We start from the raw sequence: 56,585 nt of genomic DNA, 5'->3' as shown, positions 1-56,585 counted from the left end.
CGGGTGAGGTAATGCTGGCGGCGGCCCATAACAATGACCTGCGGGCGGCGCGCGCCGCCGGGCTGGCCACGGCGTTCATCGCCCGCCCCACCGAACACGGCCCCGGCCAGACGGCGGACCTGGCCCCTCAAGGTGACTGGGACCTCGTAGCGTCGAGCATTACGGAACTGGCGGAGCTGCTCGGGGCCTGAACGCGCCTTGGCAAGGGGCCCCGGATCAGGCCTACTTCGGCGCGGTAATTCCGAGGCGGGCCATCCGGCGGTAAATGGTGGCCCTGCTCAGTCCCAGTTCGTTGGCGGCCGCGGCCACCGTGATGCCGGGCCGGGAAAGGCACCGGATGATCTCGTCCCTCTCGACGGCCTCGATCCGGGTGAGGTGTGGCCCGGCACGTCCCACGAGCCGGGAGGGCAGATGCCGCACATCGATGATTTCCGTCCGCATGGCCGCGTCATTGACCATGGTGAAAAGTTCGTCCACGTTGCCTGGCCACCCGTAGCCGGTCAGGGCGTGTTCGGCAGCGGCCGTGAAATCCACTTCACGCATACGCGTTTGCCGGGCGGCGTACCTGGCCAGGGGCATTACATCGGCAGGTCGCTCGCGCAGGGCAGGCACCGGCACCACGGTTTCCACCGAGGCGGCCAGCGGCTGCGGGACGGCGCCCAGGTCCTCCGCGGTCATGGCCCAGGTGATGGAGGCTGGGCTTCCGGCCGGTGCAGGCAGTGTTTGAACCGCGGCGGCAGCCCGGGTGCTCAACTCCTGCGCTGCCCAGGCGGGCAGGAGGTCAACGTTTTCGACGATCACGGCGGTATCGGGCTTGGCCAGCTCGGGCGTCCAGAGCGACAACCACGCCTCCACGTCCTCAGGCTCCGGAGCTGCTGCACACAGGATGCGGCTCCCGGGGCGCGCCTGTCGGATAGCCTGCCCCAGCAAGGTGGCGCGCCCGGAGCCTGGTTCTCCGACGGCGGCCACGACTCTGTTTGTCGCAAGGGCCAAGGCCGCACGGTCCAGTGCCTCCGTCCAGTCCGGGGACATGGCGCGCAGCGTTCCCGCACCCGGCTCAACCCGGCCCCGCTGGACCCGGAAGACGCCGCCCTTGGGTCCCGCTTTCGGCCTGTGGCCACCCGACTTTGCGAGCATGAGGGCAGCGGTATTGCTCGCTGCCGACTGGGCCAGAGCCAAGAGCAACTCGGGAGACGACTTGGACCAGGTGGTGATGTTCACGCTGCCCTCGAGGCGTCCACTGAGGGGATCGATCACCGGCACGGCAGCGCAGGTGTACGTCCGGAGGCTTGCGCTGAAGTGTTCCTCGGCACGAACCAGGCTCGGCGTCCGGTCCGCAAGCGCCATACCCAGCCCGCTGGTTCCCGCTTCCCGCTCGGAAAACGCGAAACCGGGAGCCAGATGGACCTTGTCGAGCGCCCGCAGCAGTGAGGTGTCGCCGCTGAACCGGTTGAGGACCAGCCCGTTGGCGTCGGTGAGCATCAGGCTCAGTGGCTCGTTGGCCAGCGTTTGATGCAGGCTGGTGAGCACCTCCTGGCCGCACTGGTAGAACAGCGAGTCACCGGCCACGGACCCGGCCCAGACGGGATCGATGGCCTCGGCCGAGACGCCGTATTCTTCACTGCGCTGCCATGAGGCGAGAAGGCGTCTTGAGACAGTAGTCATCATGCCTTCCGGCCCGCCGGCCTGTGGCCGCGGGACGGGAACGTTCTGGTCCGGCACCATCGCCGCCCTCCTTGTCCTGGTCATTCGAGATTACGGCGTGGTGCTTCGAAAGGCGATGCCACCCTGTCTCAAAATGAGACACCGGCCACAGGTTGACAGGTGCCTTTTGGCCATAGCGTCGTCTCTGTCGCGACTATGGCAGTCGCGGGGAGGAGAACGATATGTACAGCAAAGACGGCGAGAACTACTTCATCGTCGACGCGCACGTCGCGTTGTGGGACGCCCGCCCGGAGAACCAGCGGAATATCCAGGGTAAGCAGTTCATTGATTGCTTCTACGACTACCACCGCAACCTCGGTCCCGAGGAGGAACACTGGTCCTACGAGGAATTCCTTTACCAGGGCGGCGAACGCCTCATGAAGGACCTGTTCCAGGACGGCTACGTGGACCACGCGATCTTCCAGCCGGCCTACCTTGGCGCGTTCTACAAGAACGGCTTCGCGCAGGTGGAGGAAGCCTATGGACTCGCCGCCGCGCACCCGGACAAGCTCACGTACAACCACTGCTATGACCCCCGTGAGGGTGAGGCAGGCCTTGACCGGCTCCGCGCCGACCACGAGAAGATGAAGTTCAAGGGGGTCAAGCTCTACACCGCCGAATGGCGCGGCGAATCCCGTGGGTACAAGCTCTCCGATCCCTGGTCCTACCGGTATTTCGAGGAGTGCCGCAAGCTCGGCATCAAGAACATCCACATCCACAAGGGCCCCACCGTCCGCCCGCTGGACCGGGACGCATTCGACGTTGCCGACGTCGACCATGCCGCCTCCGACTTCACCGACCTGAACTTTGTGGTGGAGCACGTCGGCCTGCCCCGGCTGGAAGACTTTTGCTGGATCGCCACCCAGGAACCCAACGTCCACGGCGGCCTCGCCGTCGCGATCCCGTTCATGCACACCCGGCCGCGGTACTTCGCCCAGATCATGGGCGAGCTCATCTACTGGATTGGCGAGGACCGCATCCAGTTCTCCAGCGACTACGCCATCTGGTCACCCCGCTGGCTGATCGAGCGGTTCGTTGACTTCCAGATCCCCGAAGACATGACCGAATACGCCCCGCTCACCGTGAACCAGAAGAAGAAGATCCTGGGACTGAACGCGGCCAAAATGTACGACATCCCGGTGCCCGCAGAGCTCCAGCTCCCCAACGCGGACGAGACCAAGACGGGACCGCGGCAGCCGGAACGGGCGGACCTGGCAGGCGCGGCATGACGGCGGCACTGACGGAGCGTACGCTCCGGTACCGGGACACGTCGGTGACAGCAGAGGACGTCCGGCAGGCGCTGGCGGCCGTCCTGGATCCCGAACTGGACGAGCCCATCACGGATCTGGGCTTCGTCCGTTCCCTCCAGATCACCGGCTCCCCGGCGGGCGCGACAGTGGTGCTGCACCTGCGGCTGCCCACATCTTTCTGCTCGCCGAACTTCGCCTACCTGATGGCGTCCGACAGCAAGGACGTGGTCTCGGCGCTCCCCGGGGTGGCGGCGGTGATGGTTGAGCTCGATGACCACCACGACTCCGCACTGATCAACGCGGGCCTTGCAGCTGATGCCGGATACCGCGGCACCTTCGGCCATGAAGCCGAGCACAGTCTGGAGGAGCTGCGGTGGACGTTCCGCCGCAAGGCGCACACCGCCGCGATGGAGCGCTGCCTCACGGAGCTGTTGCGGGCAGATCCCACGCTGGCGGAAGAGAGCGTGGGGACGGTGCGGCTGGGTGACCTGCCGGCCGGCCGGACCAAGGACGCTTTAGTACGACGGCGGACGGCGCTTGGGCTGCCGACGGAACCTGCCGCCGTCGTCCTCGTAGACCATGACGGCACGCCCTACGCGCCCGGCAACGTGCCGATGGCGCTGCGGCGGGCGCGCTCCACCCGCATTTCCATCGACGGCAATGCGCACTTCTGCCGCGGCCTGCTGCGGACACGCTACGCCGGCTCCGGCGTCGACCAGACAGACCGGCCCGAGGGAGCCGAGCCTGCCGACCAACACCACCTGCTTCCGTTCACAGTCAAGGAGATCCACCCATGAACACCATGCGAGCCGTCCAGGTGGTCGGCTACCACGAAGGCCTGAAGATGACCGAGGCGCCCATTCCGGAAGTGGCCGGGGCTTGGGACGTCGTGGTCAGGATCGGCGGAGCTGGCGTGTGCCGGACGGACCTGCACATCCTCGAGGGCCAGTGGGCCGAAAAGTCCCAGGTGCAGCTGCCCTACACCATCGGCCACGAGAACGCGGGGTGGGTGCACGCCGTGGGCAGCGCGGTCACCAACGTCAAGGAGGGCGACAAGGTGATCCTGCACCCGCTGATCACCTGCGGCCTGTGCCGCGCCTGCCGCTCCGGCGACGACGTGCACTGCGAGAGCAGCAAGTTCCCGGGCATCGACACGCACGGCGGGTACGCCGAATACCTCCTCACCTCTGCCCGGTCCGTGGTGAAGATCGACGATTCATTGGAACCTGCGGACGTGGCGGCCCTGGCGGACGCTGGGCTGACGGCCTACCACGCCGCGGCGAAGGCGGCCAAGCGGCTGACGCCGCGGGACAACTGCGTGGTGATCGGCGCCGGCGGGCTGGGCCATATCGGGATCCAAGTGCTGAAGGCCCTCACCCCGAGCCGCATCATCGTGGTGGACCGCAACCCGGCCGCCCTGGAGCTGGCGAAGTCGATCGGGGCCGATGAAGGGGTCCTCGCGGACGGCTCGCAGGTGGAACAGGTGCGGGCCCTCACGGGCGGCAACGGCGCCGAGGTGCTGATCGACTTCGTGGGCGAAGGCGGCGCGACGTCGGAGGGCATTGCGATGCTGCGGGAGGCCGGCGACTACTTCGTGGTGGGCTACGGCGAGGACATCAGCGTGCCCACCATCGACATCATCTCCTCGGAGATCAACATCATCGGCAACCTGGTGGGTTCCTACAACGACCTGCAGGACCTCATGTCGCTCGCCGCCCGCGGGGCCGTCACGCTGCACACCCAGAAGTACAAGCTGGACGATTTCCAGCAGGCCATCAGCGACCTGGACGCCGGCAAGGTCCGGGGCCGCGCCATCCTGGTGCCCTGATACCCGTCTCGGACCAGCCCGCACGAAGCTTTCTGTAGAGGACAACCGATGATCTTCATTACCGCCAAATTCCCGGTGAAGCCGGAGCACGCCGACGCGTGGCCGGAGATTTCCGGGGACTTCACTGAGAACACGAACGCCGAGGAGGGCTGCCTGTTCTTCGAATGGGCCCGCTGCCTGGCCGACCCCAACACCTACGTCCTGATCGAGGCGTTCCGCGACGACGAGGCCGGCGGCAAGCACGTGCAGTCGGAGCACTTCAAGCGGGCGACCGCGGAACTGCCGGCGTACCTGGCCCGGACTCCGGACATCGTCAACGTCACGGTGGACGGCGGGAAAAAGTGGGAGGAGGTGGGGGTAGAGACCCCGGCCCCTTGCCGGCAGCGCAGGCTGCCGGCGGGGCACCCCCCCCAGTTGGTCCGGTCCTAGGACCCGGCTTCCTGGTGTGCAGGGATGGACTCGGCGATCCGCTTGATTGCCGCGAGCGTTTTCGGGATGCCGTCCAGCGCCTGCCCGGTGCGGTCGGCGATCTGGGCGTCAGCCTCATCACCGAACTTCTCCTTGAACATGGCTATTCCCTCCGGCAGGAATTCCCAGGACTCGGTCAGGATGGTTCCGTCCTCCGCCGGGGTGAGGGTGAAGCCCCAGCGGACAAACCTGCCGCCCACCAGCCAGGCGAACTCGCGGCCGGGCTCGGCGGCAACCACCTGCGACCGGGTCTCCCAGGTCCGGTGCGGGAGTTCGTTCCGGCCGGTGAACCAGGCGCCGGGCTGGCCGGCGCTGTCCTCGTCGTCCCACCAGCACGAGGTGCACACCGGGCTCCACTCGCCCGTGCGGGTAACGTCGGAGACCAGGTTGTAGAGTGCCTCGGCTGGTGCCTTGACCGTGACCGACTCCTGGTATTGGCGGATGCTGTTCTCAGTCATAAGTCCATCCTTCCAGTCAGTTACTTCTTCTGCCGCCGGCTGCCGCCGTGCCAGTCCTCCTGCTGGCCGACCGCACCGGCGGTCACCCCGAGGGCTGGAAGCTGCGGCCGCTCGCGCAGGCTGCGCTTGAGCTCCGCGAACCCGGGGAACCGCGCCAGCCCCACCACGTGGTCCCACAGCTCGGCGGCCGACTCTTCGTCCGGCAGCCGGCTGATCACAGGCCCGAAGAAGGCCACGCCCGCGGGAGGTTCGAAGTGGATGATGGGCGTGCCCACATCCTTGCCCGCCAGCGCCAGCGCCTCATCCGTTTCCTGCCGGATCTCCCGGTCCCAGGAGTCGTCGTCGAGGGTTTCGGCGAGCGCCAGGGGCAGGCCGGCCTGGGCGAGGATCGGCTCCACGAAGTCACGCGTCCCCCGCCGCTCGCGCACTTCGCCCTCGGATTGCCCGCTGCTTGCGTCCGGGGCGGCTTCGAAGATGTGGGTGCCGAACGCCTCGTACAGCCGGCCGATCGACTCGCGGCCATGCTCCGCACGTGCCCTGGCCGCTACCCGCAGCAGCCGGAGCCCGGCGGTGTGTCCGGCCTCGTACTCCGGCGGAAAATGCGCGTCATAGTCCACCGCCGCGTTGACCTGGCGCAGCGAGATAAACCGCCAGTCCACGGTGTACCCGCGCTGAGCCTGGACTTGCCGCACCCATTTGCTGGTCATCCAGGCGAAGGGGCAGACCGGGTCGAAATAGAAGTTGATGTCGGCATTCACGCGTCCACCCTTGCACCTGCAAGTGACCTGCGTCTAATCAACAAGCCCGGCCCGGACAGGCGGACGCTCACCTCCGCGCACATACAAAGGAAGGACGACGCCGGCACTCGCCTCCCGCCGTCGTCCTTCCTGCTGTGCTGCCCCCGGCCCTACGGGTGGACCAGCACCTTCACCGCGGTGTCCTTGTGGTTGATCAGGATGTCGAAACCCTGCTCCACCAGGTTATCCAGCGCGATCCGGCCGGTGATAAACGGTTTGAGGTCCACCTTGCCGTCCTGCACCAGTTTGATCACCGCGGGATGGTCGCGCACATAGGCGATGGTGCCGCGCAGGTCGATCTCCTTGAGCACCAGCTTCTGCATGTCTATGGTGGCCGGGGCACCCCAAATGGACACGTTCACCACCACGGCACCGGGCCGGACAGCATCCAACATGGTGTCCAACACGGCATTCATTCCGGCGCATTCGAACGCCACATCGGCACCCGTCCCACCGGTCAGATCCCGCACCCGCTCCGGCACGTTCTCCCTGCTCGGATCCAGCACATAATCGGCCACACCACTGGAGAGAGCCTTCTCCTTACGAGCCTCACTGATCTCGCTGATAATCGTTGTCACGCCCATGCCCTTAAGCACCGCGGCGGTCAGCAGCCCGATTGGTCCCGAGCCACCCACTAGCGCCGTGTCACCAGCCTTCACACCGCTGCGCGCCACCGCGTGATGCCCCACGGACAGCGGTTCAATCAGCGCAGCCTCATCCAGCGGAATGTCCCCAATCGGGTGCACCCACCGCGCATCCACCACGATCCTCTCGCTGAGCCCACCGCCACCACCGGAAAGCCCAATGAACCCCATCTGCCGGCACAAGTGATAGCTACCTGCCTGACACATGTCACAGTCACCATCCACAAAATACGGTTCCACAACAACGTTCTCACCAACGCTCAGACCCGTCACCCCTTCCCCGACCTCCGTGATGGTCCCGGAAAATTCGTGCCCCAAAGTCACTGGTGATTCCTCATGAGTCAGCGGATGAGGATGCCCGGGCGCCGGGCAGAAAATGGGGCCTTCCAAAAATTCGTGGAGATCGGTACCGCAGATACCGCACCACGCAACGCTGATCTTCACCGCCCCGGGCCGAAGTTCCGGCTCCGGGATGTCCTCAATACGAATGTCCTTGCGAGCGTGGAAACGTGCTGCCTTCATGATGTTTCTTCCTTCTAGCGGGGGACCCATCTGGCAGGGGTGCTGTGCGGAATCCACAACGCTTTGGCCCTGCATGGTTTTCACATCCTAGGCAGCTAGTTGGACCAGGGACTAGGGTCTTTTGGCACGGTGGGAACCCGGGGAACAGCTCGCACTCCAGGGAGCTGCTGTCCGGCAGCTGCCTACTCCACAGTGAACGTAATTTGGTGCCATCCGCTGGAACCGTCTGGCTGCGGAGGTGCCTGCTTCTCTTCCTGAAGAGTGCCGTCAGCGGCGTAAGCGCGGACCCGCACATTGTGCGAGCCTGATTCAGCACCATCCCACTGGTAGGACCATTGACGCCAGGTATCGACCGACAGCTCGGCTGCCAGCGTTGCCGTCTCCCACGTGCCGCCGTCCAGCTGAACTTCCACCTTAGAAATTCCTCTACGCTGCGCCCAGGCGGTGCCACCAATACCCACCTTGCCCGCCGGTACTCGGCCCAAAGCCTTAGGTACTTCAACACGGGCGGCAGTTTTGATGGGTCCATGATCGGACCATCCGCGCGAGGTCCAGTAGCCTTCCTTTTCAGCAAAGGTGGTGACCTCCAAGTCCACTACCCACTTGGTTGCCGAGACAAAACCATACAAACCCGGCACCACCATACGAACCGGGAAGCCATGCTCCAAGGGCAACGGCTCGCCATTCATACCAACAGCCAACATGGCATCCCTGTCATCCTGAAGTACCGGCAGCGGCGTTGACGCGCTGAACCCGTCCGAGCTAGTAGAAAGCACCATGTCCGCGCCGTCCTTAGGCTTGGCACGGGCCAGCACTTCACGCAGCGGGTAGCCAAGCCACTTAGCATTTCCGGCCAAGTTTCCACCCACCACATTGGATACGCAGGTCAAGGTCACATAGGACTCCACCAGATCGGTGGCCAGGAGCTCATCAAAGGTCATGGTGAACTCGTTCTCCACCATCCCGTGCACCCGCAACTCCCACGTACTCGGATCAAGTTCCGGGACCACCAGTGCAGTATCAATGCGGTAAAAGTCAGCGTTGGGTGTAACAAAGGGCGTCACACCCTTCACGGGCGCCTGCACACCTGCCGGCACCGCCTGGGCCGCCCGCTTTGCGGCCGGAAGTTTCAGCGCGTCCCGCACCTGACGGGCGGCATTGCGGGCAGTGGCCAACAGATTTCCACCAAAACCAACGACGACGGCGGCACTCGCCACCATGGCCGACCTTACGAAAAACGTGCGTCTGCTTGGCTGCAGAACCGCAGCGCCTTCAGCCTGGATTTTCGGGGTACCAGCAGAGTTGCTCGTTGTTGAGATCTTGGCGGAAAGCGCTCGAATCAAGTAACGCAGCACTGCTAGTCCCACCACGGTTCCCAGCAGCAGCGGCAACAAGTCCGTCAGCATGGCACCAGCGCGGGTGATGATGCAAGTACCCATCACCAACGCGAAAGCCACCACCATTCCTGCCCCGATGACCAACCGCTTCACGGCAAAAACGCCTGCAACAGCGGCCAGAATCACCACCACGATCATCATGGAGAACAGCAGCACCGCTTTGTCATTGGTGCCAAACGTATCGATCGCGAAGTTCTTCATCCACGCCGGGGTGAAGTCAATAAACGCCGCCCCCACGGCAGTCAGTGGGGAGGAACGGGGGCCCACAAAGGCGGACAAAAGTTGAGCCACGGCGAAGAGTGAACCAGCAGCAAAGACGCCACCAAGACCCGGCCACAGCATGCCCCGAACACGGGTCCAGAAATGGCCGTTTGTGGGGTTGTTATTGCGCGTTCCCATCACGTGCTCCTCGCCAAAAGTCAGATGCCGCCCCGTAAAAACGGAACGCTTTATTGCTCTGTACTTCGGAACCGGAAGCTCTGCGGATTGGAACGGGGCTCAGCTTCTTTAGCGCAGGTTCAAGCAAGCAGTTTGGGACTAAACCGGCTGCAGCAAAATGGGCGTGCTGGTGGGCTGGACCGAACCGCCAGCGGGCTCCACCGTAATACCAATGTGCGTGGCACCGTCCAGGGAACCGTCCAAGATCTGGAAGCTTGACGCGCTACCAGAGTCCTTCATCAAACCCGCAGCCACTGCACCCTTGGCGCTAATAAACCACAGCTCGTAGGCTTTTCCTTCAGGCGGAGCCGGCATGTTCTTGACCATCACCCCGGCCCGGTTCACTTGCCCGGACGTAGCTACTGTCACTAAAGTGCCTTGCCCCACTTTGGCTGTGGAAACCTTCGCATCTTGGGCTCCCATAATGGCCAGCATTGACGCCTGTTGCTCTTGTTCAGAGGCCAAGCGTTGCTCCAGAGCCTGCTGGTCTGCACTCGGTTGACCAGTGTTGTGACCGATCACCCAGCCACCCACACCGGCACCACCGAAAACCACCAAAGCGGCAGCAGCCGCTACCCCTGGCACCCAACGACGGCGAGGAGCACCGGAAAGCCGGGAACTCGGCGTCGTACCTTTCCGCACGTCACCGCGGAGTACGGACTCACGCTTTGTATTGAGGTCCGGAACAACGTCCGACGCCGACAACTGAGGTGTGTTGCGGATGGTCGCCATCAGCGTGGCTTTCAACTCCGCAGGCGGAGCTTCGGCCGGTGCACCGTAGGCCAACAAGGCGGCCGTCTGACTGAGACTGCGGACCTCTTCTTGTGTGTCCGCGTCGGCCAGAGCGTAGCGTTCAAAGTCTTTGCGTTCAGTCTCTGAGAGGGCATTGAGCGCATACGCCCCGGTCAGCAGATGTAGTTGTTGTTCCATTACGCCACCCCTAACCGGTCCCGTAGTTTGATCATGCCGTCACGAATTCTCGTTTTGGCGGTTCCCACCGGAATATCAAGGAGTTGCGCCACCTCTTGATGCGTATAGCCGCCATAGTAGGCCAAGCGGATCGCTTCTTGCTGTGAGGCTGTTAATGTTTCAAGCGCTTGCTGGACGCGTTCCGCCTCCAGATTGCTTTCAACAGTGTCAGCGACGTCGTCGTAACTGGCTTGATATTCCTTGGCGCCTTCGCGAAGATCCCGTTCTTGGCTAGCCTGGCTAGCTCGGACTCGGTCTACGGCCCTGCGGTGAGCAATAACCAGGATCCAAGACATTGCTTTTCCACGGTCTGCATCGAAGCGTACTGCCTGAGTCCAAACGTCTAGGAAAACTTCTTGTGTAACTTCTTGGCTCTGCGAGGGGTCCCGGACCACCCTGCGTACCAGGCCATAAACTCGGGCCGAGACTGCATCGTAGAGTTCAGAAAAGGCCGCCTCGTCGCCGAGGGCGACGAGGCGGATCAGTTCTTCATGCGACGGCGGAGTCATAGGCTCCACCGTCCGCAGCCAGGGCATGCGCATGACGTCTACTCTGTCATGCTCTGAGCCCATGTAACCATCCCTTGTTATCCGTGTTGCTGGTGTTGTTACTTCATTGCCGGGGGCATCATGACGGAGTCAATCAGGTAAACCGTGGCGTTAGCGGTCTTCACTCCACCACAGATCACCTTGGCGCCGTTGACCATGATGTTGTCACCGCTGCCGGTAACTTTCAGCTCGCTGCCCTCGGCAGTTTTGTGGGTACCATCAACCTCGCTCGGGGAAAGCTGGCCGGGCACTACGTGGTACGTCAAGATGGACGTCAAGGTCTTGGAATCGGTCTTGAGACCATCGATGGTTGCCGCAGGAATCTTAGCAAAGGCGTCATCAACAGGTGCAAAGACGGTGAATTCGCCCGAGTTCAGGGTGTCCACAAGATTGACATCCTTGTTCAACTTGCCGGAAACAGCTGCGGTCAAGGTCTTGAGCAACGGGTTATTGGAAGCTGCAGTGGCTACCGGGTCAGCGGCCATGCCGGCTACAGAACCTGAACCTGAAGGGACAGCAGCGGCGTATGCAGCACAGCCCGAACCAACCATGTCGCCTGCGGCGGCCATGGGAGTGGTTGCGTCAGAAGTTGCAGCCGGTGAGGATGCAGCAGATGAGGCTGGGGCGCTCGACGTCGACGGTGAAGTAGTGGTGCTACCGCCACAAGCCGTGAGGCTCATTGCCGTAACTGCGAGAACTCCCAAACCAAGGCTGAGGCTCTTGCGGGTGGTGGAAGACTTGAAAACGTTCATAACGATTCTCCATATGTGGAAAGCGGAAGGTCTCCGCGGGCTTCCCTTGCCACCGATTCATAAGTGAAAGATTCGGGGGCTGTTCGGGCTGTCAGAAAGTAATTCGGAACAACGGCTGGTGTGGATTGGAAAGATTCAAAAAACTTTAATCGGATTAGCTGCGCGATTAGATTTGTTTGATTTAGTGATGGTGACCAGAATTGTTTAGCCGTTCAAGATTGCTGGTGCCGTGCTCGCCGGCTGTGCCATGTTCCCCGTGCGGGACTGCGAATTCCCCAGCGGTAGATGCCGCCAAGCCAACAGTGGTTACAGATGCCACCACAATTGACGCCACGAACATCACTCCAAGCACCACAAACGCAGGTCGATTTCGGCCGTTATTGGATTCACGCGATACCCGAAAGGTCCTATTACGTCGCCAACCGATCACGGCCAACAGCGAAAGTTCCAGAACCAGCAGCGAACCCACTGTTATGTCTAAGTGCCGTGACCCTTCGGCCACTCCCCAGACGCCAACAACAAGTGTTGCCAAGTGAACAACAGCAGCAACTACCAACAACCGGAGGGCCGGCACAATTTGGGGAAGGCGGCCGCTGCGAAAAACGGCTACCGAATAAATCCCGGCGGCTACCGCCCAAACTGAGGCCAGTATCGCCGCGGTCCACCCCCACCACGCTGCCGGACCGTCCGCACGGACGGCGCCGGCAGCAAGACTCGAGGCTGCGGCAAACCCCAAAGAAGCCACACCCACAGCAGCGAGGCCTACATACATGCCGGTCAGCTCGCCGCGGTTCTCTGAAGATTCACGGGTTCCGGAGGAGTCCTGGTCTTTAGAGGCGTTTGCCAGTGGCTTTGCCGTGCCAGCCATTGCACCGGCAGCGTGGAAGGTAGTCATCTCTAGGCTGTGCGAGCTGGCACGGCCCGGTCCTGAGAGAGACCCACCGCCAAGAGCAGGAGTGCGCTAGCCAAGTGGAGAACGTTGTCCGCCCCGTTGAGCGCAATGATGTTCAACGCGGAGGAGGTCAGGAACAGACCAACAATTCCAACCAGCAAGTAGACGGCACCCACGGTGGTGTTAACAGATTTAGCAACGGCAACGGAGGTCATTCCTGCAAAAAGCAGAGCACCGCCGATCGCCAAGTGGATGATGTTGTGCAGCGGGTTGACCTCAAAAATGATCAGGTTCCGGCCTTCTGTGGCAAAAAATCCGATTCCACTCGTGACAAAAAATCCGAGAACGCCCACCAACAGGTAGACGGCGCCGAAGATGGTCGCCAGCAAGCGGTTGGGTGAAGTGCGCATGACGTTTAATCCTTTTCCGTAGTGCGGAGTACCTGGTCCGCATCGACTCACGTGATCCGGAAGGACCTCGCAAAAGACATTCGTAACCGCGCTCGGAATGGATTGGTGTTTTTCTTGAGTGTTTCCCGCCCTCCTTGGATGGTGCACTTGGCCGTCCAGCCCAGTTGCTCGGAGATTTCCGTACCACCGCCGCAAAAAATCCCCTAGATTCCGGGGTTTAGGGCCGCAGAGTTTGGGCGGGAAGGTCAGCAAGTGGGCAGGACGGGCAGCAAAACGTGAGCGTCAGAGGTGCTGTGCGGTTGCCGGGCTGTGGATCCGTACGCTACGCAGACACTGTCACTGTCACTGTCACCGTCACCGTCACCGTCACCGGACCATTACTGCGCATCTGCTAGTGCGCATCGGCGGGATGCTCAGTGTTTTTGTTTGCCCGACGACGGCGGGCGGGTAACGCCGTCGTCCCAGGTCACTGGGGCACTAAAGTCTGCTGGGGCACTAAGTACTGTGGCGCTAAATACCGTGGCACTAAAGTCTGCTGCGGCGGCACCGGGTGCGGCTACGGCAGGACTTAGACTCCGCCGTCACCCCGTGCCTTCTCCAGACGCTCCTTGGCGGCCTGCTCAAGGTGCGCCAAATCGGAGGCCATGGAGGTGAACGTGTACCCCTGGGTAAGTCTCTGGGCGGCTACCTCACCGGACAGTGTGTGAATGCCGGCGGCAATACCCGCAGCCTTTGCAGCGGCGGCAATCCGGGCCAGAGCCTCGTTGAACACAGCCTCCACCGCAGGGTCTCCGGGGAACGCCCCACCCACCGGTGGATACTTTGGCGCCGCCACAGCCGTGGCGGCATCCTCAACCGTATTGATCAGCGGCACAATCACCCCCACTGCCCCGGCGTCGAGCGCTTTGCCAATAGCTGTGAGGTTATTCGCTTCAACCCGCACCATGCCCACAGCCGCAGCGCGGGCGTCGATAGCCATCAGACCGTGGACAATTCCCGAATAATCCAACAATCCGTGCTGAGCATCGAGGGCAACATAGTCATACCCCAGCCGGGCAATCCGCTCGGTGGCCGCTGGTGCATCCAACACCACCCAGTACCCGACCACCTGTTCGCGTGCACGGATCTTTCGAGCAAACTCAAGCGCCAGCGGGGAAGTCATAGTTGCCATTCAACCAGTGCCCCACCAAAAGCGACACAGCCAGCTAGCCTTAGGCAGCAAACGGTGTGGAAACAACTGGCTCGCCCCGCATCCAGATTGGAACGTCTCATGGAAATGATCTAGGAGTTCTACACCAAAATCACGTGGGACATTACCCCCGTGGGCGATTCCTGCCACTTGGTCCTCACCCACAGCGAATTGCGCGCGGACGCAAATAACCAGCTCTACGGCGGTTGGTCCATGATCCTCTCGCGGCTAAAAACCTGGCTCGAAACCGGTGAGAAGCTCACGACTCCCGGTTCGCTAATGTACGGCTAAGCGCCGCTAGCATCCTTAGCTGCGAGGGCAAGGTCAGCAAGTCCGCGCTCAAAATCGCCGCCCACCAACTTGTCCATGTTGATCAGCTTGGCGAACAACGCTGAGAATCCCTTGTTCTCCCCCGTCATTCGCCACGTGACTTTAGTCCCGCCGTCTGCAGGTTCAAAGGTAAAAGTTGTGGGATTCACGGCCCTAAAGGGCTTGGTAAATTCCAGCCGGATCCGGATTGTGGTCGGCTCAGTAGACTCCACAATTTCCATGGTCCCGCTGCCGGCTTTACGGTTCCCACTCCACGCATACTTGGCACCCACACCAACATTCGTGCCTGAAAATTCGCGGCGCATCTCCGGGTCCACCTTCTCCCACGGCGACCACTTGCTCCACTCATAAAAGCTGTTCACCAAAGGAAAAATGACCTCAGCAGAGGCGGGAATTAGCTTGCTGCGGCTCACTTCGAACGTAGACATGCGCCCATCATAAGCTCACCCCGCCCTAAGATCGATGGGGAACAACCAACCAGGTGGAGGCAGGCATGGACTTTCAGCACCTTATCGAGACCGTGGGGCGCTTGGTGGACTTCGCCGGTGTGGCGGTAATGGTCCTCGGAGCGATCGTTTCCATCCCCATGGCCCTGCGCGGTTACCGTCCCGGCAAGCTCGCAGCCACCCCCGGTTCTAGCCCACTCGGCTTCTACCGCCTCTACCGCCAGCTCCTGGGCCGCTCCATCCTGCTTGGCCTTGAACTGTTGGTTGCCGCGGACATCATCCGTACCGTCGCTGTCACCCCCACCTTCGAAAGCGTCGGCGTTTTGGCCATCATTGTGCTCATCCGGACGTTCCTCAGTTTCTCTCTGGAACTGGAGATCACCGGCCGCTGGCCGTGGCAAAAAGCGCCAGCCAACCAGCCGTCGTCGAACTCTTAGGCTTTTCCCGAGGCCTTCCAGCCCACACGGACGGCGACACTCCCGGGCGTGCGGTGACACGCCGACGTCGGGCCCGTCCTGACGCCGAACCGCCCCCACCGCCTTTGTCTCGATTTGATAACGACGGCGACCTCCCTTACCGTTGATGGATACCCGCAAAGCGGGAAACACAAAGCTGCCGAACGGGCCGGACTCGTGAAATCACGGGCCGGCAGCCGGTAGTGACATATGCCAGGTTCCGCCACCACCAGATACTGCCCGGCCGGCGGAAACCGTAAACATGACCTCAATTTGTCAGAGGCGGGCAGTGGCGCAATGACGTCCGGGGACGGACCGAGCGCAGGTGGCCTTTCGGAGCATTTTTTAGATGAAAAAGACAACTCTCCGCACTGCCGCACGCCGCTCACTTGCTGTAGCCGCAGTCGCAACCGCAGGCGTAGGACTGGCAGGAACTGCCGCCAACGCCGCAACCCCCACCAACACGTGGGACCAGATCGCCCAGTGTGAAAGTGGTGGAAACTGGTCCATCAACACCGGCAACGGTTACTCCGGTGGACTCCAGTTCAGCCCGGAAACATGGGCCGCCTACGGTGGAACGGGTAACGCCGCTGACGCAAGCCGCGAGCAGCAGATCGCTGTAGCAACCAAGGTTCAGGCAGCACAGGGCTGGGGCGCATGGCCTTCCTGCACCGCCCAGCTGGGAATTAGTGGCGCAGCTCCTGCCGCTGGCACCGCACCTGCTTCCACCACCACCGTACAGAGTGCACCAGTACAGAGCGCACCAGTACAGAGTGCACCGGTTCAACAGGCTGCTGCACCGGCTCAGGCTGTAGCTCCCGCCCAGTCCGCAGTTCAGGCTGCACCGGCTCAGGCTGCTAAGCACGTAGCCCAGGTTCCGCTCAGTGGCGAGACCTACACGCTCAAGGCTGGCGACACCCTGTCCAAGGTTGCCGACAAGCTTGAGATCAAGGGCGGCTGGCAGCTCCTTGCCGACGCTAACGCAGACACCATCAGCGACCCCAACATGGTCTTCGCTGGTCAGGTTCTGCAGCTCCCCGCGGAGTAATTTCCGCACAGCCTTTTAGGCTTGGCCTTTGAGGCTCGGCGAGCAAGTGAGAACTTCCTCGCCTGCATCACCAGGCACGCCCCGTGGTTGACCGTTTTCCCCTTCCGGTCAGCTGCGGGGTGTTGCTGTTTAAGCTGCCATTTCCCCGAAGCGTTAACGTCAGCGCTTATTGGGAACGTCAGCGCTTATTGGGCCGGCGGCCGAAGAGGAAGTAGCTCACTGGGCCAACAAAGTTGATCAGGCAGGCGGCCCGCCACGCCCAACGGTTGCCCTGGATTTCGGCATCGCTGCGGTGGCTAATGTCCTTTTGGGCGGCAACAAACAAAGCGATTTGCGCGCCTCCCACCACCACAACGCCGGCTCGTTGCAGCGCGTTCAGATCTTTCCACGCCTTCTTTTTGCTCCGTGACCTCATGGCAATTCCTTCCATTGATGGTGCGTTTTACGGCTGGTTTGTGACCGGGATGGCATAGGAGCAGCTGACCGTAGCTCCATGCCCGGCAACTGAACTCAGCCTACGGCAACGTCACTGGGCGGGAGCATCTGAGTTTTTGCGGTTTTAGTTACTGCATGGCGAAGCGGTACTCGGCCGGAACAGTCTCCTGGGGGCAAACTTCTTCCCACAGCTCCGAGATTGCGTCTTCGCCTTCCCGCAAGTCCGGGATCTGAACGCCGTCGCGAAGAATCTGTGCCGCCTTGGCTGCTTGGCCAAGGCGCGCCAAGGCAAGTGCTTGAAGGAACTTGGGCCGCCCGGTCCCGCTAAGGTCCGACGGCGCCCGTTCAGAAAGTGCCAAGGCCACCTCGGGCCGGAGGTGACGAATGCTCAGTGTCATCGCCTCAACAAGCAACGAGGCATTTTCTGGCTCCACCGTGCACGCAGCCTCGAGCTGAGCTACACCTTCCGCTATGCGTTCCGCCGCTGCCGATCCTTCCGGGTCCTGAGCGGCCAGGCTCAGTAACGCCACTCCCCTGCCGCGCAACGCCAAGGCCTGAGAGCGCCGGGACAACTCCTTCAATTCCAATGCCGCACCGTAGGCCTGCACTGCGCTGTGTATCTGAACTGCACTGTTTATCTGAACCGTAGTGTCCAATTCCTGCCGGGCGTGGCGAATTATTGCCACATGGAACATTGCCTCAGCACTACCTTCCGCCAACAACAGCTCTTCCCAATCGCTGCCGCAAACAAAACTTGCCGCCCCAGTAAATCTTGGCTCGTGGGCATCCAACTCCGGGGAAGCAACTTCACGGGAACTACGCAACAGCTGCAACCATGGGGCAGCCTCGTCATCAGCATCCACGTCACCAAATGGTGTACCGGATTCGTTCACCCAGGCCCGGCCGCCGGAAGCCTCGGCCCGCCGTTCGCGTTCAAGCGCACCCCAGGCATTACCGCGCAGCAACATGTGCGTGGGGGCCGTGTCAAAGCCAGCTTCCGCTTGGGCCAACGCAGCTTCCATCGAGGCACTGGGCATCAGCGTTTCAAGCCGCGCACTTGCGTGCTCCACCGCTTGGTTCCAATCCGCCGAATGCGCGGGCACAGATTCCAGCGCAGCGTTCCCAAAGGCCTCCACCCAGGACCACGAACTGTGCGCGGGCAAGGACAGGTGCTCAAATTGTGTTTGCGCCAACCCTGCCTGAATCTCCGCATACTGGCCGCCACTTGGGCTAAGCCATTCCTGCCACCGTTGACCGCCGGAACCCTGCCCCCAAACGAACAACTTTTTGCCCCTCAAACGGCCAGTTGAAAGCATTGCCAGCCCGTCGCCGTCGTGATCAACTGCGGTAATCCAGTGCCGGCGCCCGGGCGCAATGTCAAAGAAATAGTCCGCGGCGTGTGGGCTGTTCTGCGGCCACGTGGCGTCCCCAAAGTCCATCTTGGTAGGCGTCACACGTTTTATATCAGTGCTGTAATCACTGCTGTAGGCCTCAACGGCCGGGGCGATCACCCGGGTGCTTGCGGTCTGCGGAACCGCTGCGTTGCTCCACCAATACATGGGAACGTTGTGGCCGTTCGGGTTCTGAATTCGGACAGCAGAGAGCAACACTTCCGAGTCCTCGGGCAGCCACAATTCCACTTGAAAAACCACTTCATGCAGCCGCTCAAATTCCCACATTCGCAGCACGTTCCGGCCATCTGGCAACTCAACGATCGCGGTATGTAGCGTCTGACACGTGCTCGGAGAATGGCCGCGGGTGCCGATGTTCCATTCGATCCCACCGGCAAACCAGCAATTACGGAGGGCCAAATTAGCGAACTGAACCGTATCCCCGGTGTGCAGCAAGTGTTTGCCGCTGGGCTTGTGGAACAGCTCCCACAAGTGTCCGCCCATGGTTGGCAAAACCACCGCACGCAAGTACTTATTTTCAAGAACGACGGCGGGCACGTCACGGGTGTGAAGTTCCCGGCTATACCCGCTCTGCACAGAATACGGGTAAATATTTGCCACCCGCCCGTACTCGGTGGCCTCCCTCAACTGCGCCGGCACACCGGTTCCGATCCGGTATGGCTGGGCCAAAGCAGCTTGCACAGGCGGCAACGGATTTGCGTCACCCGCGTCCGGGATCCGCAAAGAGACACTGGTAAAAGTGACGTTTCCGTTGCTCGCCACGGCCGTATTACCTTACGGACCCTGCGGCGTCCACGGCGGCGCGTGCCGCCCGGACAACTTTTGGATCGGTGAGCATATAAGCCGTGGGGTCCTCCCCGTCCGCGGTGCCCAAGGACAACGCCGAGTTCCGCAATGTGGAGGAAATCCGTTTCGCTGACAAGTGAACTGCGTCAACACCAGCCCGGTGCATCAAGGGAATGTCGGCGACCTCCAGCCCACCGCCAGCCATAATTTGCAGCCGCCCTGCAGCCCGACGCACCATCCGCTCATGTGTGCCGACACCGTCGCCGGCCTTAGCAGCATGTCCAGAACTCAATACCCTGGTAAAGCCCAAGTCAATGAGTGTTTCCACAGCAGCCAAAGCATCTGGTGACTGGTCAATGGCCCGGTGAAACGTCAGTTCAATGTTCGGGTTCACTGACCGCCCAGCATCGGCGATAGCCTGCACTGATTTCACATCCAAGAACCCGCTCGGCGCCAGTGCACCAATCACCAAACCATGAGCGCCCTGGCTCGCAAGTAGGCGAGCCTCGCGCTCCATAGTGCGGACATCGTCAGCCGAATACAAAAAGTCTCCCGGCCGGCAGCGCACCAAGGGGTGTACTTCCGTACGGGTGCCTACTTCTTCGAGGGCTGCTTCCATTAGCCCGGCCGACGGCGTGATCCCGCCACGTTCGAGCACCGTGCACAGTTCGATTCGATCAGCTCCGCCCTCAGCCGCGATGCGTGCACCTTCGGCCCCGATAACGGCAATTTCAAGCTTCATGTACCAAGCCTATCCGGCACGCCGCACAAAATCAGACGCGCCGGATAGTGGAGGGTCTTAGCTGCGGACTGCGGTGGAGTCGTCCACAACCTCGTCCTCAACATCAGCCCCAGCGAATTGGGACATGTAGAGCCGGTAGTAGGCGCCCTTCGCGGCCAAAAGAACCGTGTGGTTGCCCTGCTCCACAATCTTGCCGTTCTCCATCACCAAAATGGTGTCAGCATCGCGAATGGTGGAAAGCCGGTGCGCAATCACAAAGCTGGTCCTGTCAGTGCGCAAGGCCGCCATGGATTTTTGAACCAACAACTCTGTACGCGTATCCACCGAGCTGGTGGCCTCATCCAAAATCAACAACGACGGGTTAGCCACAAAGGCCCGAGCAATGGTGATCAACTGCTTTTCACCAGCGGAGACGTTGTTGCCTTCTTCATCAATGATGGTGTTGTAACCATCCGGCAGGGCCCGCACAAAACGGTCAACGAAGGTTGCCTCAGCTGCAGCCATCACCTCAGCCTCGGTGGCGTCCAGCTGGCCGTACTTGATGTTGTCGTAAATCGTCCCGCCAAAAAGCCAAGCGTCTTGCAACACCATGCCCACTTTGGAACGCAGCTCGGCTCGGCTGAGGTGAGTGACGTCCACACCGTCCAGAGTGATTGCTCCAGAATTCAGTTCATAAAACCGCATCACTAGATTTACCAAGGTGGTTTTACCGGCACCGGTGGGCCCCACAATCGCCACCGTATGACCGGGCTCGGCGTTAAAGGAAAGATTCTCGATCAACGGCTTGTCCTGGCTGTAGCTAAAGGAGACATTCTTGAACTCCACATGCCCGTCAGTCTTAGCCGGCAACTTCTCTGTGACGGTCTCCGGATCTTGCTCATCAGCATCCAAGAACTCAAAGACTCTCTCAGCTGAAGCCACACCTGATTGGAGCATGTTAGCCATTCCGGCCATCTGGCCTAGAGGCTGGCTGAACTCGCGCGAGTACTGAATAAAGGCCGTGGCGTCACCCAAGGACATGGAGCCAGAAGCAACCCGCAATCCACCCACCACGGCGATTCCCACATAAGAGAGGTAGGAGATGAACTGCATCACCGGGAAGATCATTCCGGAGACAAACTGCGCACCAAAGCTAGCCTTGTAGAGCGACTCATTCTTCTCTTCGAAGTTCTTAAACATGTCTTCATCGCGGCCAAACACACGCACCAGATCGTGGCCGGAGAAAGACTCCTCAATCTGGCCGTTGAGATCACCGGTGTTCTTCCACTGGGCTGCGAAGAGCTTCTGGCTGCGTGCTCCAATAATCCCCGCAGCAACGCCCGAAAGCGGCAGGGCAATGAGGGCAATCAGAGCGAGTTGCCAGGACACAATAAACATCATGATGGCAATACCAATGACCGTCAGAACCGAGCTCACCAATTGCGCGAAGGCCTGTTGGAGTCCCTGCTGAACGTTGTCGACGTCGTTAGTTACCCGAGAAAGCACGTCACCGCGCTGGCGGGTATCAAAGTAGTTCAGCGGCAAGCGATTAAGTTTTTCCTCGGTCCGATCGCGCAGTTCCCGAATCACTTTCATCACAATCCGGTTCAGCACGTAGCCTTGCAGCCACAAGAAGATGTTGGCCACAAAGTACATCACCAACACGATGGAAATCAGCATGGTGAGCTTCTGGAAGTCAATCCCAGCACCAGGAACAAGGTCCATCTTGGCCAGCATGTCCGCGAAGTTGTTATTGCCTTGAGCCCGTAGCCCTTCAACCACTTGGTCCTTGGAGGCATCGGCTGGCAATTGCTTTCCAATCACACCGCCAAAGATGACGTCCATGGCTTGGCCCAGAATCTTCGGGGCAATCACGTTGAGCACCACCGAAACCACCACTAAGCCCACCACCAGGTAAATCCCCATGGCCTCAGGCTTGAGCAGACCCATCAATCGCTTGGCAGAGGGCCAGAAGTTCTTGGCCTTTTTGGCCGGAACATCCCCGAACATGCCGCCGTCGGCCTCTGTGGGTTTGTACTCTTCCTCTTCGAAGTCCTCCTCGGAGGGGACAGCCGGGCTGGTGGTTGCTTCAGGATCTACGGAGGTCACGGCGTCCTTCTTTTCCCCGCTCATGCTGCTTCCTCCACACTCATCTGGGACTCAACAATTTCTTGGTACGTTGGGGAAGAAGCCAATAGCTCTTGGTGCGTGCCGCGATCTACGATTTTGCCCTTATCTAACACCAGGATCTGATCCGCCTCTGTGATGGTAGAGATTCTCTGGGCCACAATGATGGTGGTGGCGTCAGCGGTGTTGTGCTTCAAGGCAGCTCGCAAACGCTGATCCGTCGCCACATCCAAGGCGGAGAATGAATCATCAAAAATGTAGACCTTGGGCTGCGTCACTAGTGCCCTAGCTATGCACAGGCGCTGCCGTTGGCCACCGGACACATTCGTCCCGCCCTGGGAAACGCGTGAGGCCAGACCATCCTTCTTTTCCCGGACAAAACTCTCCCCCTGTGCCACTTTGAGAGCCGCCCACAGCTCCTCATCCGTTGCCTCGGTTTTACCAAAACGCAGGTTGTGGGCGATGGTGCCCGAGAACAAATACGGCCGCTGCGGCACGAGTGCCACTCGCTTGGTGATCTCCGCACGATCCAGCTGGTTCACTGGAACACCGTCCAGCAGCACCTCGCCCTCGGCAACATCGTAAAGCCGAGGTAGCAGCGAAATTAGTGTGCTCTTCCCGGCCCCGGTGGCACCAATAATCGCCACCGTCTCCCCCGGTTTGGCCGTGAAACTCACGTTGCTCAACACAGGCTCCTCCGCACCCGGGTACGCAAAGGTGACGTTGCGGTATTCCACCACCCCCTTCAACTGGGCCGGAGTAACCGGCTGTTCGGGATCATGAATGGAAGGCTCCACGTCCAGTACCTCACCAATTCGGTCCGCACACACGGATGCGCGTGGGATCATCATGGCCATAAAGGTCCCCATCATCACTGCCATCAGGATTTGGAGCAGGTACTGCAAAAACGCTGTCAGCGAACCAACAGCCATCTGTCCTTCATCCACTCGATGACCGCCAAACCACAGAACAGCAGCAGTGGACAGGTGCAGGATCATCCCGATAGCCGGGAACATCAGGACAAACAGCGAACCGATCTTCAGCGAGACATCTGTCAGATCCTTGTTGGCCGCGGCAAACCGCTTGGTCTCATAGGGTTCCCGAACAAAAGCACGTACCACTCGGATACCAATAATCTGCTCCCGCAGCACCCCGTTGATTCGGTCAATTTTGGTCTGCATAGCCCGGAAAAGCGGCATCAATCGAACCACAAGGTAACCCACCACGGCCACCAGTACCGGCACGGAGACCCATACCAACCAGGACAAACTGAGGTCCTCGCGAAGCGCCATGATGATGCCACCGATGCACATAATCGGTGTGGAGACCATAAAGTTCAGGCCCATCAAAACCAGCATTTGCACTTGTTGGACATCGTTAGTGCCACGGGTGATCAGCGTTGGGGCGCCAAAAACGCTGACGTCCTTCGCCGAAAAACTTGTGACCTTCCGGAAGACGCCGCGGCGCAAATCCCGCCCAACCGCCATGGCAGTCCGGGACCCAAAGTACACTCCGGCAATGGCGCAAGCTACTTGGGCGAACGCCACCAGAAGCATCACACCGCCTGTGCGCCAAATAAAATCTGTGTCTCCTCTGGAAACACCTTTGTCAATAATTTCAGCGTTCAAGCTGGGAAGGTACAGGGCTGCAATGGTGGATGCCAATTGGAAAATAATAACGGCGGCAATAAATCCGGCATAAGGCCTGCTGTAGCCCCGGATGAGAGTGAGGAGCATAGGAATTACTCTAATGTCACCCGCCGACACTGGATACGTTTTTCCCGCACAATCATCCGTACGAATGAGCCTGCGCGGTGCGTGGCTGTCCTCAAACGGTAGCTGTCCGCAAACGCAACAGTGCCCGGCAGCGGTGCGATCCGCCGTCGGGCACTGAATGCTTTTTAGTTATTCACGCACACTAGTCAACTGGCGTGTGCGGCACATCCTCAGCACGCAGGGAGTGCTTGCCATTGCTGGTTAGGTACAAAGCCGCAGCCTGCTGAACCTTGCGCTCCTTAGCCAGCTTGCGCTTGACCCGGCTCAGCTCGGCGGCCGTCGCTTCCTGCTGAGCTGCAACTTCGCGCTGAACGCGCAACTGGTTCTGAACCTCGGTCATCAGATTGCTCAACTGCAGTTGCTGGCGGGCCAGCAACTCCTGGGTCTGCTGAACGCTACGAACCAATGCCTCGCTCGCAGCAGCGGAACCAGCCGGTTCCTTGGTTGCGGCAGGGGCCAAAAGTTCGACGCCGGAACCACCCTGAGTGGGCAAGTCAGCGAAGCTGCGGGCAAAGTCCCGGTCGAAGGGATCAGAGTCCAAGTCAGCAGCAGAATCAAAGCCACTAGCGTTCCCCACTGCGGGGAACTGACCGGTAGACAGGTTCTCCGTGGGTGAAACCATTCCAGCTTCAGCAGCCGAGTTGGCCTCCAACGAGCCCTCCGGTGTAATGTCCACCGTCCGGCGCAGTGGCTTCTCCTTGATAAAGAGCACGGCAATAAGAGCAACGACGGTAATGATCGCAGTGATCGTAAAAATCAACGCTGTGGCGTCACCGTAAGCACTACGCATCACCTCGGCAACGGGCGCAGGCAAGTCCTTCATGTCCAATGTTGAGCCAGCGCCGCCAGTGTTGTGAATCCCCAGCTTGGCCAAGCCGTCAGTAGCCAAATCCTTGACCTGATTCGACATCACGGCACCCAAAACTGACACACCAATCGCGCCACCGAAGGAGCGGAAGAACGCTACGGAACCACTGGCGGATCCGATGTCCTTGGCTTGGACCGTGTTCTGCACAGCCAACACCAGGTTCTGCATGAGCATGCCCAACCCCAGACCAAACACAAAGGTGTAGATGCCCACCAGCCACAGCTCAGTGGTGTGATCGATGGTTCCAGCAAGACCCAGACCACCCATCAAAAAGAGAGTTCCGGCAATCAGGAATCGCTTCCACTTGCCGTACTTACTAATCAATTGGCCGGAGAAAACCGAACCAATCAAGTTTCCGGCGATCATGGGCAAGGTCAGCAGACCTGCCTCAGTAGGCGTGGCACCACGGGCCACTTGGAAGTACTGGCCCAAATAGCTCGAGGAAGCGAACATTGCCACACCCACGGCGATCGAAGCGATAATAGCCAAAGCGGTGGTGCGCTCAGAGATGATTTTGAGCGGGATGATTGGCGCTGAGACCTTGGATTCAACCAAGACCAGCAGGGCAAGCAGCAAAACGCCGCCACCAACCATGACTGCTGACTGCCAAGACCACCAGTCGTAATAATCGGCTTTGCCTGCGAAGGAAACCCAGATCAGCAAAATGCTCACGCCACTGGTCAAAAGGAGTGCCCCCAACCAGTCAATCTTGGCCGGGCGCTTCACGTGCGGAATCTTCAAGGTGATCTGCAGCAGGATCAAAGCCACTACAGCCAGCGGGACACACACAAAGAACGTCCAGCGCCAGCCTAGGGAGCTGTCCACAATAAAGCCGCCCAAAAGCGGGCCGCCGGCGGTACCAACAGCCATCACAGCACCCATGTAGCCCGAGTACTTGCCGCGCTCACGCGGCGGGATGATGGAACCGATGATTGCCTGAGCCAAAGCGGTCAGACCACCCATGGCCACACCCTGGATCACACGTGCGGTCAGCAGGAACGGGATGCTCTCGGAGAACCCGGCCATCACCGAGCCGCCCACAAAAATCACAATGCTCAGCTGGACCAGAACTTTTTTGTCGAACAGGTCAGCGAGCTTGCCCCAAATGGGGGTTGTGGCCGCGTTGGCCAAGAGGGCGGCAGTAATAACCCAAGCGAAGTCTGTCTGGGTTCCCTTGAGCTCGGACATAATCGTTGGCAGCGCGTTGGCCACGATGGTGCTGCTGAGGATGGCAGTGAAGAATGCGGCAAGGAGCCCGGTGAGGGCTTCCATAATCTGCCGGTGGGACATGGGCGCTCCGGGTTCGTGGCGTTTTGATTGCCGCGATTCTTTGGCACCGGTGCGTTCGCGCTCGTGTTGCGCGGTGGCGATGACGCTAGCCATTGATGGACTCCTGCAAGGTGTTGGATTCGTGTGTGGTGCCTGACTCACGGTCCTTAATGGACTTCCGGAGTGAGGCGGTAAGTTTGCTGATCATGGCGCCGGTTGACGCGGCGTCGTCCTCGTTCCAGTCCGCGAGGTAGGAGGCCAGTGCTGCTGCGCGACGCTCCACCAGGTAGGCAAGTTTTTGCTCGCCTTTAGGTGAGAGTCGGAGCACTTGGGCGCGGCCGTCGGCCGGATCGGGGGTGCGAATGACTAGTCCCATGTCCTCCAGCTCGGCGATGTGCCGGCTCAGAACTGGAGCACTCACACCCAACCGCTCGGCTAGATGCGTAGCGCGCGTCTGGCCCTCGCCAATAAACTTCAGGACACCTTGAAGTGCCAAACCGGCTTCTTGCCCCTTGGCGTTTTCCATGGTGACGCAACGCAGGGCGCGCTGAAGATCAAAGATCTGATTGACGAGCTCGGCTGCGGTGGCTGGTGCGACGGACATGTTCCCCTCAATGAGTTAGTTGCTATAAGTAACCATATCTCAAAATAGTTGCCTAGGGAAACAAAGTGTTAATCCTCACAGAGCGCAAGTCTCCGGACAGTGTGCACGGCAGCTCAACTTTCACGATCCCCAAAAATCCTCCGCCCCGGAATTCAGGGGATTTTCACCACGGTTCCGAAGGACTGGCCCTGAAAACTGAGCTGCGGTGCACACAAAAAAGCCCTCCGGACTTCCGCTGGGGAAGTTCCGGAGGGCTGAAATTGATACGAATCTAGAGGTGCGTGGGTGCGAACATCTTGAGCAGGGTTTCAACTACGACGACGTTAGGGCCATCCGCTGCAAAACCATCCTTGAGCGCCTGGCCAACATCCTCCGGGGCCACCCGGACGGCCGGGACACCAAAGGATTCAGCAAGTTTGACGAAGTCGGGGCGGGCTAGCTCAGTGGCCGTTGCCTGCCCAAAGGCGCCCACCATGTATTCGCGCAAGATGCCGTAGCCGCCGTCGTCCACAATCAGCCAAGTGACCGGTACATTGTGCTGCTTAGCCGTGGCCAACTCGGAGATGGAATACATGGCCGAGCCGTCACCGGAAACCGCCAAGACTCGCGAAGGCTTCCCCGTAGTCTCCAAGCCCACCGAACCACCAATGGCGGACGGGAAGCCAAAGCCCAAACCGCCAGCACCCTGGGCCGAGTGGAACTCACCCTCACGGGCGTCCCAGCAGCTCCAAGCCCAATAGGCCGAGATGGTCATATCCCAGAAGGTCTGCATATCCGCCGGAACAGCCTCGCGAATATCCGCCATAAACTTCAGTTCCTTGGCAAGGTCCTGAGATTCTAGGCGCTCGTTCACCAGCTTGAGCGAGTCAGCTACCAAGGCTTCCGCGCTTTGGCCGTGCCAGTCCGCGGTGGCCGGTTCCACGCCGTCGAGCGCTTCAAGCAAAGCGGATAGCGCCTGGCCAGCGTCGGCACGGATGCCCAAACCGGGGCGGTTGGATTCCAACACCCGGGGCTCGGCGTCGATCTGAATAATCCGGCCGCGCGGCTCAAAGGTGAAGTAGTTGGAGGTGACCTCACCGAGCGAGGAACCAATCACCACCAGGACGTCAGCGTCTTCTAGCAAGTCAGTCATGTGGCGGTCCTCCACCCATGACTGCAGCGAAAGTTTGTGGTTCCACGGGAACGCGCCATTGCCGCCGGGGGTACAAATAACCGGGGCGTCCAACTTCTCGGCAAGCTTCAACAGTGACGCCTCGGCACGGCCGCGGCGGGTTCCACCACCGGCAATGATCGCCGGGCGCTTGGCCTCAGCTAGCCACTTCACTGCCTCGCGGACCAGCTCGATGCGGGGCGGGTTGTCGGCAGCTTCAGCGAGCGCATCTTCCACGGGCGGGACCATAATCGGATCCAACAAAACGTTCTGCGGGACCTCAATCCACACCGGTCCCTGCGGGGAGGAGATCGCTTCAGTCCACGCATCCTGGATGGCGGACGGAATACCTGAGGCGTGCTGGATGAGCCGCTGGCTCTTGGTGACGTTCGCCGCCGATGCCTTCTGGTCATCGAGCTGGTGCAGCATTCCCTTGCGGCGAGCGCCGAGGCCCTCGAGCGGGATCTGGCTGGCAATAACCACCATGGGAACACCCGTAGCGTAGGCCTCTTGCAGCCCAGCCAAAGACGTCAAAGCGCCGGGGCCGGTAGACAGGAACAGCACACCAACTTCGCCGGTGGCGCGGGCATAGCCGTCCGCGGCGAAGGCCGAGTTGTTCTCCACACGACTCGAAACGAAGTGCAGATTTCCGCGGCCCATAGCGTCAAAAAGACCTAGGGCGTGCTGGCCTGGGATACCAAAAACGGTTTTGGCACCAAGGGCTTCGAGAGTTTCGACGACGAGATCGCCGCCGTTACGCTGATCGCTCACTTGGCACCACCCAAAGCCTGTGCCGCATAGCCGTTGGGGGTTCCGTGACGGTCCCCTTCCACAGCGTTATCCGCCATGAGGGTTACTAGCTCGTAGGCCACGTGGCTCGCAGCAACACCAGTGATATCGGCGTGGTCATAGGCGGGGGAAACTTCCACCACGTCCGCGCCCACCAAGTTCATGCCGCGGAAGCCACGGATGATTTCGAGGAGTTCACGGCTGGTGATCCCGCCAGCTTCAGGAGTTCCCGTGCCGGGCGCGTGCGCGGGGTCAAGGACGTCAATGTCCACGGAGATGTAGAGCGGACGGTTGCCAATTCGGTCACGGACCTTCGCAACGGTTTCCAGCACGCCTTGGTAGTAGACATCTGCTGAGGTGACGATTCCGAAGCCGAAGCGGTGATCATCGTCGAGGTCTTTTTTGCCGTACAGCGGACCGCGGGTACCAATGTGGCTAATGGCTTCGGTGTCCAGGATGCCTTCTTCTACGGCACGTCGGAATGGGGTTCCGTGGGTGTATTCGGCACCGAAATAGGTGTCCCAGGTGTCCAAGTGCGCGTCAAAGTGCAGCATGGCCACGGGGGCACCGGCGCGTTCTGCAGCTGCGCGGAGCAACGGAAGTGCGATGGTGTGGTCGCCACCGAGGGTGAGCAGCTTGCTGCCGCTCGCGGTGAGGTCTAGGGCGTTTTGCTGGATGGTTTCGATGGCCTCGTTGATGTTGAACGGATTGACGGCCATGTCTCCGGCGTCGGCCACCTGAATGTTTTCGAAGGGGCTCACGTCCCACGCGGGGTTGTAGGGGCGCAGCAGACGGCTGGCTTCGCGGACGTGGTTGGCGCCGAATCGGGCGCCGGGGCGGTATGAAACACCTGAGTCAAAGGGCACGCCCACCACTGTGACGTCGGCTTTTGTGACCTGATCCAAGCGGGGCAAGCGAGCATAGGTTGCTGCTCCCGCATAGCGTGGGATCCGGGCTGAATCGATGGGACCAAGGTTGCCGTTGGTCTCGATGCGTAGCTCTTCCAAGGAACGCTTCTCCTTCGCGTTTGCTTTCGCGTGTGCTGTGGGATCAAAGCGTCGACCACAGTCGGTTGTGATTGCCATCATACAGCTCTTGTTTTCAAATGTGCACCAAAAGTTTACGCGTTCAGCTTCCCGTGGGCCCGCACAACCGTTTCCTCAATGCCCGCACAAAAAACGACGGCGAGTGGTCCCCCCAATCGTGACCACTCGCCGTCGTTATGAACTGGCAGTTTTACCGGTAACTTACGCTCAACAACATCGCCTTGAGCTGCGCGTAATCGGAGCTGCGCATCCACGCCTTGACCGCGCCGTCGGATGACAACCCGGAGGCCTTTACATTGGCGCGGAAGATTCCCACACCATTGGGCAGTACCAGCTGACCACTGCCGCCACTAGTGCTACCGTCCTGAAATTCAGCGGCCGGGCGAATGTCCATCAAGAGGTTCTCTCCCGCACCTGGGACGGTGTCACGCACAAAACCAAAACTAGGTTCCCCGCCAAAGTCCGCCAAGCCCGGGACCGGTGCAGAATCAAAAACGTGGCGATCAACCGGACCGGCAGCCCCGTCCCCATAAAAACCGCTGACCATAAACGCCATCTCCTTGCCCCGCTGATCAGTCAACACCGCCTGATAACAATCAAGCGGACCACCAGGAATCGTTGGACCAAGTTCCGCCCGGACCTGCCAATTCGCCGGGAAGGCAAAGGAAATATGACCATCCGGGAAGGTATACGTCTTCAACGCAGGTGCCGTGGGTTTCTGAGCTGCGCTTGCCACGTTCTGAGTGAGTGAAGTTAAGGTGAGCGAGGAGTCAGCGGCGACCTTCGCCGTCGAACGCGCCGCTCCCGTGGCCGCAGACCCCGCAACCGGTGTCTGCGAACAAGCTGTGGTAGCTGCCAGCGCCAACACCAATGCGGCCCCCGCCGCGGCCTTGGTGAATCCTGTCTTGGTCAGCCCCGCCTTTGTGAATCCTGAAGCATGCATGGTGATTCCCCAATCCTGAACATCGTGCTTTGTGGATGCCGAGGCGCCTCTGCCCCGCCACCCTCTTAGTTGTCTGACGCACCGCGATTTTTACATCGGCTTGAAAAAATCTTTTCAGCCTTGCGGAACCCAACGGAATAACCGCGCGTAAAGGTTCCATAAAAACCGGGGATTCTGCGCGTGAACTGGGCCTACGCTCCAAGTAGTAAGCAACACTCACGCACTCGAAAGAACCCTCGTGACCACCCTGACCCGCCCACCAGCCGACCCTTCCCAGTACGGAGACAAAAAACTCCGCTTCCGCAATTGGCTCCTTGAAGGACTCCCCGATTCCGGACGGAAGGGTCAAGGCCCACACGGCAAACCCGAGCACGTGGAAAAGCCCCAGACTTGGTGGAAAGTGATGTGCCTGACCGGCTTGGACTACTTCTCCACGCTCGGTTACCAGCCGGCCATCGCAGCCCTCGCTGCCGGTCTGCTCTCCCCCTTAGCCACCATGGTTCTGGTTGCAGTCACACTTCTCGGCGCACTCCCCGTCTACCGCCGGGTAGCCAGCGAAAGCCCTCGCGGCGAAGGCTCAATCGCCATGTTGGAAAGGCTCCTCCCCCGCTGGGGTGGCAAACTTTTTGTCCTCGCGCTCCTCGGCTTCGCGGCCACTGACTTTATGATCACCATTACCCTCTCCGCTGCCGACGCCACAGCCCACGTGATCGAAAACCCCTTTGCCCCGGAGTTCCTACAAGGCCAACAAGTTGTGATCACCCTCGCGCTGGTGGCTGGACTCGGCGTCGTATTTTTGCGTGGCTTTAAGGAAGCGATCAACGTTGCAGTAGTACTCGTGGCAGCGTTCCTCCTGCTCAACACGGTAGTGATCGGCGTCTCCGTGGTTCACCTGTTCACCGAAGCACACAAGGTGAACGACTGGTGGGCAGCCCTGAACACCCAACACGGCAACCCGCTACTGATGGTGGGCATCGCGTTACTCGTGTTCCCCAAACTCGCTTTGGGTCTGTCCGGGTTCGAGACTGGCGTGGCAGTGATGCCCCAAATCAAAGGCCACCCCAGTGATACCGAAGAGAATCCCGCGGGCCGGATTCGTGGAGCCAAAAAACTCCTAACAACGGCGGCACTGATCATGAGCACGTTCTTGATCACCTCCTCCTTTGCAACAGTTGTGCTCATCCCCGCGGAAGAATTCCAGCCCGGTGGCAAAGCTGAGGGCCGCGCACTGGCCTACTTGGCGCATCAGTTCCTCGGCGACGGATTCGGAACCGTATACGACCTCAGCACCGTAGCCATCCTCTGGTTTGCCGGGGCCTCCGCCATGGCCGGGCTACTCAATTTGGTCCCCCGCTACTTGCCGCGCTACGGAATGGCACCTGCCTGGACCCGCGCAGTCCGGCCCCTGGTGCTGGTGTTCACCTTTGTGGCGTTCCTGATCACCATCATTTTCCAGGCCGACGTCAACGCCCAAGGTGGCGCCTACGCCACCGGGGTTCTGGTGCTTATGACCTCAGCTTCGATCGCCGTAACGCTGTCCGCCCGGCGGAAAAAGCAGCGCTTGGCCATGATCGGATTTGGTGTGGTGTCGGTGGTGTTCCTCTACACCACCGTGCTCAACTCAATCGAGCGGCCGGACGGTTTGAAGATTGCTGCACTGTTTATTGTGGCGATTATGGTACTGAGCTTTGCCTCGCGAATCCGACGCTCCTTTGAACTGCGCGCAACACTGGTCAAGCTGGACCGCACCGCCTTGGAATTTGTGTCCGACGAAGACGACGCTCCTGTCCGGATCATTGCGCATGAGCCTTCGCAAAATTCAGACGCCCGGTACAAGGAAAAACTGGACCACGCCAGACTCGCTAACCACCTTCCCGTGGACTGCGACGCAATTTTCATCGAAGTGATAGTTGATGACAGCTCTGACTTTGAACAAGAGCTGATGGTTACCGGCGTGACCCGCCACGGCTACCGAATCTTGGAAGTCCACAGCAACAACGTGCCCAACACTGTGGCCGCTGTCCTGCTGCATATTCGCGACGTCACCGGATTGATGCCACACATCTACTTCCGTTGGACCGAGGGAAATCCCATCGCCAATCTGAGCCGCTTTTTGCTCTTCGGCGACGGCGAAATTGCCCCCGTAACTCGGGAAGTGCTGCGCGAAGCGGAACCCGATATCACCCGCCGCCCCTGGGTGCACGTCGGCTAGGGCGGCTTCGCGCTCCCTTGCTAGGTCTTCCAGCCCAGTTACTCGCCTTCCCGCCCACGCCGGCCCCACAAAACCCCCACATTCCGGGGATCCTGCGGCGAGCGCATCAAGATTTTCCCGAGCAACTGGGCTGGAAGGCCAAGGAATCTGGGAAAACTTGTCCACATAGAGCACCTGAGCCGTAGCTTTGGAAGCCCGCATCGCGTGAACTCGTTGAATGGACCCCGTAGTAGCACTCAAAAAACATGGTGGTGTAGCAAGGACGCGCCAGCTGATCTCCAAACGGCTGTCATCAACAACGCGTGGTTAACATGTGCCAGCGCCGCAAGTCACTACGGCCTGTGGATACGCAACCCGCCCACACAGCTCCATTTGGGATGCAACCACGGCCACGGCTCTGGGTTTGTTCGGCATCGGACCGTCCGATTCGACGCGGAAGGCTTACTTCCGCTGGCAGCAGTTGAGGATGCGGTGATCCATGCACTCACGTGCCTACCTATCCCCGCCTCAACTGCCCTCGGCACCTCAGCTATTCGTCTTTGCGGTGTGCCCCTTGAATTACTGACCCAAGAGTTGAAGGGCTCACGCTCGGCCCCGTCGTTGCAACAATTGCGGGAGCTGGATATGCGCGCCGAGTCCATCGTGGAGGTGGATGGGTTCCAGTTTCATTCGAGCCGGCAGTCCATGCGCAAGGACCTTCAACGCAACAACGCCTCAACGAGCCAAGGTTTTAGGGTCCTCCGGTACATGCCGGAGGACCTTTGGGCCCGACCAACCGAGGTTATTGCCCAGATTCAGCAGGTTCTGCGGGCGCAAGTGCGGTGAGGGCAAACGGGAGTATTACTGCCCCGTTGCGGCCGGTACAAGAATCCAGAGGACTTCGGTTTCTTCGCTGCCCGGGTTTTCCCAGCTGTGGGGCTCACGCCCGGGAAATGACAAGGTGTCCCCGGCGGAAAGTTCATAACGTTCATTGGTCATGATCAGGCTCAGTTTGCCTCGAACAACATGCAGGACATCAACATCGCAGTCCACGGCATACAGTTCGCTTTCGCCTTTACCGCGCGGGGCAATAACACCTTGGAGGACCTGGACGCGGCGTTCAGAACGGGCAGTGAGCAGCCGCTCAACAATTCCCTCGCCACCGAGTGAGATCCGCGGACCATCGCCATTGCGGGTCAAATGAGTTTCCGGAGCGGCAAATAGATCCCCCACGGAAACGGATAGCACCTGGCACAAGGTCACCAAGGAAGCTACCGACGGCGAAGTCAGGTCACGTTCAACCCTGCTGAGAAATCCTTTAGTCAAGCCAGTGGCGGCAGCAACTTGTTCGATGGTCAGGCGCTGGGATTGGCGGGCGGCCCTAATCCGGGAGCCGATCGCCACGGGGGTACTGCTGGGTTCTACGGGCAATGCCTTCATCAAAAACCTTTCACCGCTGGTTCGCGCAGCCTCGGCCAAACACCGTTGTTCCAGCCAGAGCCTGCCCAGGTCACTGGAGCAATCCTAAGGCGTGGCTTCAAAGCTCACTTGTTATGTCACGAGATTGACTGTTAGGCCCATCACATAATAGCGTGGCGGGCAACAAAGGTTGCCTCATAGGAAATATCCGCGTGGTCACCACCCCAACCTCTTATATAACGCTCTGAGGAGCTCCCCATGAATGCCGCTTCTGGCAACATCATCAACATCGTTATTGTGGTGGCATATTTGCTCGCCATGCTGGCGTTCGGCTGGTGGGGCAAGTCCCGCACCAAAAACAACAGCGACTTCCTCGTAGCGGGCCGCCGCCTTGGTCCCCTGCTCTACACAGGCACCATGGCCGCCGTCGTACTGGGAGGCGCATCCACCGTAGGTGGCGTTGGCCTCGGCTACAAGTTTGGTATTTCCGGTATGTGGCTGGTGGTCGCCATTGGCGCCGGTGTTTTGCTGCTGAGCTTGCTCTTCGCTCCCACCATTCAGCGCCTCAAAATTTACACTGTTTCCCAAATGCTCAGCCTGCGTTACGGCCAGCGCGCCACGCAGACCTCTGGCATTGTGATGCTTGCCTACACCCTGATGCTCTGCGCAACTTCTACGGGCGCCTACGCCACCATTTTTGTGGTTCTCTTCGGCTGGGAACGTTGGCTGGCCATCGCCGTGGGCGGTGCCATTGTGCTGGTGTACTCGACTATCGGCGGTATGTGGTCCATTACCCTCGCTGACCAGGTTCAGTTCATCATCAAAACTGTGGGCATCTTCTTCCTGATGCTCCCGTTCACACTCAACGCGGCCGGCGGCCTAGACGGCATCCGCGAACGCGTTGACGCGAGCTTCTTCCAGATGGACGGCATCGGGGTCCAGACCATCATCACGTACTTTGTGGTCTACACCTTGGGCTTGTTGATCGGTCAGGACATTTGGCAGCGTGTGTTCACCGCCAAAACCCCTGCGGTTGCCCGTTGGGGCGGCGCCACTGCCGGTATCTACTGCATTCTCTACGGTGTGGCCGGCGCTTTGATCGGCTTGGCCGCCAAGGTAGCACTGCCCAATATTGACGTCAAGGCACTCGGCAAGGACGTTGTTTACGCCGAGGTTGCCACCAACATTTTGCCAATCGGGATCGGTGGTCTGGTCATGGCTGCCGCTGTTGCCGCCATGATGTCCACTGCGTCCGGTGCGCTCATTGCCGCAGCAACCGTGGCACGCGCCGATGTTGTTCCTTTTGTTGCCAGCTGGTTTGGGAAAACCGTCAACACCAATGACACCGAAAACCCGGAGCACGACGTCAAAGCCAACCGTTATTGGGTCCTTGCTTTGGGCATCATTGCCGTGCTGATTTCCATGGCCGCGCAGGATGTTGTGGTGGCTTTGACCATCGCTTACGACATCCTGGTGGGTGGCCTACTGGTGGCAATCCTGGGTGGTCTGGTGTGGAAGCGCGGTACCGGAATCGCCGCTGCATGGTCAATGGCTGTTGGCTCCGTCCTCACTCTGGCACTGCTGATTGCCTACTCCGCTGGCATCATCCCCAGCGAGGATGGCGTGTACGCCAACGATCCCATCTACTGGGGCCTTGGCGCGTCGCTGGTGGTTTATGTGGTTCTCTCACTCTTGACTAAGCCCACTGACGCAGCTGTTCGCGCCGCATGGGACAAGCGTGTATCAGGCGCAGTTGTGAAAGAAGAGATGCCGGTAGCAGTTCCTTAGACGCACCGAGCACGTAACAAAAGCACCTCCTGCGGCGGTGCCGGATTCACAAATTCTGGCACCGCCGCAGTGCGTTGTAAGCTGGTGCGCAGCTTCAAGACTTGTGGTGCCAAGCTCCGACTTACCACAGACCAACCCCATGTTCGCGGGTGGTTCGGATGAGGAAGCGGCCGCGGCCAGAAGGCCGGGGCAAGAGCAACGGAAGGATCCGGCCGTGTCAGCCGCCCCCACAGACCGCTATTCAGCCCCGCAGCAACCAGTTCAGTTTCAAGAACCAATTCAGTTTCAAGAACCAGTTCAGTTTCAGCAATCGCTTAAGTACGACGACGCCGCGGACACCGCGTCCCAGCCCACCACGGTGCCGGTCCTGCCAGCCGTGGATCTAAATTTGGGCACCGTCACCATCTGGCGCTCAAGTGGGTCTCAACGGTATTGGTGTGCCGAGCCGAAGGAGTTGGCCCGAGCACTGAACAATGCTGTGGCTCAACCGGGCTGGGATGAAGTGAACGCTGTGCTGACTGTCCGTGTAGCCGCCATAGGGCACCGCCGTGGGAAACCTCTGAGCTTCACTCTGAAAGCCACAAATTAAGGTCTACCGAAACTTTTTCGCAAGGAATACCGGCCCAAAATCCGAGCCAATAAACGGTACAGTGATGGCTGCGCAACGGGGCGCCACCTTTCATTGAACCCAGGAGCCCGAGTTGAATTCAACGCCGGAAGAGCAGTCCGGAACCCACCAGCAAGCAGTTACTGAAGCTACTTCTGCAGACATCAAACGCTGGCGGCAGTACCTCGCCGACGAGTGCGCCGAAGCGGCCGTATACCGCGATTTGGCCCAGCGCCGCGAAGGCGAAGAGCGCTCAATCTTGCTCGCTTTGGCCGAAGCTGAGGGCCGGCATGAGGCTCACTGGGAGCAGCTCTTGGGCGAGCATGCTGAGCAGAAGCGTGCCGCCTCGCTCAACAGCCAGCTCCTTGGATTCTTGGCCCGGAACTTTGGATCCGTGTTCGTTTTGGCTTTGGCCCAGCGCGCCGAGGGCCGCTCCCCCTACGCCACAGACCCGGCTGCTACCCCGGCCATGGCCGCCGACGAAGCCATTCACGAGGAGGTAGTTCGTGGTTTGGCAACCCGCGGCCGTAACCGCCTCTCCGGCACGTTCCGCGCGGCTGTATTTGGCGCCAATGACGGCCTGGTCAGCAATTTGTCCTTGGTGATGGGTATGGCCGCGACGGGTGTGAGCAGCCAAGTTGTCCTCTTTAGTGGTGTTGCCGGCCTGCTGGCAGGCGCTTTGTCCATGGGTGCTGGCGAATTTGTTTCAGTCCGTTCTCAGCGCGAATTGCTCGAAGCATCACGCCCTACCCAGATCACCCTCCATGCAGCACCCCAGCTGGATGTGGATCAGAACGAACTAGTGTTGGTTTACCGGGCCCGCGGAATGAGCCAAGAAGCGGCCGAGCACCGGGCCGCCGAGCGCTTGGGCATTTTGAGCTGCGACTGCGATCCCAGCTTGTCCTTGCAGCCGGAATTGCCTGAGCCTGAGGACGAACACGAGGCCGTGGGTACCGCATGGGGCGCTGCCACCTCAAGCTTCTGCTTCTTCGCTTCCGGTGCCATCATCCCGATTTTGCCGTTCATCTTTGGGATGGCCGGAATGCCGGCGCTGATCGTCGCCGCCGTTCTGGTGGGCTTGGCACTGTTGGTGACTGGCGCCGTCGTTGGTTTGCTCTCCGGTACCTCCCCACTCAGCCGGGCACTGCGCCAACTGGCGATTGGCCTCGGTGCTGCCGGGGCCACGTACGGTTTAGGTCTACTGTTTGGTGCCACGATCGGCTAGGAGACTTTCACTCTCCCTTTCCGTTGGGTTATTTGGAGCGTAAAAGTTCGACGGCGTCTGCCACAGTATCCACCAAGTGGACGTGCCGCTCCATCGGCTTTCCCGCAGCCAGAGAACTCAGCAGCTGCCACACCGGGACCTTGTTTTGCCAATACGTCCGGCCCACTAAAACCATGGGCCTGACGGTCTCTGGGGTGCCGTAATAGTTCTCGCAAGCATCCTGGAAAACCTCTTGAACCGTGCCGGCAGCACCAGGCAGAAACACAATGCCCCCGGTGCACAACTCGAGGAGGATTGCTTCGCGGATCGAGTTGGCGAAGTACTTGGCAATCCCGCTTGCGAACAGATTCGGCGGCTCATGACCGTAGAACCAGGTGGGAATTCCGAGGCTTGCTACGGGGCTTGGCACTGAGTTCACCACGTTTTGTGCAGCTCGCGCCCAGGCAGAAATTGAAGGACGAAAGCTCGGGACCTGCGCCAAGGACTTCAAAGCCGCCTGAAGGTCAGCGTCTGGCCCCGCACTCATCAACGCTCCGAGGTTCGCCGCTTCCATGGCGCCCGGCCCACCACCGGTAGCCACCAAAAAGCCCTCTTGAGCCAGTGACCGGCCCAATTCCGCAGCTTGTGCGTAGTCATCGCTCCCGCGTTGCGCGCTATGACCGCCCATCACACCGACCACCCCACGGCGAGTCTTGGTTTCAACGAATTCCTCGAGCGCATCACCAATGGCGTGATCGTGCAAGGCTGCTGCCAAGGTGGCATCCAAACTCCGCCTCTGCCCCACTCGCAGACTCCACTGGTACACCCGGGCGTCCAGGGTTTCCTCGTAAGGGTGTTCACTGACTCCGTTGTACAACTCCCCCGCTGTGTAGAGCGTGCCGCGGTATGGGTCAAAGTCGATCCCGCCGAGTTTGGGAAACAGCAGTGCTCCCCGTGAACGCAATGACTCATCCATCCCCGTGGCAAAACTGCAGCCTAAGAAAATGGCCCCCTGCGGGTTCAACCGTTTCAGCTCAGCCGATCGTTCTTGCAGGTCTAGGGACTGCACGTGCCAACCATGCATGGACCTAGCCCCAGCCGCCACTAGCTGGTCAAAGTGGGCCAGGGATTCCACTTCGAGCGAGCGCGGGCTAGGTTTCAACGATGAATGACGCGACATAATCCCACCCTATCCAGCGCAAGATGCACAATGGAGCATGCACCGTTTTGCCGCACCTGCCATTGGTATCCCTGTCCGCCTGAGCGACGCCGAGGGAGCCGATTCGCGGGTTGGGGAAGCTAACCAACTTTTCGACTTTATTGTCCAGCTGGTTCGCGACGCAGGCGGGTCTCCCGTGCTGTTGCACAGCTCGGATGACTATAACGCTCAGCCGCTGGACGGTGTGGTTCTTCCCGGCGGCGGAGACGTCAACCCGCAGCTCTACGGGCAAACGCCGATTCGGGAGTGCTACGACGTTAACCCCGCGCAAGACGAACTGGACCTTGCCATCGGCCGCCGGGCGCTCGCTGCGAAGGTTCCGCTTTTGGGGATCTGCCGCGGGCACCAACTGGTCAACGTCCTGTGCGGCGGCACGCTCATCCAAGACTTGCTCATCCAAGACTTGCCACGGCCTGCAGCTTCCGCCGTGAACAGCGTGGTTCACAGCATGGGCCCGGCCGTCGAAGGGCAAGAAACGGCCTGGGCCTTCCATGAAGTCAGCATCACTCCGGGATCCCTGGTGAGCCGCTTGTACTCCGGCGCTACAAGCGCCCGCATCGCCTCCGGCCACCACCAGGCGGTGGCAAATGTTGGCGCTGGGCTACTGGTTACCGCAGTGGCGCCCGATGGTGTGGTGGAGGGTCTCGAAGATCCAGACCGGAACGTTGTGACAGTGCAGTGGCACCCCGAGTCTGACGAACTCGACGCCGAGGACCGCCTCGCGCCGTTCCGCGCGTTCGTGTTGTGGTGCGGCGAGCTAGCGCGGTAGCTTTCCCGCTGAGAGTGCGACGGCGGGTGTGCGGTTAACTTCGGCGGTGGCACGCTTGGCTTGTGCGGCGGCGAAGATCATCACCACCAGACCTAGCAGGGTGATTCCGGCACCAGCCCAGATGGGTGAGGTGTAGCCGAGCCCGGCAGTGATTGTTACTCCGCCGAGCCAGGCTCCCAGAGCGTTGCCCACGTTGAAGGCTCCGATGTTGGCTCCGGAGGCAAGGGTGGGCGCGCTCGAGGCGTACTTCATCACGCGCATCTGCAGGCCCGGAACTGTAGCGAAGCCGAAGCCACCCATCAGGACAATCGAGGCGATAGTAAGCACCTGGTTCTGCGCGGTAAGTGCAAACCCTACAAGCACCACTACGAGCACCGCGAGAACCACTACGAGTGTGCGGTCTACGTTGCGGTCAGCAGCCTTGCCGCCGATTGTGTTGCCAATAAAGAGCCCTACGCCGAAGACGATCAGCAACCACGGCACGGCGGAGGCAGCGAACCCGGAGACGTGGGTGAGTGTGAAGGCGATGTAGGTGAACGCACCGAACATTCCGCCATAGCCCAGGATGGTGACCATGATGGAGAGCCAGACCTGACCGGAGCGGAAGGCACGGAGTTCACTTCGCAAGCTCCCTGGAGTGGTGTCACCGTGACCAGTTTTGGGGACCAACGTGAGGATGCCTACCAAGGCGATAACACCAATTACCGTGATGGCCCAGAACGTGGAGCGCCAACCAGCGGCCTGCCCCAGCATAGTTCCGAACGGCACGCCCAGCACGTTGGCAGCAGTGAGGCCGGTGAACATAATAGCGATTGCGCCGGCTTTTTTGGTGGGCGCTACCATGTCCGCTGCAACCACCGCCCCGATTCCGAAGAAGGCACCGTGCGAGAGTGCCGCGACGATCCGGCCCACCATCATCAGGGAGTAATCCCCCGCGGTGGCGGAGACGAGGTTTCCGGCAATAAACAGCACCAGCAGCACGGCGAGAACGGGCTTGCGTTCAAAACGGGTCACTGCAGCGGTTAGTCCCAGTGCCCCAACAACAACGGCTAAGGCGTATCCGGAGATCAGCCAACCTGCGGTGGCCTCGCTGACGTGGAAGTCGGCAGCGACCTCGGGCAGCAAACCCATGATCACAAATTCGGTGAGTCCGATCCCGAACCCACCTAGGGCTAGGGCTATCAGGCCAATAGGCATGGCGGTGCTCCTTCAAAACTGTACGGAATGGGATATGGCACGTAAGCTTTTAGTTGCACGCGCGGTATTTATTGTTGCACAAGCAGATACAACGCGCAAGCAACTATCTTTGCTTTGTGCTCCCCGTAATGCTCGGTGGCACATCAACAGCACGCGCGAGAGGAAAACAAATGGCCATTAAGGACGACGCCGTAGAGGTCCGCGCCCAGGGTTGGCGCACCCTCGCGGCATTGCACGGCCTGATTGAAGGCGAGCTGGAACGCTCCCTACAAGCCGAGGCGAAGCTCTCAGTAGTGGAGTACACCGTGTTGGACGCACTCAGCCGGCAGGACGGATGGCACATGCGTATGCAACAGCTCGCCCGCGCCACCGCCCTCAGCGCCAGCGCCACCACTCGACTGGTCAACCGGCTCGAGGACCGCGGCCTACTCACCCGGATCCTATGCGCAGACGATCGTCGCGGCATCTACACCGAGCTCACCGCCAGCGGCATCGAGCTGCTCGAGCAGTCCCGCCCGGTACACGATCAGACCCTCGAGCGCGCCATCGCCAGCGCCCAAGAGATCCCCGAACTGGCCGCGCTGGTGGACGCGCTGCCGCTACTTCACGCGAACGCTTAACACTACTTAAACGCCCGACGGCGGGTCCGCACCTTCCTGGTAAAGAAAGGGGCGGACCCGCCGTCGTCCGTTTTAAAACCAACGCGGGGTCACTTACGGCCCATGTTTAGGACAAACACCGGCCGTAAGTGACCCCGCGTTGGGGGGTAATGCTTAGAGAGCTGCGTAAACTTCGCGCAGCAGTGTGGCGGTCTCGGAAGGCGTCTTGCCGACCTTTACACCAGCAGCCTCAAGAGCTTCCTTCTTAGCCTGAGCCGTACCTGCGGAACCGGAAACGATGGCGCCAGCGTGGCCCATGGTCTTGCCCTCAGGAGCGGTGAAGCCAGCAACATAGCCAACAACCGGCTTGGTGACGTGAGCCTTGATGTAGTCAGCAGCGCGCTCTTCAGCGTCGCCACCGATTTCACCGATCATCACGATGGCCTTGGTCTCCGGGTCCGCCTCGAACGCAGCGAGTGCGTCGATGTGGGTGGTGCCGATGACCGGGTCGCCACCGATGCCGATTGCGGTGGAGAAACCGAGGTCACGAAGTTCGTACATCATCTGGTAGGTCAAGGTACCGGACTTGGAAACCAAGCCGATGGGGCCCTTGCCCGTGATGTTTGCCGGGGTGATACCAACCAGAGCTTCGCCCGGGGTGATTATGCCGGGGCAGTTCGGGCCGATGATTCGGGTGATCTGCTTGCCGTCAGCGTCAACCTTGGACTGTGCCAATGCCCAGAATTCAGCAGAATCCTGCACCGGAACACCCTCGGTGATCACAACAACCAGGCCGATTCCAGCCTCAATGGCCTCAACCACAGCATCCTTGGTGAATGCCGGCGGAACGAACACGATGGAAACGTCAGCACCGGTTTCAGCCATAGCCTCGGAGACCTTACCGAAGACGGGCAGTTCAACATCGCCGTGACGGACAGTGGTGCCAGCCTTGCGTGCGTTCACGCCGCCAACAACCTGGGTACCGGCCTTGAGCATCAGAGCGGTGTGCTTGGTGCCCTCGCCGCCGGTGATGCCCTGGACGATGACCTTGGAGTCTTTGTTCAAATAAATAGACATGGTGGCGTCCCCTTACTTCGCTGCGTTGGCGAGTTCGGCGGCCTTGTCGGCGCCCTCGTCCATGGTGGCGGCCAGCGTTACCAGCGGGTGGTTGGCCTCGTTCAGGATGCGGCGGCCCTCTTCAACGTTGTTACCGTCGAGACGAACTACCAGCGGCTTGTTGGCAGAAGAACCAAGCTCAGCAAGTGCACCAACGATGCCCTTAGCCACAGCGTCACAAGCGGTGATACCACCGAAGACGTTGACGAACACGCTCTTGACCTGCTCATCACCGAGGATAACGTCCAGACCAGCAGCCATAACCTCCGCAGAGGCTCCACCACCGATGTCCAAGAAGTTAGCCGGCTTGACGTTGCCGTGGTTTTCGCCAGCGTAAGCAACAACATCCAAGGTGGACATCACAAGACCAGCACCGTTACCGATGATGCCAACTTCGCCGTCAAGCTTGACGTAGTTGAGGTCCTGGGCCTTTGCCTTAGCCTCGAGAGGATCAGCAGCGTCCTTGTCCTCAAGTGCCTCATGGTTGACGTGGCGGAAGCCAGCGTTCTCATCCAAGGAGACCTTGCCGTCCAAGGCAACGATGTCACCGGCGCCGGTGCGAACCAGCGGGTTGACCTCAACGAGGGTGGCGTCTTCGTTCTTGAAAACGTCCCAGAGCTTGATGATTACTGCTGCAACCTTCTCGCGAAGGTCCTCAGCGAAACCAGCCGTAGCAACGATTTCGTCTGCCTTGGCCTGGTCAATTCCAACAGCCGGGTCAACGGAAACCTTAGCCAGAGCCTCGGGCCGCTCAACGGCGAGCTGCTCGATCTCCATACCGCCCTCTACCGAGCACATAGCCAGGTAGTTGCGGTTGGCACGGTCCAGCAGGACAGAGAAGTAGAATTCCTCAGCAATGTCAGCGCCCTGGGCGATCATCACCTTGTTGACGGTGTGACCCTTGATGTCCATACCAAGGATGTCATTGGCGTAATTGAATGCTTCATCAGCACTCTTGGCCACCTTGACGCCGCCGGCCTTGCCGCGGCCACCGACCTTTACCTGTGCTTTAACGACGGTTACGCCGCCGATCTTCTCGGCAGCTGCCTTTGCTTCTTCAGGGGTGTGCGCCACGATGCCAGCGAGCACGGGTACACCGTGCGCCTCGAACATATCGCGCGCCTGATATTCAAACAGGTCCACGGTTTGGTGTCCTTCTACGTCGAAGTAGTTTTCTTGGGAATACTGGCGCCTTGTACCAACAATTTTGTTAGCGGCAGGACGCATTGCTCCACTTGGAACTCTAGTCCCGTTGGAAGCTATGCCTGTCCCAGAGTACTCGTTAAGTGAGGAAGCACACAGTTCTATTGGCCGTAGAAAACCCGTGATTTTCCGGGGAATTTGGCGTTACTTACTGGTAGGAACTGGCGTGCTACTGGGTGAAGACTTGGTAGTCTTCCCCGCTTTGGCGTCCGGCGCTAGCAGTTGATACTCGGTGCGGCTCACAAAAAATCCCACACCAGCCGAAAGGTTTCCGCAGGCCACGCCGTTGTTATAGACGGTGCAGCGCAGACCATTGCGTTCCACGGCCGTCCCGTCCTCGAGCGTTTCAAGCTGAGAAATCTCGCCGTTCCGGGTGCCTTTGGGGCCAAATTCGTTTTCCATCGCTGTGGCTCCGGCCCGGCAATTCCCGTACCGCACCGCGGTGGGCGCCAGCGTAATAATTCCGCCAAGATACCCAAAGCCGGTGCCAGAACAATCGTCCTTAACGTCCGAGGTTTTCACTTGCGGGTATACGGCAAACTCGCATTGCACCACCGGAACCGTGGGGTACTTGTTGTTGGCGCTATTGCCAAAATCATTGTCCTCGTAGGGAACATTGACGTGCTCGCCTTTGGACTCGGTGATGGCGCACACTGCATTGCGATCCTTTGTCACAAAAGTCAGCGGCTCCCCCTCCGAAGGCGGTTGAGAGGGCTGCACCACGGTGGCTTGTTTGAGCTGTTCCAGCGGCGGCAAGGGCGGCGGCGGCGTGTAGTTGGGGTCCTTTTGAACCACCGAACATGCAGTGGCACTGAGCATCAACAAGGCGGCAAGAAGCCCCAAAATCATCCGTCGCATGCTGCCCATTATGCCCACCATCGGCTCCCCGTGCGCGCAAGCCGGCCACTAGTCCAGTTTCACCAGCGGCGCGTAACGCAACAGCAAGCGTTTCTCGGCGCCGTCGAACTTTACCTTCGCAACGGTTTTGTCCCCGGTCCCTTCCACCGCCAAAACCGTGCCGTTGCCGAAGCTCGTGTGGTTGACCTTGTCCCCCACCGAGACCGAAACGATCTCCTTTTGGGGTTGAACTCGGGTACGGGCCACGGCGGCAGGAACGTCAGCGTTGAATCCCGCCGAAGCGCTCGGCGCCTGTGAGCGACTGCCAGTTCCGCGGGCCGTTCCGGCACCCCAGAAAGAACCTTCGTAACGGCTGGTGCCGATGGGCGCACCCCAGCCGCCACTTTGCCCCAGGCTCTGCCGGGAAGTCCCTTCGCGGCGCCATTCAAGCAACTCCGCCGGGATTTCTTCGATGAACTGGCTGGCCGGGTTGTACTGGCTTTGGCCCCAGAGGCTGCGAACTTCCGAACGCGTTAGGTACAGGCGTTGGCGGGCTCGTGTTAGCCCCACATAGGCCAAACGGCGTTCCTCAGCGAGCTCCTTAGGATCTGTGGCGGAACGGGAGTGCGGGAAAATTCCGTGCTCCATTCCGGTGAGGAACACCACCGGAAACTCAAGACCCTTGGCAGTGTGGAGCGTCATCAGCGTGACAACACCTAGGCGCTTCGCCTCGGCAACGGCAGCCGCTGCGTCCTCCGAACTGCCCTCCGGGGCATCCGGAATCTGATCAGCATCCGCCACCAATGAAACCTGCTCAAGGAATTCACCGAGTGAACCCTCGGGATTGTCGCGTTCGTATTCACGGACCACTGCAACAAGTTCGGCGAGGTTCTCCACGCGAGACTCGTCTTGTGGATCGGTGCTAGCGCGTAGCCCCGCAAGGTACCCGGTCTGCTCAAGAACCGCTTCAAGTGCTGCAGCAGCCCCAGAACCGCTAGCAACCTCGGCCAAGTCGCCCATCATTTTCACAAAACCCTGCACAGCGTTGACTGATCGGGTGGCCATTCCCGGCGCCTCATCCGCGCGCTTGGCAGCTTCCATAAAGGAGGTCCGCTCGCGTTCGGCGAGGGAGGCAATCGCTCCTTCAGCACGGTCCCCAATCCCGCGCTTGGGTTCGTTAAGGATCCGGCGCAGGTTGACGTCGTCGTCCGGGTTCACCAACACGCGCAGGTAAGCGAGCGCATCCTTAATTTCTTTGCGCTCGTAGAACCGGGTGCCGCCCACCACCTTGTAGGGCAGACCAACACGGACCAAAACGTCCTCAATGGACCGTGACTGAGCATTGGTGCGGTAGAAAATTGCTACATCGCCGGGACGCAGGTCATCCTCGTCCTGGAGCCTGTCAATTTCCTTGGCAATAAATTGTGCTTCTTCATGCTCATTTTCACCCACATAGCCAACGATCTTGGCGCCATCACCTTCAGCCGTCCAGAGCTTTTTCTCCGGACGGTTGGGGTTGCGGCTGATCACCGCGTTGGCGGCGCTCAGAATGGTCTGGGTGGAGCGGTAATTCTGCTCAAGTTTGATGGTCCGGGCGTCCGGATAGTCCTTCTCGAACTCCACAATGTTGCGGATGTCGGCACCACGGAAGGCGTAAATGGACTGGTCAGAGTCGCCCACCACGGTGAGCTCGCTCTTGTCCGGGCCCTCGCCGACAATCTCCCGAACCAAGGCGTACTGCGCGTGGTTAGTGTCCTGGTATTCGTCCACCAAAACGTGGCGGAAACGGCGCCTATAAGACTCCGCCAATCCGGGGAAGGCTCGGAACATGTACACGGTTTGGGCAATCAGATCGTCAAAGTCCATGGCGTTGGCCTGACGCAAACGCTGCGTGTAGCCCTTGTAAACCTCAGCGACTGCCTGATCAAAGGGATCGTTGTAATTTGCGCTGGACGAGTACTGATCATCGTCAATCAACTCGTTTTTCAGGGCCGAGATCTTGTGCTGAATGGCCTTCGGGGCAAAACGTTTGGGGTCAAGGTCAAGGTTCTTGGCCACCAGTGTGATCAGCCGGAGCGAGTCAGCAGAATCGTAGATGGAGAAGTTTGAATTCAGGCCAACGTTGGACGCTTCACGGCGCAGAATCCTCACGCACGAGGAGTGGAAGGTTGAGATCCACATATTCTTGGCGCGCGGGCCCATCAACGTTTCAATACGCTCACGCATTTCTGCGGCGGCTTTGTTGGTGAAGGTGATCGCGAGGATTTCACCGTGGTGCGCCCGGTGGGTGGCAATCAAGTAGGCAATCCGGTGAGAGAGCACCCTAGTTTTACCCGAGCCTGCACCAGCAACAATGAGCAGCGGGCTACCGCCGTGTTTAACTGCTTCCTCTTGCTGCGGATTAAGTCCTTCTAGCAAGTCAGCTGCCTGTGGCGGGGTGAAGTTGCTCAGGTTTTGGGCTTCACGGCTCGGCTCGGCGGCGCGGGAAGGTGATTCCTGCGCAGGGTTGAGCGGTGATTTGGCGTAAGGGTCAAACAGCATGTCCATGGTTCGATCAAGTCTAGGCCGTGGCACCGACAGCTTTCCCACCGGCCACCCTAAGTCCCTACCCGTTCGCCCTCTCGGCCCCCGGCCAGGACACTCAGCCTAGGTGTTGTACGGATCCACTCTGTAGAGCTGCCACAACTTGTTTCACGGAATTGGCCCCACCGGCAACAAACCAGTTGAGTCCGTTGACCGCCACTACGGCAGTTCGCCCGCCAGCTGCCCGAACAATTGCCTTCCCCGGCAGCCAATCCCATTCGGGGCAGCTGTGTTGGAACCAGACGCCAATTTCTCCGTCGGCTACCCTCGCAAGATCGCAGGATCCTGAACCAAACATACGCAAGGTTGCCGCCGAGACTGCCGCAGCGTGCCATGGCATCGCCGCCATGGGATCAACCAACCAACGCGGGTGGATGTAGGTTGCGGCGCCCAACTGATCGAGGTCAGCGCTCGAGGGGCCCACCAGGGTTTCATCGTTGAGCGTTGCGGCATGGTCCACGCCGCCGAGCCACAGCTTCTCCATTTCGGGCTGATAGATGGCGCCTAAGATCACCTCAGGATCAGCGCTGGCACTCACTGTAGACGCAGCCGCTCCCCCACCCTTGAGCGCAATGGCGGAGCACCAGTAGCTGGATCCCTGCAGGAAGTTGTACGTGCCATCAACCGGGTCAATAACCCAAGTGCGCCCACTGGTTCCGGCGAATGAGGCACCCTCTTCGCCCAAGATGCTGTCCTCTGGGCGGCAACGGCGAAGCTGTTCCAAAACGTAGGCCTCGGCTGCACGATCCGCGGCGGTGACCACATCGGAGACAGAAGTCTTCTGTTCACCGCTGAGTCCGCCCATTCGCATCAGCAAGGCTAGTTGTCCGGCCTCACGGACCAGTGCCGAGGCAAGTTGATAGTCGTCGAGGGAGGGATCAAGTTGGGCTGCGCTGTGCCTACCGGTGCTCATAAATTCAGACTACCGGGACATAATGAAGTCATGTCTAAAACCCCCGCTCAGCGTCTGAAAAAACACGGGGCAAAGGCTGACCTCCCCAACGCTTCCCTCCCGCCATCGCTCACACCCCGCACTTCAAGTGGCGCACAAGGTAAAAAGCCAGCGAGTGAAAATCAGAACAACGCCAAGCTGATTGTGATTGCTGGAGTGGCCGCGAGCCTGTTCCTGTTTTGGTACCTGCACGTTTTGACGCTCAATCAGATGACGCAGCTCTCCAGTGGTTTAGCCATGCCGGATGCGTTGATCGGTGGTTTTGACCCAACGTATATTGGGCACTTGCGCGATGTCATGGACTCGGACGCACGTGGTCAGCTGAGCTACCTACACAAAACAGCTGGCACACTGTTCCCGCTGATTTTTTTGGTGAGCTGGTTGCTATTGATCGGCACTAACATGAGCCGGGGCCTATTGCGCCGAGTAATTATGGCCTTGCCAGTGGCTTTTGCCGCGGTCCGGATCGCGGCGAATATGGCCATTGATTCTTTGTTCGGTTCTTCAGCGCCCGACGCCGGAGCCGTGACTTTCGCCTCGATCCTCACCGTCGCAGGCTGGGTACTTTTGCTGGCAAGCGTTGTTGCCGCCGCCGTCGCACTCTTTGACGGCCGACGGAAACGAAACCACGTCACAACCCCCGCGGCAGGGTAGCGCTCCCCATCGACCAAACCTTGCGGACGGGCTTTACTTCTTGGAGAGCCCGTCTACAGGGTTAAAGCGATGCAAGATTGGGGAGCACTGCATGAGCACTTCCACCACAACCGCCGGGCAACAGCGTTACCGGATGAGCGTTCTGGCCTGGCCACTCGCGCTCGCCAAAAGCGCCACTAACAGCCCCACCGCCCTCCGGACTGAAACTGTTGAGCTTTTGTCCGCCCTCAGCGCTGAGGATCACACGACACTCGAGCAAGAACTGTTCGACGCCGGAATCACCACCTCCGACGGCCAGCTCAGCGAAGCGTGGCAAGAGCTGCTTGCACAAGTTTTGAGCGCGAATATCGTGGTGGATTTTGTTTCGAGGACACCCGATGCCTCGCAGCACACTCAAGTGTGGTTGTTCGGTGGATTAGCTGCGGCCTACACACAAGCCCGCACAGTCCGGCAGGAAAGTGACGGCACGGTTGAGGTCGTTGGGCTGGATCCCGTGGCGGATCTGGTGCTCTTCCGCGAAACGGATTTGTGGCCTGTCCTAGCCGCAGGGCTTCCCGATCACCCACTTCTGCAGGCTCCGGCCGCAAACGCCGCCCTCGCTGACGGACCAAAATATGCCATACCCGCTGAGGACGTTGCAGCGCTCCAAACATCAGTGCACCAAACATCAGTGCATGGTTCGACGCCGGTACCGGCAGTAGGTGGTCTGCCCCCGGAGGTGCGTGACGCCGTCGTCCGCCCCAAGGCGAGTGTCCACGTCACCGTCAGCACCCAACAGAAGCAGCAGGGCGCCGTGTGGGCGCTGTCTGAAAAGTTGTATTCGCTTCGCGGCCCCACGCGTCACGGCAGCCCCGCCAACCATGCGCCAGCCAGCCACTTGGTTGAAGTGAGCGCCGGAGATATTGCTCGCGAAGTTTTGTGGTTGGTCCTCGGGGCCCATGATCTTCAAGCGTCCGCTGAGGAACGTTCAACCAATGCCGCTGGGGATGGTGCCCGGTGAGCTTCTACGGAATGGACTTGGAGCAGGCCAAAAAGCTCCAACATGACATGCACCGGGCCAGCCAGCGGCTCACAGATCTGGGACGTCAGCTAAGCCCCGTGATTGCGCAAAGCTCATGGGATGGCCCAGACGGGCAACGTTTTAAGGCCGAGTGGAAGTCGCACCGTCTGCAGCTTTCCAGCACCGCACAATCGATCCAGCATGCCGCTGAACGGTTGCGCGAAGACATCCGCCAGCAGGAACAGGCGAGCAACAACAACGGCACTGGCAGCGGTTCGCAGACCAGAACTAGTGGCGGTTCTGAGAATCCGCTCGATAAAATTCGCCACCTTTTTGACGGCGCTGATTCTGTGGTGGATACGGTCAAAGATGGCGGCTCGAAGGTTCTGGGCTTCCTGAAAGACCAGGTGAGCGATCGCTTTGATAACCTCACTGACGCATTCGGGGATCAGGCAAAGAACTTTGGAAATGTGGGCGATTTGCTCTGGAACTTTGCAAAAACAGGTGAGCCGCCGTCCACCACCGAGCTTGTCGCCTCGGGCCTACAGATTGCTACCGGCCAGCAGAATCTACTGACAACCATCGGCACCTTGGGCTTGATTCAGCCACATGTTCTCGACGACGGCACCCCCACGGCCACTGCCCCCACTGAGGTTGGTGTAGGTGACGGACCCCGCCAAAACGGCCGAAACAACACACCTGCACCGACAGATCTTGCCTCAATCTTGAGCGGGGTCTCCGCCACATATGGTGACAATGGCAAGACTGGCACCCCTGATGCCGCAATTCGAATCACTAGCGTGGACAACGGCAACGGGCCAGCCTACATTGTGAGCATCCCAGGCACTTCAGAGTGGAATGTCCGCTCCGGCACAAACCCGATGGATACCGTGGGTAATGTTCAATCGGCCTCAGGGAGTATGTCTACTTCCTCTGAAGCCGTTGAGCTGGCAATGAAAAAAGCTGGCATTCCGGAGGGCGCGCCAGTGATGTTGGTGGGGCACTCGCAGGGCGGCATGACGGCCGCAGCGTTAGCGGCCGACGACGACTTCCGCGAGCGCTTTAATGTCACCAACCTGGTGACTTACGGAGCGCCAATTGACTCTGCGCGTGTGCCAGACTCGGTGGACACTTTGGCAATCCAGCATCAACACGACGTGGTGCCGCGCTTAGATTTGGGAAATTCCAATGCCGCTTCACCGGCCTGGCCATCACGCAATGATGCCTCGATAGTGACACTTCCCGATCCGCCAGGAGTTGGGGCTACGGATGTCACTGGCAACCACAGCTACAACAATTACACCAATTCCGTTCGCGAGAATGAAGGCCATGGTCCGCTGGCCGACTACAGCAGCAAGGATTCAACGCAACAGTTTTTTAGTAGTGGTGATTCCGAGGTCCATTCGAGTGTCTCTGGCATTGGCCGGGAGCAATAGGAGCACTAGGAGCACTGTATGAAAATAAGACCACTACCTACACTGGTGATTATGGGAATCTTGGCAATGATTTTATCCGCGTGCGGTATGGGCGCAAAGGCTCCCTCTGACGCAGATATGGCTGCCAAATACCAGTCGGCTGTCCAATCACTGGACCACGTTCAGAGCGTGGAATCCGAATACAAAACCACCGCAGGGATGGGAAGAACCGGATTCTTAGGGGTCCATGCCAACACTTCTGATCCCGCGGAACTAAAGACGCTGTTGGATACGTCTTTTCGAGCCCTTGTGACAGCCGCCGGCGGCGACCCCGAGATCGACTTGCCGCTTCAGGTGATCGGCGATGACAGCACCACCGTCCTCACTCCAAAAGACCTCGGCTGCGGCGGTGGAACCACACTCACCGAGTACCGCGACTGCCTCAAAACACTCGGCTAGCAACCTTCAAAGTACGTCACGGCCCCGGCATAGTGCAGCGGTGAACCGGCATCTTCTGGAACAAAACCAAACACGGCGGCACCTGCACCTCCTGCTCCGATCAACACTCGAGTTGCCAGTGCCGTGAGCAGCGGTACTTTCAGTGGAACGCGGGGCATCTTTGGCTTAGCCCAGACCGCCAGCTGACATTTGTGTGTCACAGCCGGCCGCGAGGTGCTGGCAAACACAGCTCGGCGTTCTCACCGTATATGCTGGTAGGCGTGTCCGGACAGACCGGTTGGCGAAAGCCGACGGTGCAAAGTCCGGGCCCAGCCCTCGTAGCTCAGTGGATAGAGCACGGCTCTCCTAAAGCCGGTGTCGTTGGTTCGATTCCAATCGAGGGCACCAAATCTTGACCCGTCGTAAACTACACCGGTGACGAATCTTAGCGATTGGCTCCTCGGCGAGTGGACGCTCAGCCGCGAACTCTGGGACCGCGCCTCGGGCACTCATGGCGAGTTCACCGGCGTCGCACATTACACACCACTGCCCGACGGCGGTCTCCGCTACCGCGAAAACGGCACACTGCGCTGGGCGGGGCACAGCTCGCCGGCGTTCCGCGAATATCTTCTGTATCCGTGCGAAGACACCTCCGCGCTGGACATGTTCTTCACCGATGGGAAACCCTTCCACCGTATGTCCTTCAAGTTTGGGCAGGAACAGGCCGAACACTTGTGCGTCAACGATCTCTACCGGGTGAACTACGAACGCATGGACGAGGATTCATTCCGTTTCCGGTGGGACGTCACAGGCCCGTCGAAGCTGCTTCGCTTGGACAGCGTGCTGCACCGTAGGCTGAACCGGTGAAAGATCTGATTGTTGTCTCTGCAGTGTGCGTTTTTGACGAACAGGGCCGGCTGCTGACCGTCCGGAAACGCGGAACCGAAAAATTTATGCACCCCGGCGGCAAACCGGAAACCGGCGAGACCGCGGCCCAAGCTGCGTCCCGTGAGCTGCAAGAAGAGGTGGGCATCAGCATCCCCGCCGAGGATCTGGAACTCCTTGACGTCTGGCTCGCCGACGCCGCTAACGAGGCTGCCACAGACATTCAAGCCACCGTTTTCACCGCTCCTGGCACGTGGAGCGCCACTGCCTCGGCAGAGATCGCAGAACTACGCTGGCTAGACCTCGACGCACCGCTGCCTGACGATCTCGCCCCGCTCCTGACCGATCATGTGCTCCCCCGGCTTCGCACCAACAGCAACACCACCGGCGCCCACTAGATTTCTGGCAATGCCTCTTCCGCCACCGATGTAGCCTCAGCGAACTGTGTGTTGTAGAGCTCCGCATATCTGCCGCCCAGCGCCAACAGCTCAGTGTGCGTTCCACGTTCCACAATGTTTCCGCCCTCCACCACCAAGATGGCGTCAGCGGCACGAATAGTGGACAGCCGGTGAGCAATAACAACGGCGGTGCGGCCTTCCAACGCCACCCCGAGGGCGGCCTGCACGGCGGCCTCATTGCTGGAATCCAGCGCGGCGGTTGCCTCATCGAGAATCACAATCCGAGGCTGCACAATCAACAGCCGTGCAATCGTCAAACGCTGACGCTCACCACCGGAAAGCCGATAGCCGCGCTCCCCCACCACTGTTTCCAAACCATCCGGCAAAGACCGCACCATGTCCTCAAGCCGGGCCTGGCGCAGCACGTCCCACATCTCTTCGTCAGTGGCATCAGGCCGGGCCAAACGTAGGTTTGAGGCAAGCGTCTCATGGAACAAGTGCCCGTCTTGGGTGACCATTCCCATCGACTGACGCAATGATTCGAAACTCAAATCACGCACATCTACGCCGGCCCCTGGCGTACTTCCACCCAACAGCACGGCCCCGGAATCGACGTCGTACAGGCGGCTCAGAAGCTGCGCAATAGTGGACTTTCCGGCGCCAGAGGACCCTACCAACGCAACGGTTTGGCCCGGCTCAACCCGGAAACTGATGCCGTGAAGTACCTCTTCTCCACCGCGAGTATCCAAAATGGACACGTCCTCAAGGGAAGCCAAAGAAACCTTGTCCGCCGCCGGGTAAGAGAAACGCACGTCCTTAAACTCCACCGCGAGCGGTCCCTGCGGTGCACTCCGAGCGTTCGGTTTCGCCTCAATCAGCGGCTTGAGGTCCAGAATCTCAAACACCCGTTCAAAGCTGACCAGCGCGCTCATAATTTCCAAGCGGGCATTCGAAAGAGAGGTCAGTGGGGCGTACAAACGGGTCAGCAACAAAGCCAAAACCACCACGTCACCCGGTGCCAACTGGCCGCCCAGGGCAAGCCAACCGCCCAAGCCGTACACCAGTGAAAGCGCCAGCGCGGAGACCAGCGTCAGTGCTGTCACAAAGGTGAACTGGAGCATCGCTGTACGCACCCCAATGTCACGCACCCGTTCAGCCCGCAGCGCGAATTCGCGGGATTCCTCGTCGGGACGGCCAAAGAGCTTCACCAGAGTGGCGCCCGGGGCAGAAAAACGCTCTGTCATTTGGGTACCCATAGCGGCATTGTGCGCAGCCGATTCCCGCCGCAAATCGGCCAGACGGGAACCCATCCGCCGTGCCGGAATCAAAAAGATCGGCAACAGAATCATGGCGAGCACCGTGACCAGCCAGGACTTATCCAGCATCACTATCAACGTCAGTACCAGTGCGACGACGTTACTCACCACACCGGACAAGGTGCCGGCAAATGCTGCTTGGGCGCCGATCACATCATTGTTCAGCCGGCTCACCAAGGCACCAGTACGGGTGCGCGTGAAAAAGGCGATCGGCATTTTCTGGACGTGATCAAACACTGCAGTACGCAGGTCCACAATCACACCTTCACCGATCATCGAGGACAGCCACCTGACCAGTAAGCCCACCCCTGCCTCAACAATTGCCACGACGGCAATCATGATCGCGAGCCACAAGATCACATTGAAATCAGTGCGAGCAACAATCGCGTCCACTACTTTTCCAGCAAGCACCGGGGTGGCTACAGCCAGCACCGCCGCCACAATGGACAACAAAATAAAGGCAATAAGCCGGTTGCGGTGCGGAACGGCGAATTTGAGAACTCGTTTGAGAGTCGCTTTAGTAAACGGCGTGCTGCCTGATTTGGCGCGGGTCAGGTTGTGCAAGGAACTCCATGCCACACGGTCCATACTCATCTGCTTGCTCCTGAAGTGTTCTCCGTAACGCGCCCCGCCGCGACTTCCCAACGGACATCTAGCCGGACGGTGTCCAACAAACGCCTGTCATGTGTCACCAAAAGCAGCGCTCCGTCATAGCTTTCAAGGGCTTCTTCAAGCTGCTCGATCGCGGGCAAGTCCAAGTGGTTGGTGGGCTCATCAAGGACCAGCAGGTTCACGCCACGTGCTTGCAACAATGCCAATCCAGCACGGGTTCGCTCTCCGGGTGACAAAAGCTCCACCCGACGATTGGTGTGATCAGCTTTGAGGCCAAATTTCGCCAGCAGAGTGCGTACTTCGGCTGCGGAATACTCCGGCAATTGGGCTTCCACGGCGGTACTTAGGTCCAGCTCGGGCGCGAGCGCGCCACGGGCTTGGTCGATTTCGCCGATGGCAACGGAGGCACCCAAGGACGCTTCGCCGTCGTCCGGGGTTTGCCGGCCCAAAAGTAACCGCAACAGCGTGGACTTACCGGCCCCGTTGGGACCGGTTATCCCAATCCGTTCGCCAGCGTTGACCTGCAAATTCACCGGCCCTAAGGTGAAGTCACCTTGGTGAGCCACTACGTCCCGCAGTGTGGCAACTACGGAACTGGACCGTGGTGCCTGACCAATAGTGAATTGCAGCTGCCACTCTTTACGAGGCTCTTCAACCTCATCGAGGCGGGCAATTCGGGACTCCATTTGGCGCACTTTTTGGGCTTGCTTCTCTGAAGATTCGGTACTCGCAGCCCGGCGAATCTTGTCATTGTCCGGGCTCTTTTTCATCGCATTCCGGACACCTTGGGAACTCCACTCGCGCTGCGTCCGCGCTCTGGCTACTAGATCCGCTTTGGTGTTGGCGAACTCTTCATAGCGTTCGCGAGCATGCCTGCGTGCCACCGCACGTTCTTCGAGGTAGGAATCGTAGCCACCGTCATAAACTGCCACCGAGTTTTGGGCCAAGTCCAGCTCCACAATCCTGTTCACCGAACGGGAGAGGAACTCACGATCATGCGACACCAGCACCACACCACCACGCTGGCCGGCAATGAACTTCTCAAGCCGTTCCAAACCATCCAGGTCCAGATCGTTGGTGGGTTCATCTAGAAGTGCGATGTCAAAGCGGCTCAACAACAGGGCTGCGAGCGCTACGCGCGCCACCTGGCCGCCAGAAAGTCCGGTCATAGGCGAGTCCATCGGCAGATCTAGTCCCAGATCTGCCAACACTGCAGGGATTCTGTCCTCTAAATCTGCGGCACCGGATGCCATCCAGCGGTCAAAAGCGAGGGTGTATTCGTCATCGGAGCCGGGGGCTCCGGCTGCGAGCGCTTCGGCTCCAGCTTCCATGGCTTCGGTGGCAGCGGCGCAGCCGGTGCGGCGGGCAATATAGCCAGCGATGTCCTCACCAGGAATTCGATCGTGTTCTTGGGGCAACCAGCCAACAAAAGCGTCAGCCGGAGCCAACTGAACGGTTCCACCGAGTGGTTCCAGATGTCCGGAAAGCACACTCAGTAAAGTCGATTTGCCCGCACCATTGGCCCCCACAACCCCCACAACATCGCCTGGAGCTACAGTGAGAGAGAGGTTATTAAAAAGGGATCGGTGGGAATGGCCGGCGGACAAATCCCGGGCCACAAGCGTTGCCGTCATGGCTCAATTCTTTCACCGTCCTAGCATCGCCAGTACCAAGCCAGGGTCAAATCCGCAGAGGGCATAAAGAAACCCGCCG

The 56,585-nt window shown here is 59.9% G+C and carries 54 protein-coding genes, 1 tRNA gene, 1 pseudogene and 1 riboswitch (1 of these 57 only partly in view); of the genes and pseudogenes, 23 read left to right on the top strand and 33 right to left on the bottom strand.

Annotated features, from left to right (window positions below):
* A protein-coding gene (locus ACQR35_RS06435) for a haloacid dehalogenase type II (RefSeq protein WP_373993032.1) crosses the window boundary here: on the top strand, positions 1–191 show its final stretch. 556 nt of this gene lie to the left of the window's left edge; 191 of the gene's 747 nt are visible here — the last part of the coding sequence; its start codon lies beyond the left edge, outside the window; it ends in the stop codon at positions 189–191.
* A 31-nt stretch (positions 192–222) separates the two neighbouring features.
* Here the strand turns inward: ACQR35_RS06435 and ACQR35_RS06430 are convergent, their stop codons facing one another.
* Positions 223–1,725 carry a helix-turn-helix domain-containing protein gene (locus ACQR35_RS06430; RefSeq protein WP_373993031.1) on the bottom strand — a complete coding sequence of 501 codons (1,503 nt, stop codon included), beginning with the start codon at positions 1,723–1,725 and terminating at the stop codon, positions 223–225.
* A gap of 161 nt (positions 1,726–1,886) precedes the next feature.
* On the opposite strand from ACQR35_RS06430, the gene ACQR35_RS06425 reads away from it, so the two are divergent.
* From ACQR35_RS06425 to ACQR35_RS06410, 4 genes are read left to right on the top strand one after another with little or no spacing between them, the layout of a single operon-like run.
* Positions 1,887–2,933: an amidohydrolase family protein gene (locus ACQR35_RS06425; RefSeq protein WP_373993030.1), complete on the top strand. Its 1,047-nt coding sequence runs from the start codon at positions 1,887–1,889 to the stop codon at positions 2,931–2,933.
* Entirely contained in the window at positions 2,930–3,751 is an 822-nt protein-coding gene (locus tag ACQR35_RS06420; RefSeq protein WP_373993029.1) for an iron-sulfur cluster assembly protein, read from the top strand. Before ACQR35_RS06425 ends, ACQR35_RS06420 begins: the two co-directional genes overlap by 4 nt.
* Complete coding sequence (locus tag ACQR35_RS06415; protein ID WP_373993028.1) at positions 3,748–4,782, top strand: NAD(P)-dependent alcohol dehydrogenase; 1,035 nt, start codon at positions 3,748–3,750, stop codon at positions 4,780–4,782. Before ACQR35_RS06420 ends, ACQR35_RS06415 begins: the two co-directional genes overlap by 4 nt.
* 48 nt (positions 4,783–4,830) lie before the next feature.
* On the top strand, positions 4,831–5,211 hold the full coding sequence (locus tag ACQR35_RS06410) for a putative quinol monooxygenase (protein ID WP_430269550.1): 381 nt from the start codon (positions 4,831–4,833) through the stop codon (positions 5,209–5,211).
* Here ACQR35_RS06410 and ACQR35_RS06405 read toward each other — a convergent pair.
* The 10 genes from ACQR35_RS06405 to ACQR35_RS06360 form a co-directional block, all read right to left on the bottom strand.
* Positions 5,208–5,708, bottom strand: a complete 501-nt coding sequence (locus ACQR35_RS06405; protein WP_373993026.1) for an SRPBCC family protein — start codon at positions 5,706–5,708, stop codon at positions 5,208–5,210. The genes ACQR35_RS06410 and ACQR35_RS06405 overlap by 4 nt on opposite strands.
* 20 nt (positions 5,709–5,728) lie before the next feature.
* Positions 5,729–6,466 carry a hypothetical protein gene (locus tag ACQR35_RS06400; protein WP_373993025.1) on the bottom strand — a complete coding sequence of 246 codons (738 nt, stop codon included), beginning with the start codon at positions 6,464–6,466 and terminating at the stop codon, positions 5,729–5,731.
* A gap of 149 nt (positions 6,467–6,615) precedes the next feature.
* Positions 6,616–7,671, bottom strand: a complete 1,056-nt coding sequence (locus ACQR35_RS06395; protein WP_430269549.1) for a 2,3-butanediol dehydrogenase — start codon at positions 7,669–7,671, stop codon at positions 6,616–6,618.
* 182 nt (positions 7,672–7,853) lie between these two features.
* Positions 7,854–9,410, bottom strand: a complete 1,557-nt coding sequence (locus tag ACQR35_RS06390) for a molybdopterin-dependent oxidoreductase (RefSeq protein ID WP_430269705.1) — start codon at positions 9,408–9,410, stop codon at positions 7,854–7,856.
* 195 nt (positions 9,411–9,605) lie between these two features.
* The gene (locus ACQR35_RS06385; protein ID WP_430269548.1) at positions 9,606–10,436 is read right to left on the bottom strand and encodes an anti-sigma factor; all 831 of its coding nucleotides are present in this window, start codon (positions 10,434–10,436) and stop codon (positions 9,606–9,608) included.
* On the bottom strand, positions 10,436–11,017 hold the full coding sequence (gene sigK / locus ACQR35_RS06380) for an ECF RNA polymerase sigma factor SigK (protein WP_430269547.1): 582 nt from the start codon (positions 11,015–11,017) through the stop codon (positions 10,436–10,438). Before sigK ends, ACQR35_RS06385 begins: the two co-directional genes overlap by 1 nt.
* Positions 11,018–11,082: 65 nt before the next feature.
* Positions 11,083–11,775, bottom strand: coding sequence for a fasciclin domain-containing protein (locus ACQR35_RS06375; protein ID WP_430269546.1), 693 nt, complete (start codon positions 11,773–11,775; stop codon positions 11,083–11,085).
* A gap of 181 nt (positions 11,776–11,956) precedes the next feature.
* Positions 11,957–12,670, bottom strand: coding sequence for a hypothetical protein (locus ACQR35_RS06370; protein WP_430269545.1), 714 nt, complete (start codon positions 12,668–12,670; stop codon positions 11,957–11,959).
* Between the two features lie 2 nt (positions 12,671–12,672).
* On the bottom strand, positions 12,673–13,077 hold the full coding sequence (locus tag ACQR35_RS06365) for a DUF4383 domain-containing protein (RefSeq protein WP_430269544.1): 405 nt from the start codon (positions 13,075–13,077) through the stop codon (positions 12,673–12,675).
* Positions 13,078–13,645: 568 nt separating this feature from the next.
* Positions 13,646–14,239, bottom strand: coding sequence for an aldolase/citrate lyase family protein (locus ACQR35_RS06360; RefSeq protein ID WP_430269543.1), 594 nt, complete (start codon positions 14,237–14,239; stop codon positions 13,646–13,648).
* 132 nt (positions 14,240–14,371) lie between these two features.
* On the opposite strand from ACQR35_RS06360, the pseudogene ACQR35_RS06355 reads away from it, so the two are divergent.
* A pseudogene (locus tag ACQR35_RS06355) lies at positions 14,372–14,557 on the top strand (SRPBCC domain-containing protein); the annotation flags it as partial.
* On the opposite strand, the gene ACQR35_RS06350 reads toward ACQR35_RS06355, so the two are convergent.
* Entirely contained in the window at positions 14,554–15,024 is a 471-nt protein-coding gene (locus tag ACQR35_RS06350; protein ID WP_430266806.1) for an SRPBCC family protein, read from the bottom strand. The pseudogene ACQR35_RS06355 and the gene ACQR35_RS06350 sit on opposite strands and share 4 nt — an antisense overlap.
* A gap of 65 nt (positions 15,025–15,089) precedes the next feature.
* Between ACQR35_RS06350 and ACQR35_RS06345 the strand changes: the two genes are divergently transcribed.
* Both ACQR35_RS06345 and ACQR35_RS06340 read left to right on the top strand, forming a co-directional pair.
* Entirely contained in the window at positions 15,090–15,479 is a 390-nt protein-coding gene (locus tag ACQR35_RS06345; protein WP_430269542.1) for a DUF1622 domain-containing protein, read from the top strand.
* A 367-nt stretch (positions 15,480–15,846) separates the two neighbouring features.
* Positions 15,847–16,545 (top strand): transglycosylase family protein, encoded by a 699-nt coding sequence (locus ACQR35_RS06340; RefSeq protein ID WP_430269541.1) that lies wholly within the window; start codon positions 15,847–15,849, stop codon positions 16,543–16,545.
* A gap of 178 nt (positions 16,546–16,723) precedes the next feature.
* Here ACQR35_RS06340 and ACQR35_RS06335 read toward each other — a convergent pair whose 3' ends face one another.
* From ACQR35_RS06335 to ACQR35_RS06290, 10 genes are all read right to left on the bottom strand, one after another.
* Positions 16,724–16,960, bottom strand: a complete 237-nt coding sequence (locus ACQR35_RS06335; protein WP_430269540.1) for a PLDc N-terminal domain-containing protein — start codon at positions 16,958–16,960, stop codon at positions 16,724–16,726.
* 148 nt (positions 16,961–17,108) lie between these two features.
* Positions 17,109–19,154, bottom strand: coding sequence for a DUF5107 domain-containing protein (locus ACQR35_RS06330; protein WP_430269539.1), 2,046 nt, complete (start codon positions 19,152–19,154; stop codon positions 17,109–17,111).
* Between the two features lie 7 nt (positions 19,155–19,161).
* Entirely contained in the window at positions 19,162–19,920 is a 759-nt protein-coding gene (locus ACQR35_RS06325) for a copper homeostasis protein CutC (RefSeq protein WP_430266801.1), read from the bottom strand.
* A 57-nt stretch (positions 19,921–19,977) separates the two neighbouring features.
* A complete protein-coding gene (locus tag ACQR35_RS06320) occupies positions 19,978–21,909 on the bottom strand; it encodes an ABC transporter ATP-binding protein (protein WP_430269704.1) in 1,932 nt (643 codons plus the stop codon).
* Positions 21,910–22,028: 119 nt separating this feature from the next.
* Positions 22,029–23,762, bottom strand: coding sequence for an ABC transporter ATP-binding protein (locus tag ACQR35_RS06315; RefSeq protein WP_430269538.1), 1,734 nt, complete (start codon positions 23,760–23,762; stop codon positions 22,029–22,031).
* Between the two features lie 181 nt (positions 23,763–23,943).
* On the bottom strand, positions 23,944–26,052 hold the full coding sequence (locus ACQR35_RS06310; protein WP_430266799.1) for an MDR family MFS transporter: 2,109 nt from the start codon (positions 26,050–26,052) through the stop codon (positions 23,944–23,946).
* A complete protein-coding gene (locus ACQR35_RS06305) occupies positions 26,045–26,542 on the bottom strand; it encodes a MarR family winged helix-turn-helix transcriptional regulator (protein WP_430269537.1) in 498 nt (165 codons plus the stop codon). Before ACQR35_RS06305 ends, ACQR35_RS06310 begins: the two co-directional genes overlap by 8 nt.
* Before the next feature lie 271 nt (positions 26,543–26,813).
* Positions 26,814–28,463, bottom strand: coding sequence for a thiamine pyrophosphate-binding protein (locus ACQR35_RS06300; RefSeq protein WP_430269536.1), 1,650 nt, complete (start codon positions 28,461–28,463; stop codon positions 26,814–26,816).
* Positions 28,460–29,488 (bottom strand): agmatinase, encoded by a 1,029-nt coding sequence (gene speB / locus ACQR35_RS06295; RefSeq protein ID WP_430267023.1) that lies wholly within the window; start codon positions 29,486–29,488, stop codon positions 28,460–28,462. The genes ACQR35_RS06300 and speB overlap by 4 nt, the downstream gene beginning before the upstream one ends.
* Before the next feature lie 229 nt (positions 29,489–29,717).
* Entirely contained in the window at positions 29,718–30,263 is a 546-nt protein-coding gene (locus ACQR35_RS06290) for a hypothetical protein (protein ID WP_430266796.1), read from the bottom strand.
* Between the two features lie 7 nt (positions 30,264–30,270).
* On the opposite strand from ACQR35_RS06290, the gene ACQR35_RS06285 reads away from it, so the two are divergent.
* The 3 genes from ACQR35_RS06285 to ACQR35_RS06275 all read left to right on the top strand — a co-directional run bounded on the left by ACQR35_RS06285 (position 30,271) and on the right by ACQR35_RS06275 (position 33,507).
* Positions 30,271–30,489 (top strand): hypothetical protein, encoded by a 219-nt coding sequence (locus tag ACQR35_RS06285; RefSeq protein ID WP_430269535.1) that lies wholly within the window; start codon positions 30,271–30,273, stop codon positions 30,487–30,489.
* A gap of 219 nt (positions 30,490–30,708) precedes the next feature.
* Positions 30,709–32,682, top strand: a complete 1,974-nt coding sequence (locus ACQR35_RS06280) for an APC family permease (RefSeq protein ID WP_430266794.1) — start codon at positions 30,709–30,711, stop codon at positions 32,680–32,682.
* Positions 32,683–33,153: 471 nt separating this feature from the next.
* Positions 33,154–33,507 (top strand): endonuclease domain-containing protein, encoded by a 354-nt coding sequence (locus tag ACQR35_RS06275; protein ID WP_430269534.1) that lies wholly within the window; start codon positions 33,154–33,156, stop codon positions 33,505–33,507.
* A 15-nt stretch (positions 33,508–33,522) separates the two neighbouring features.
* On the opposite strand, the gene ACQR35_RS06270 is transcribed toward ACQR35_RS06275, so the two are convergent.
* Positions 33,523–34,101, bottom strand: a complete 579-nt coding sequence (locus tag ACQR35_RS06270; RefSeq protein ID WP_430266792.1) for a helix-turn-helix domain-containing protein — start codon at positions 34,099–34,101, stop codon at positions 33,523–33,525.
* A 237-nt stretch (positions 34,102–34,338) separates the two neighbouring features.
* Between ACQR35_RS06270 and ACQR35_RS06265 the strand changes: the two genes are divergently transcribed.
* From ACQR35_RS06265 to ACQR35_RS06255, 3 genes are all read left to right on the top strand, one after another.
* Positions 34,339–35,868 (top strand): sodium:solute symporter, encoded by a 1,530-nt coding sequence (locus tag ACQR35_RS06265; RefSeq protein ID WP_430269533.1) that lies wholly within the window; start codon positions 34,339–34,341, stop codon positions 35,866–35,868.
* Between the two features lie 92 nt (positions 35,869–35,960).
* Positions 35,961–36,070, top strand: a riboswitch (SAM riboswitch).
* 12 nt (positions 36,071–36,082) lie between these two features.
* Positions 36,083–36,457, top strand: coding sequence for a hypothetical protein (locus ACQR35_RS06260; RefSeq protein ID WP_430266791.1), 375 nt, complete (start codon positions 36,083–36,085; stop codon positions 36,455–36,457).
* A 112-nt stretch (positions 36,458–36,569) separates the two neighbouring features.
* Entirely contained in the window at positions 36,570–37,700 is a 1,131-nt protein-coding gene (locus ACQR35_RS06255; protein WP_430269532.1) for a VIT1/CCC1 transporter family protein, read from the top strand.
* Positions 37,701–37,728: 28 nt separating this feature from the next.
* Here ACQR35_RS06255 and ACQR35_RS06250 read toward each other — a convergent pair whose 3' ends face one another.
* Positions 37,729–38,859 (bottom strand): LOG family protein, encoded by a 1,131-nt coding sequence (locus ACQR35_RS06250; protein WP_430266789.1) that lies wholly within the window; start codon positions 38,857–38,859, stop codon positions 37,729–37,731.
* A gap of 37 nt (positions 38,860–38,896) precedes the next feature.
* Here ACQR35_RS06250 and ACQR35_RS06245 point away from each other — a divergent pair, with 37 nt between their 5' ends.
* Positions 38,897–39,667, top strand: a complete 771-nt coding sequence (locus ACQR35_RS06245; protein WP_430266788.1) for a gamma-glutamyl-gamma-aminobutyrate hydrolase family protein — start codon at positions 38,897–38,899, stop codon at positions 39,665–39,667.
* On the opposite strand, the gene ACQR35_RS06240 is transcribed toward ACQR35_RS06245, so the two are convergent.
* Entirely contained in the window at positions 39,656–40,864 is a 1,209-nt protein-coding gene (locus ACQR35_RS06240) for an MFS transporter (RefSeq protein ID WP_430269531.1), read from the bottom strand. The genes ACQR35_RS06245 and ACQR35_RS06240 overlap by 12 nt on opposite strands.
* A gap of 170 nt (positions 40,865–41,034) precedes the next feature.
* Between ACQR35_RS06240 and ACQR35_RS06235 the strand changes: the two genes are divergently transcribed.
* Positions 41,035–41,484 carry a MarR family winged helix-turn-helix transcriptional regulator gene (locus ACQR35_RS06235; protein WP_430266786.1) on the top strand — a complete coding sequence of 150 codons (450 nt, stop codon included), beginning with the start codon at positions 41,035–41,037 and terminating at the stop codon, positions 41,482–41,484.
* A gap of 153 nt (positions 41,485–41,637) precedes the next feature.
* Here the strand turns inward: ACQR35_RS06235 and sucD are convergent, their stop codons facing one another.
* The 5 genes from sucD to ACQR35_RS06210 form a co-directional block, all read right to left on the bottom strand.
* On the bottom strand, positions 41,638–42,540 hold the full coding sequence (gene sucD / locus ACQR35_RS06230; protein WP_430266785.1) for a succinate--CoA ligase subunit alpha: 903 nt from the start codon (positions 42,538–42,540) through the stop codon (positions 41,638–41,640).
* Positions 42,541–42,552: 12 nt separating this feature from the next.
* Positions 42,553–43,722: an ADP-forming succinate--CoA ligase subunit beta gene (gene sucC / locus ACQR35_RS06225; RefSeq protein ID WP_430269703.1), complete on the bottom strand. Its 1,170-nt coding sequence runs from the start codon at positions 43,720–43,722 to the stop codon at positions 42,553–42,555.
* 204 nt (positions 43,723–43,926) lie between these two features.
* The gene (locus tag ACQR35_RS06220) at positions 43,927–44,640 is read right to left on the bottom strand and encodes a hypothetical protein (protein WP_430269530.1); all 714 of its coding nucleotides are present in this window, start codon (positions 44,638–44,640) and stop codon (positions 43,927–43,929) included.
* 48 nt (positions 44,641–44,688) lie between these two features.
* Positions 44,689–47,166 carry a DNA helicase PcrA gene (gene pcrA, locus ACQR35_RS06215; protein ID WP_430266783.1) on the bottom strand — a complete coding sequence of 826 codons (2,478 nt, stop codon included), beginning with the start codon at positions 47,164–47,166 and terminating at the stop codon, positions 44,689–44,691.
* A gap of 94 nt (positions 47,167–47,260) precedes the next feature.
* A complete protein-coding gene (locus tag ACQR35_RS06210) occupies positions 47,261–48,115 on the bottom strand; it encodes an inositol monophosphatase family protein (RefSeq protein WP_430269529.1) in 855 nt (284 codons plus the stop codon).
* A 30-nt stretch (positions 48,116–48,145) separates the two neighbouring features.
* On the opposite strand from ACQR35_RS06210, the gene ACQR35_RS06205 reads away from it, so the two are divergent.
* From ACQR35_RS06205 to ACQR35_RS06190, 4 genes are all read left to right on the top strand, one after another.
* Positions 48,146–48,808, top strand: coding sequence for a hypothetical protein (locus tag ACQR35_RS06205; protein ID WP_430269528.1), 663 nt, complete (start codon positions 48,146–48,148; stop codon positions 48,806–48,808).
* 91 nt (positions 48,809–48,899) lie between these two features.
* A complete protein-coding gene (locus ACQR35_RS06200; protein WP_430269527.1) occupies positions 48,900–49,808 on the top strand; it encodes a hypothetical protein in 909 nt (302 codons plus the stop codon).
* A complete protein-coding gene (locus tag ACQR35_RS06195; RefSeq protein WP_430269526.1) occupies positions 49,805–51,244 on the top strand; it encodes a WXG100 family type VII secretion target in 1,440 nt (479 codons plus the stop codon). The genes ACQR35_RS06200 and ACQR35_RS06195 overlap by 4 nt, the downstream gene beginning before the upstream one ends.
* 18 nt (positions 51,245–51,262) lie before the next feature.
* Positions 51,263–51,682 (top strand): hypothetical protein, encoded by a 420-nt coding sequence (locus ACQR35_RS06190; protein ID WP_430269525.1) that lies wholly within the window; start codon positions 51,263–51,265, stop codon positions 51,680–51,682.
* Here ACQR35_RS06190 and ACQR35_RS06185 read toward each other — a convergent pair.
* Positions 51,679–51,840, bottom strand: a complete 162-nt coding sequence (locus tag ACQR35_RS06185; RefSeq protein ID WP_430269524.1) for a hypothetical protein — start codon at positions 51,838–51,840, stop codon at positions 51,679–51,681. The genes ACQR35_RS06190 and ACQR35_RS06185 overlap by 4 nt on opposite strands.
* 153 nt (positions 51,841–51,993) lie before the next feature.
* On the opposite strand from ACQR35_RS06185, the gene ACQR35_RS06180 reads away from it, so the two are divergent.
* From ACQR35_RS06180 to ACQR35_RS06170, 3 genes are all read left to right on the top strand, one after another.
* Positions 51,994–52,069: transfer RNA gene (locus ACQR35_RS06180), tRNA-Arg, on the top strand.
* Between the two features lie 27 nt (positions 52,070–52,096).
* Positions 52,097–52,528 (top strand): DUF6314 family protein, encoded by a 432-nt coding sequence (locus tag ACQR35_RS06175; protein ID WP_430269523.1) that lies wholly within the window; start codon positions 52,097–52,099, stop codon positions 52,526–52,528.
* The gene (locus tag ACQR35_RS06170) at positions 52,525–52,944 is read left to right on the top strand and encodes an NUDIX hydrolase (RefSeq protein ID WP_430266775.1); all 420 of its coding nucleotides are present in this window, start codon (positions 52,525–52,527) and stop codon (positions 52,942–52,944) included. The genes ACQR35_RS06175 and ACQR35_RS06170 overlap by 4 nt, the downstream gene beginning before the upstream one ends.
* On the opposite strand, the gene ACQR35_RS06165 is transcribed toward ACQR35_RS06170, so the two are convergent.
* Positions 52,941–54,854: an ABC transporter ATP-binding protein gene (locus tag ACQR35_RS06165; RefSeq protein ID WP_430269522.1), complete on the bottom strand. Its 1,914-nt coding sequence runs from the start codon at positions 54,852–54,854 to the stop codon at positions 52,941–52,943. The two genes, ACQR35_RS06170 and ACQR35_RS06165, sit on opposite strands and share 4 nt — an antisense overlap.
* Entirely contained in the window at positions 54,851–56,506 is a 1,656-nt protein-coding gene (locus ACQR35_RS06160) for an ABC-F family ATP-binding cassette domain-containing protein (RefSeq protein WP_430269521.1), read from the bottom strand. The genes ACQR35_RS06165 and ACQR35_RS06160 overlap by 4 nt, the downstream gene beginning before the upstream one ends.
* Positions 56,507–56,585: the final 79 nt, after the last annotated feature.

It is taken from the genome of Pseudarthrobacter sp. J1738 (assembly GCF_050490315.1).
Classification (GTDB): Bacteria; Actinomycetota; Actinomycetes; order Actinomycetales; family Micrococcaceae; genus JBNPEO01.
Note: the sequence above shows the minus strand (reverse complement) of the source record. Positions and strands in the feature narration are given on the sequence as shown.

Excerpts from the sequence above, each read along its gene's own strand:
- ACQR35_RS06410 (WP_430269550.1), top strand. The coding sequence starts at position 4,831 with ATGATCTTCATTACCGCCAAATTCCCGGTGAAGCCGGAGCACGCCGAC.
- ACQR35_RS06325 (WP_430266801.1), bottom strand. The coding sequence starts at position 19,920 with ATGAAGCTTGAAATTGCCGTTATCGGGGCCGAAGGTGCACGCATCGCG.
- ACQR35_RS06335 (WP_430269540.1), bottom strand. The coding sequence starts at position 16,960 with ATGAGGTCACGGAGCAAAAAGAAGGCGTGGAAAGATCTGAACGCGCTG.
- ACQR35_RS06365 (WP_430269544.1), bottom strand. The coding sequence starts at position 13,077 with ATGCGCACTTCACCCAACCGCTTGCTGGCGACCATCTTCGGCGCCGTC.
- ACQR35_RS06395 (WP_430269549.1), bottom strand. The coding sequence starts at position 7,671 with ATGAAGGCAGCACGTTTCCACGCTCGCAAGGACATTCGTATTGAGGAC.
- ACQR35_RS06220 (WP_430269530.1), bottom strand. The coding sequence starts at position 44,640 with ATGCGACGGATGATTTTGGGGCTTCTTGCCGCCTTGTTGATGCTCAGT.
- ACQR35_RS06265 (WP_430269533.1), top strand. The coding sequence starts at position 34,339 with ATGAATGCCGCTTCTGGCAACATCATCAACATCGTTATTGTGGTGGCA.
- ACQR35_RS06305 (WP_430269537.1), bottom strand. The coding sequence starts at position 26,542 with ATGTCCGTCGCACCAGCCACCGCAGCCGAGCTCGTCAATCAGATCTTT.
- ACQR35_RS06405 (WP_373993026.1), bottom strand. The coding sequence starts at position 5,708 with ATGACTGAGAACAGCATCCGCCAATACCAGGAGTCGGTCACGGTCAAG.
- ACQR35_RS06360 (WP_430269543.1), bottom strand. The coding sequence starts at position 14,239 with ATGACTTCCCCGCTGGCGCTTGAGTTTGCTCGAAAGATCCGTGCACGC.
- ACQR35_RS06245 (WP_430266788.1), top strand. The coding sequence starts at position 38,897 with ATGCACCGTTTTGCCGCACCTGCCATTGGTATCCCTGTCCGCCTGAGC.
- ACQR35_RS06390 (WP_430269705.1), bottom strand. The coding sequence starts at position 9,410 with ATGCTGTGGCCGGGTCTTGGTGGCGTCTTTGCTGCTGGTTCACTCTTC.
- ACQR35_RS06310 (WP_430266799.1), bottom strand. The coding sequence starts at position 26,052 with ATGGCTAGCGTCATCGCCACCGCGCAACACGAGCGCGAACGCACCGGT.
- sucD (WP_430266785.1), bottom strand. The coding sequence starts at position 42,540 with ATGTCTATTTATTTGAACAAAGACTCCAAGGTCATCGTCCAGGGCATC.
- ACQR35_RS06240 (WP_430269531.1), bottom strand. The coding sequence starts at position 40,864 with ATGCCTATTGGCCTGATAGCCCTAGCCCTAGGTGGGTTCGGGATCGGA.
- ACQR35_RS06350 (WP_430266806.1), bottom strand. The coding sequence starts at position 15,024 with ATGTCTACGTTCGAAGTGAGCCGCAGCAAGCTAATTCCCGCCTCTGCT.
- ACQR35_RS06340 (WP_430269541.1), top strand. The coding sequence starts at position 15,847 with ATGAAAAAGACAACTCTCCGCACTGCCGCACGCCGCTCACTTGCTGTA.
- ACQR35_RS06375 (WP_430269546.1), bottom strand. The coding sequence starts at position 11,775 with ATGAACGTTTTCAAGTCTTCCACCACCCGCAAGAGCCTCAGCCTTGGT.
- ACQR35_RS06165 (WP_430269522.1), bottom strand. The coding sequence starts at position 54,854 with ATGAGTATGGACCGTGTGGCATGGAGTTCCTTGCACAACCTGACCCGC.
- ACQR35_RS06320 (WP_430269704.1), bottom strand. The coding sequence starts at position 21,909 with ATGTTCGGGGATGTTCCGGCCAAAAAGGCCAAGAACTTCTGGCCCTCT.
- ACQR35_RS06200 (WP_430269527.1), top strand. The coding sequence starts at position 48,900 with ATGAGCACTTCCACCACAACCGCCGGGCAACAGCGTTACCGGATGAGC.
- sigK (WP_430269547.1), bottom strand. The coding sequence starts at position 11,017 with ATGCGCATGCCCTGGCTGCGGACGGTGGAGCCTATGACTCCGCCGTCG.
- ACQR35_RS06190 (WP_430269525.1), top strand. The coding sequence starts at position 51,263 with ATGAAAATAAGACCACTACCTACACTGGTGATTATGGGAATCTTGGCA.
- pcrA (WP_430266783.1), bottom strand. The coding sequence starts at position 47,166 with ATGGACATGCTGTTTGACCCTTACGCCAAATCACCGCTCAACCCTGCG.
- ACQR35_RS06235 (WP_430266786.1), top strand. The coding sequence starts at position 41,035 with ATGGCCATTAAGGACGACGCCGTAGAGGTCCGCGCCCAGGGTTGGCGC.
- ACQR35_RS06210 (WP_430269529.1), bottom strand. The coding sequence starts at position 48,115 with ATGAGCACCGGTAGGCACAGCGCAGCCCAACTTGATCCCTCCCTCGAC.
- ACQR35_RS06385 (WP_430269548.1), bottom strand. The coding sequence starts at position 10,436 with ATGGAACAACAACTACATCTGCTGACCGGGGCGTATGCGCTCAATGCC.
- ACQR35_RS06185 (WP_430269524.1), bottom strand. The coding sequence starts at position 51,840 with ATGCCCCGCGTTCCACTGAAAGTACCGCTGCTCACGGCACTGGCAACT.
- ACQR35_RS06345 (WP_430269542.1), top strand. The coding sequence starts at position 15,090 with ATGGACTTTCAGCACCTTATCGAGACCGTGGGGCGCTTGGTGGACTTC.
- ACQR35_RS06425 (WP_373993030.1), top strand. The coding sequence starts at position 1,887 with ATGTACAGCAAAGACGGCGAGAACTACTTCATCGTCGACGCGCACGTC.
- ACQR35_RS06420 (WP_373993029.1), top strand. The coding sequence starts at position 2,930 with ATGACGGCGGCACTGACGGAGCGTACGCTCCGGTACCGGGACACGTCG.
- ACQR35_RS06160 (WP_430269521.1), bottom strand. The coding sequence starts at position 56,506 with ATGACGGCAACGCTTGTGGCCCGGGATTTGTCCGCCGGCCATTCCCAC.
- ACQR35_RS06315 (WP_430269538.1), bottom strand. The coding sequence starts at position 23,762 with ATGCTCCTCACTCTCATCCGGGGCTACAGCAGGCCTTATGCCGGATTT.
- ACQR35_RS06415 (WP_373993028.1), top strand. The coding sequence starts at position 3,748 with ATGAACACCATGCGAGCCGTCCAGGTGGTCGGCTACCACGAAGGCCTG.
- ACQR35_RS06370 (WP_430269545.1), bottom strand. The coding sequence starts at position 12,670 with ATGACTACCTTCCACGCTGCCGGTGCAATGGCTGGCACGGCAAAGCCA.
- ACQR35_RS06430 (WP_373993031.1), bottom strand. The coding sequence starts at position 1,725 with ATGGTGCCGGACCAGAACGTTCCCGTCCCGCGGCCACAGGCCGGCGGG.
- ACQR35_RS06270 (WP_430266792.1), bottom strand. The coding sequence starts at position 34,101 with ATGAAGGCATTGCCCGTAGAACCCAGCAGTACCCCCGTGGCGATCGGC.
- ACQR35_RS06205 (WP_430269528.1), top strand. The coding sequence starts at position 48,146 with ATGTCTAAAACCCCCGCTCAGCGTCTGAAAAAACACGGGGCAAAGGCT.
- ACQR35_RS06250 (WP_430266789.1), bottom strand. The coding sequence starts at position 38,859 with ATGTCGCGTCATTCATCGTTGAAACCTAGCCCGCGCTCGCTCGAAGTG.